The following is a 56,052-nucleotide window of genomic DNA, read 5'->3' as shown; positions in this document are numbered from 1 at the left end:
ACTGCGGCTGGCGCGGGATTGTTGTTGATTATGCCCGTTACCGTGTGGGTGTCCGGCTGGAGCTGGCAACCGGGGCAGGATACCGGATGGCTAAAAGCGATGTACTGGATAACCGAAACGGTCACTCAGCCGTGGGGTATCATCACACATGTTATTCTCTGTGGCTGGTTCTTCTGGTGTTTGCGCTTTCGTCTTAAAGCAGCGGTAATGCTTTTTACTATTCTGGCGGGGGCGATCCTGCTAGGTCAGGGCGTCAAGTCGTGGGTGAAAGAGCGGGTACAGGAACCGCGTCCTTTCGTGATATGGCTGGAAAAAACGCATCATATCCCGGTTGATGAGTTCTACACTTTAAAACGTAAGGATCGCAGCGACCTGGTGAAGGAGCAACTTGCCACCCAGCAGGCTATTCCCCACTTTTTACGCCAACACTGGCAAAAAGAGACCGGGTTTGCGTTTCCGTCAGGTCACACGATGTTTGCGGCAAGCTGGGCGCTGCTCGCTGTCGGCTTATTGTGGCCGCGACGCCGGACGGTGACGATTGCCATTTTACTGGTGTGGGCGACGGGCGTGATGGGCAGTCGTTTGCTGCTCGGCATGCACTGGCCGCGCGATCTGGTGGTCGCGACGCTGATTTCATGGGCGCTGGTGACGCTGGCGACCTGGCTTGCACAGCGGTTCTGCGGGCCTTTGACGCCGCCGCCAGAAGAAAGGCAGGAGATTGCTGAACGTGAGCAAAACCGCTGACCAGGGTTGATTTTGACTGGTTTACCCTTAAATCATCCAATAGCTGACTGCTTTCCCATTTCGCACACGCCGTGAAAATGGTAATTTAAAAGGCTAAATGCGGTAAGTTGAACACGATTTATTCGCTTAAACCACATAACGGGAAGTAATGTGAAATATTTACTCATTTTCTTACTGGTGTTGGCGATATTTGTTATCTCGGTAACATTGGGTGCACAGAACGATCAACAGGTGACCTTTAATTACCTGTTGGCTCAGGGCGAGTATCGTATCTCAACCTTGTTGGCCGTTTTGTTCGCAGCGGGTTTCGCCATTGGTTGGTTGATCTGCGGTCTTTTCTGGCTGCGGGTTCGTGTTTCTCTGGTGCGTGCTGAACGTAAAATTAAACGACTGGAAAACCAACTCTCGCCTCCGACAGACGTTGTGGTGACGTCTGGTACGTCGGTCGCGAAGGAATAATCGTTTATGCTGGAGTTGTTGTTTCTGCTTTTACCTGTTGCTGCCGCCTATGGCTGGTATATGGGTCGCAGAAGTGCGCAACAAACAAAACAGGATGAAGCTAACCGCCTGTCCCGCGATTACGTCGCGGGGGTTAACTTCCTCCTGAGCAACCAACAAGATAAAGCGGTGGATCTGTTCCTCGATATGTTGAAAGAGGATACCGGCACCGTTGAGGCTCATCTCACCCTCGGAAACCTGTTCCGCTCTCGCGGCGAAGTCGACCGCGCCATCCGTATTCACCAGACTCTCATGGAAAGCGCCTCGCTGACCTATGAACAGCGGCTGCTGGCGGTTCAGCAGTTAGGCCGTGATTACATGGCCGCCGGGCTGTATGACCGGGCGGAGGATATGTTTAATCAGCTTACTGATGAAACGGAATTTCGCGTAGGTGCGTTGCAGCAACTGTTGCAGATCTATCAGGCGACCAGTGACTGGCAGAAGGCCATTGAGGTTGCCGAGCGACTGGTCAAACTGGGTAAAGATAAACAGCGTATCGAAATCGCCCATTTTTACTGCGAACTGGCGTTGCAACAGATGGGCAGCGACGATATGGATCGCGCCATGGCGCTGCTGAAAAAAGGGGCAGCGGCGGATAAAAATAGCGCCAGGGTTTCTATCATGATGGGTCGCGTCTGGATGGCGAAGGGCGATTACGCGAAGGCCGTTGAATGTCTCCAGCGGGTGATTTCCCAGGATAAAGAACTGGTCAGCGAAACGCTGGAAATGCTCCAGACCTGCTATCAACAGCTAGGTAAAAATGATGAATGGGCGGAATTCTTGCGCCGTGCGGTAGAAGAAAATACCGGCGCGGCCGCAGAACTGATGCTGGCCGATATTCTCGAAGCGCGCGAAGGGACGGAGACCGCGCAGGTGTATATTACCCGTCAGCTCCAGCGTCATCCGACGATGCGCGTATTCCATAAGCTGATGGATTATCACCTTAACGAAGCCGAAGAGGGTCGTGCAAAAGAGAGCCTGATGGTGCTGCGTGATATGGTGGGCGAGCAGGTGCGTAGCAAGCCGCGCTACCGCTGCTCTAAATGCGGTTTTACCGCGTATACCCTGTACTGGCACTGTCCATCCTGCCGTGCCTGGTCAACGATTAAGCCAATTCGCGGACTTGATGGATTGTAATTTTAAAAAAAATCCCGCTTTAGTTACAACATACTAATGGTTTTGTCCACTTCCTCACGTTGGCATCAGCGCCACATCGCCTGGCAGTGGTGTAATCGCGTCTGTTAATTTTTGCGCCTGACAGGTAGAATGCACGCCGTTTACCCATTTGCCCCCTTAGCAAGAAGGCCTGGTTATGACGTTAACTGCTTCATCTTCTCCCCGCGCTGCTACCGATTCTCCCGTCGTCGTTGCTCTCGATTATAATAACCGTGATAGCGCCCTGGCGTTTGTCGATCGAATCGACCCGCGCGACTGTCGTCTGAAAGTTGGCAAAGAGATGTTCACGCTGTTCGGACCTCAACTGGTACGCGATCTCCAGCAGCGTGGCTTTGATATCTTTCTGGATCTGAAATTCCATGATATCCCAAATACCGCCGCTCATGCGGTGGCTGCTGCAGCGGATCTTGGCGTCTGGATGGTCAACGTCCATGCGTCGGGTGGGGCGAGAATGATGACCGCCGCCCGTGAAGCGCTGGTGCCGTTTGGTAAAGATGCGCCGCTGTTAATCGCGGTCACCGTGTTGACCAGTATGGAAGCCAGCGATCTGGCGGATATCGGCGTGACACTGTCACCGGCTGAGCACGCCGAGCGCCTGGCGGCATTGACGCAAAAATGTGGTCTGGATGGCGTGGTCTGTTCAGCTCAGGAAGCGGTGCGCTTTAAGCAGGCATTTGGCCGCGATTTCAAACTGGTTACCCCGGGTATCCGACCGCAGGGCAGCGCCGCTGGAGATCAGCGGCGGATTATGACCCCTGAACAGGCACTGGCGGCGGGTGTTGATTATATGGTTATTGGTCGTCCGGTGACGCAGTCTGACGATCCGGCGCAGACGCTGAAGGCCATCAATGCGTCATTGAAGCGGGAGGCGTAATGAGCGATTCCAACAGCCGTCTGGTTTATTCGACGGAGAGTGGGCGGATTGATGAACCTAAAGCCGCGCCCGAACGTCCGAAGGGCGACGGTATTGTCCGTATCCAGCGCCAGACCAGCGGGCGCAAGGGGAAAGGCGTGTGCCTGATTACTGGTATTGATCTGGATGACGGCGAACTCAGCAAACTGGCTGCGGAACTGAAGAAAAAATGTGGCTGCGGTGGAGCAGTCAAAGATGGCGTAATTGAAATTCAGGGTGATAAGCGCGATTTAATTAAGTCGCTACTGGAAGCTCGCGGCCTGAAAGTGAAACTGGCAGGTGGTTAACGAAAAAGCCACGATATAAATATCGTGGCTTTTATTGTTACTGCTAAATAAACTGTGTAGTGCAGACCAGAAAAAAATAATCGTATTATTATATCGAGCCGGACAACCGTAGATTATTTACGATTATTTACCTACCTGGTGGCCGATAATACCACCGACAGCGGCACCACCCAGCGTACCCAGTGTGCTACCATCCGTTAAGACAGCGCCACCTAATGCACCCGCACCTGCACCAATAGCGGTGTTACGATCACGTTTAGACCAGTTAGAACAGGCGCTCAGGGACATTGCCAGGGCAATCGCCAGCACGGCGGCGGTCATTTTTTTGCTCGTTACAAACATAATACTTTCTCCTGAATTAACGATTCACGGAAGTAAGCTCTCTTTAACTATAGTTAAAATATCGATCATTAAAGAGGGCATCCGTGAAACCTTAGTGCGCAGGGTAATATCACGCAGGTGATAGTCACTTCCTGTTATATCGCTAATAGTAATTTTACGACTTTCGCCTGTGAACAACAGGTAAATAGTCTTAATTCGGGAGTCAGAATAGTCTCAGAGCGCAAATGATCTGCGATGAGCAAATCATTTGCGGATATTTTACTCAGCGTCGACGATATTAACGGTCAGACCACGCTGTTCCATCAGCGCCCGGTCACTGGCGCTAATTCTGGCATCGGTGATCACACGGCTAAACCGCTCGATAGGGCCAAGGGTGTAGGGATGGACCGCGCCGAATTTTGAACTGTCGGTCAGGACAATGGCTTCCGAACCTTTCTCCAGCACGGCATTGACCACATCAGCACGCATCATGTCGCGCCCCGTGAATCCCGTTTCGGTCTGCCAGCCATCAATGCCGATAAACGCCTTACTGAAATGGACCTGCTGAATAAACTGGCGAGTCAGCGGTCCCACCATGCTTTCGCTTTTTTTCTGATAAATACCGCCAAGCAGGATCACTTCGCAGGGCGTCTCTTTTAGCAGGTGCGCAATGTAACTGCTGACCGTGATGATGGTGACGTCCTTTTGTTCCGCCAGCGTTCTTGCCAGCAGGGCATTGCTACTGCCATTTTCAATGAATACCGACTCGCCAGGGCTGACCAGCGACGCCGCAAACTCGGCAAGCTGACGCTTCAGGGTGTAGTTGGTCATCATCCTGGTTTCCACATCTTCGCTATCCAGCGAAACGGCGAAACCGTGCGCGCGGCGCAGAAAGCTCTGCTTCTCGAGGGTATTTAGATCCTGTCGAATGGTAACTTCAGAAACGCCAGTGATTTTGGCCAGTTCAGAGACGCTCATCTGGCCTTTATCAATGACCATTTGCAAAATTTTTTGTTGTCGGGAGTTCATAGCGTTAGTTTTTATAGCGGTAATGATACCGCGAGATTAAACACATGCGGCGGTGTGGCATCCAGGCGACACAAGCCGCGCGCGAAAAATTTAGATCTCCCACGGTGCCCGGGGCTTGTTCGCCGCTGATATGGCGTCATCCTGCACCTTACTCAACAATTCCGCCTTCAGAATTTCGAGATTATGGATGGCGGAGTGGACATCACCGGCCACCAGGATATCAAGCACGGTATCAATACGCTCGGCAACCCGTTTAGCATCGATATCAGACATGGGGGGATCCTTGGTCAAAGTATGAAAGGATTTAATGATGCAAAAAATGGCGGCAAAAGAGAAGGGAAAATTCCGCCAGGCCTGTACCTTTGGGGAATATTATATATTCCGCGATTACAGACAGATATGAATAGGGCGAAAAGCGATACTTCCCGTTTCGCCCGGATGATCATATTGCTGGCTTAGCGCTTTTTCTTGTTGAGGTAACGTTTGTACCAGCGCTCAAACGCAACGGCAGGCATCGGTTTGGCAAATAAAAAACCTTGTCGCTCATTGACGCCGTTTTTCGTCAGAAAAGCATCCTCTTTGGCGCTCTCCACACCTTCGGCAATCACCTGGAGATTCAAAGCCTGTGCCACGGCGACGATCGCGCGCACCATCGATTGTGACACCGACTTTTTGTGAATGTCGCGGACAAAAATCTGATCCAGCTTAATGGCATCAATTGGGAAACGCGTCAGTTGCGAAAGCGAGGAATAACCGGTACCAAAGTCATCCAGGTGCACCTGAGCGCCAAGCTGGCTAAACTGCTGAATGACGGATAGCGCAAGTTCTTCGTTCTCAATCAGGCAACGCTCCGTCAGCTCGACATCAATAGGGCAATATTCGAAATTGAGCTCGCGCAATACGCGCTTCAGATCGGTGAAAATCGTTTGATCAGCCAGTTGCCGGGCAGAGATGTTAACCGCCACGCGCAGGTTTATGCCTTTATCCCGCCATTTCGCGACCTGGCGTATAACATCGAGGATCACCCAGCGGCCGAGCGGCACAATCAGCCCGGACTCTTCAGCGTATGAGATGAACTCCAGCGGAGGGATAAGCCCACGTTCAGGGGACTGCCAACGCACCAGCGCCTCAAGGCCGCGGACTTCACCTCGCCAGGTCACTTTCGGCTGATAGTGAATCAGTAACTGATCGTTTTCCAGCGCTTTGCGCAGGTTGGTGTCCAGCCACAGGTATTCGAATACCCGCTCGTTCATTTCTGGCGAGAAAACGCAGAACTGGCCACGTCCGCCTTCTTTGGCGGTGTACATTGCGGTATCCGCATTGCGGATCAGGTTGCTGCTGTCCTCGCCGTGCTGAGGCGCCATCGCGATACCAACAGAACAGCCGGTATAGACTTCTATGAGGCCGATACGAAAGGGCTGGCGCAATCGGGTGAGGATCCGCGAGGCGACCGCCTCAAGCGAGCTCTGAGACGTCTGGCTGGCCAGCACAATAAACTCGTCACCGCCGAGACGTGCCAGCAGTTGATTCTCTTCCAGACAGCTCAGGAGGGCTAACGATACTGCCTGCAAAAGCTGATCGCCAAACATATGACCATAGGCATCGTTCACCTTCTTGAAGTTATCCAGGTCGAGATAAACAATACCCACCTGACTGTCGCCAGCCTGTTCGATGGCCTCGTTGATCAGTTCATGGATAGCGTTGCGGTTTGGCAACCCGGTAATCGTGTCGGTATTCGCCAGCACGCGCAACCGTTCCTGCGTACGTCGTTCTTCCGTGATGTCCGTACCGGAACAGATCAAGTAGATTTCGTTTTTACCGCTGCCGCTGTGGACAAATTTATTGCGGAACAGGAACAGACGCTGTCCCTTGCGGGTCTTTACCCAGCGTTCCACTTCATACGAGTTGCCGTTGCGAAAGAAGCCGCTGATGTTGCGACGCGAAGCGGCGGCTTCCCGGCGGCTCATGAAGAGTTTAAAGACGCTCTGTCCAATCACTTCCTGCTCTTTCAACCCGGTGTACTCTTCACACAGGCGATTGAAGCGCTGAATGTTACCCCGACTGTCGAGGATCACAATCGCCGAGTTGGCTTCTGTCACTACCTGTTCAGCAAATGAGAGTCCCTTGACCAGGTCACGCGCAACAGAAGGGGTGTCGTGCCAGGCCGACGCACTGCCAGCCCATTCATGTTTGTTAATTTTGCGGCCCACCAGGTGCACCGGGACATCGTTGTCTTCAAAGGGGAGTGTCATCATGAGACCGGAGGTGATGACGGTCATTTCACGGATCCGTTCGGCTTGCTCGGGCGCAAGCTCAACGCTCTCCACTCGGTCGGTCGCTTCGGTGACGGACAAATGCAGGGTGTTGGAATCTTCTGACAAACGCCAGTAAGGCGCGTGAGTACCCAAAAAGCTATACAACGTTGTGGACTCCAGACTGTCTTTCATCATGAACACCCTCCCGCTTAAAGCACAAACAACCCTGAATGGAAGGGATTAGCCAGCGTTAATTAAAAATTACGGTAGCTGAACATCTTGTTTTGTTTATGTATTTATTTGTAATTCAGAACCGGGAAAAAGCATAGGCGCTGTAGAAAATATATCCGGCTGACAGTCAGAGTGTAGTGAGAGAATGGCGATTTGGGGGAAAGAAAACGGCCTTTCCTGAAAAGAAAGGCCGTTACTGGGCAGGTCGTCAGGCGGCAGGACGGGCGATGATGCTGCGGGTTTCCATCCGCACTTCGGCGATGGTGACATCAATCACATCCGTCACTTTATAGACGGTTTCACCTTTGATCTGGATGGTGCCGCTCTCCTGGCTGCAAACCAGTTCATCGCGCACCGCATGCAGGAATGGCGCAGGGATAAAGGCTACCGCGCCGTTATCCACCAGACGTACACGCATCCCGCCACGGCTGACATCAATGATTTCCGCCGCGAAGCGGGTATCCGTGCCCGCTTTATCACTCAGGAAGCGGGCATATAACCAGTCGCCAACATCGCGTTCCGCCATGCGGTTCAGGCGACGACGCTCAGCCATCTGTACGGTGATCTCTTCCTGCGGACGGTTAATGGTTTCACCTTTGATGACGGCTTTCAGCAGGCGATGGTTGATCATATCGCCATACTTACGAATCGGTGACGTCCAGGTGGCGTAAGCCTCCAGACCCAGCCCATAGTGCGGACCCGGCTCAATGCTGATTTCCGCAAAAGACTGGAAGCGACGAATACGGCTGTCGAGGAAACCCGACGGTTGCGCATCCAGTTCACGACGCAGCTTGCAGAAGCCTTCCAGAGTTAATACTTCTTCGGCGTTCACATGCATTCCGTGAGATTGCAGCAGCGCGGCCAGCGCATCGGCATTGGCCGGGTCAAAGCCCAGGTGAACGTTGTAAATGCCAAAGCCGAGTTTGTCGCGCAGCACGCGTGCAGCGCAGATGTTGGCCGCAATCATGGATTCCTCGACAATCCGGTTCGCGATGCGACGCGGTTCTGCGACGATATCGAGCACTTCACCTTTTTCGCCGAGAATGAAGCGGTAGTCTGGGCGATCTTTAAACACCAGCGCATGCTGATGACGCCACTCACCACGGCTCAGGCAAATACGCTGTAGCAGACGAATCTGCTGGGCGATGTCTTCACTTTCAGGCTGCCAGCGACCGCGGTTTTCCAGCCAGTCAGAGACGTTGTCATAAGCCAGTTTTGCTTTTGACTCAATGGTGGCAGCGAAGAACGTGATGTCATCTTCAATGGTGCCATCTGCGGCAATGGTCATGCGACAGGCGAGTACCGGGCGCACTTCATTGGCGCGCAGTGAGCAGAGGTCGTCAGACAGTTCGCGTGGCAACATTGGAATGTTGAAGCCCGGCAGATAGTTAGTGAACGCCCGGATTTTCGCGGCGTTATCCAGTTTGCTGCCTTCGGCGATCCAGGCGGTAGGGTCGGCAATCGCCACGGTCAGTTGCAATTTGCCGTCAGCCAGTTCTTCGGCATACAGCGCATCGTCCATATCTTCCGTGCTGGCGCTATCGATAGTAACGAAATTCAGCGCTGTCAGATCCTGACGTTCCAGCCCTTCATCCAGCATTTCCGTCGCTACGCCATCCGGCGCTTCTTTTTCAAGATTATGCCGCGCCAGGGTGACCCACCAGGGGACGAAGTGGTCGTCGGCAAACGTGATGAACTGGGTTAATTCGGCGAAGAAGGTGCGATCGCCTTTGAGCGGATGACGGCGCATTTCAGCAACGGCCCAGTCACCCTCTTTAAATTCATGCTCCACACCGCGAGCGGCGCGGCAGGGAATGGCGTCTTTCAACAGCGGGTGATCCGGCACGATGGACAGGCGATCGTTCTTACCCTGTACTTTACCGACAAAGCGGGTCAGGAACGGCTCAACCAGCTCTTCCGGCTCCGCAGATTCGCGATCTTTTTCAGTGTGGATGACGGCGATGATACGGTCGCCATGCATCACTTTTTTCATCTGCGGCGGTGGAATGAAATAACTTTTTTGCGCATCGACTTCCAGGAAGCCAAAGCCTTTTTCCGTGGCTTTTACCACCCCTTCAGCACGTGGCGTCTGGGAATGCAGTTGCTGTTTAAGCTGCGCTAGCAGCGGGTTGTCCTGAAACATATTTGTCTATTTTCGTGGCCATAAGAGCGGCTGACAGTTTTACGCGAAAGTACCTGATGCGGCAAGCGCTCTTTATGGCAATGAAAGGGTTAATGTGTCTCGCCCAGCGCGATTTTCAGACGATTCAGCCATCCGCATAACCCCGACCAGGCCAGCAGGTTGATTGCCTGTTCAACGGAGGTACAGGACTCGCTGAACGGGTTGAACTGCGCGGCACTAAAACGATCGGGGGCACGCGTCAACAATTGTATCGCCTGGAACAGCGGACGCTCAACCGGCTGCTGTTGTTCCCGGCGTTCTATTTCGTGTTCGCTCTGGCGCAGTAAGTCGGCGAATTCCACTGACGTCGCCTGCTGGTTAAAGCAGCTTGCACTGCCGTTAATTCGCGATGTCAGTAGTGTGGTGAAATTGTGCGCGGGGGACTCAATGGACAATGTGCTTTTAAGCAGGGTACCGAGCAGCGTAAGCAGCGTCGGTTGATGAACCAGATTAGGAGCGATGGGCTGAAGGGCGGCGATTGGCTGATAACACGACAGACACTCCAACTGTTCCGCCGTTGCGAAGCGCAGTTCGACCTGCTCGTGCGCCGAATGCCAGGTGGCATCGGGTTGCTGAAACAGGGATACGTCGGCGAATGATTGTGTGTCCAGACCTGGCACCCAGCGTACCGGTTGCCCCAGCCATGCCTGAAACGTAGCGACGACACGCGCCTGAAAACCGACATAGCCGATGATTTGGTTCATCAATGCAATATCCCACGCAGAAAGGCCAACATCGCATAAATGCTGGCGCGCGCGGTTATCAATCACTGAGGGTGAACTGGCGAGCTGGCGCGCGTACTGAGTAATCTGCGCCAGCCGGTGATTACTTTCACGTGACGAATCCGGGCCGGGAAGCGGCGTCAAACGGGCGGCATAGTGGTTGCAAAGCCGCTGAACACCATACACCTGGGCGACCGTCAACGCGGTACTCATGCGTTCATAGGCGCTGAAGGTATGTAGGCGGTTCAACAAAACGGTGTCAGGGAACAGTTCATGAGCAAGCTGGCGGGCCGGTTGCAGCCAGGACTGAAAGGGTAAAAGCGCATCTTCAGGGATCACCAAATCCAACAGAAAGCGGTCTTCAACGTGTGCGGCTTCGGGCACCAGCGGCAACACGTCCTGCGGACCGGTGCTGGACTGGGTTTCATGATACCAGTGGCTTTTGCCGTTGAATCGGCGTTGTTCCATGGGCGTTCCTTGGTCTGTATGTGGCGACCCGGACACGTCGTCGTCGAATCACGCCGGATCGTTCTCGCTGCTTTATCCTGGCGTAAGCGGGGGAAGGGATGAAAGATTGTTGCGTGATAACAAAGATCAAAAAGCTATATTGCTGGGAAGAGTTAAGAGCATGGGCGGCAGGGCGCCGCCCACGGGGGAAGTCGGCACGATTATTTCAGTTCCAGTTCGTTCATTGCAGCGATACTGAATCCGCCGTCAACGTGAACCACTTCACCAGAGATACCGCCGGACAGATCGGAGCACAGGAAGGCTGCAGAGTTGCCCACATCTTCGATAGTCACGGTACGACGAATCGGGGTTACCGCTTCGCAATGCGCCAGCATTTTACGGAAATCTTTGATGCCGGAGGCGGCCAGAGTCCGGATCGGACCAGCAGAGATGGCGTTAACACGTACACCTTCCGGGCCCATCGCGTTCGCCATATACCGAACGTTCGCTTCCAGAGACGCTTTTGCCAGCCCCATTACGTTGTAGTTCGGGATCGCGCGCTCAGCGCCCAGGTAGGAGAGCGTCAGCAGGGCAGAACCCGGATTCAGCATAGAACGGCAGGCTTTCGCCATTGCCACAAAGCTGTAGGAGCTGATGTCGTGAGCGATTTTAAAGCCTTCGCGGGTGACCGCGTTCACGTAGTCGCCGTCCAGCTGATCGCCAGGGGCAAAACCGATCGAGTGAACGAAACCGTCAAATTTCGGCCAGGCTTTGGCCAGCTCTGCGAACAGGGTGTCGATGCTTTCATCTTCTGCGACATCGCATTGCAGAACGATGTCTGAACCCAGTTGAGCAGCAAATTCTTCCACACGGCCTTTCAGTTTGTCGTTCTGGTAGGTGAATGCCAGTTCCGCACCTTCGCGGTGCATCGCCTGAGCGATACCCCAGGCGATGGACAGTTTGCTGGCAAGACCAGTCACCAGAATACGCTTACCGGAAAGAAAACCCATAGCTTAAATCCTTATGTGAATGTTGTGGCGACCGGCCTCGGTTAGGGGGCCAGATGCCGTTAAAGCGCGGTCATTCTAACATGTGACATCGGGCGATCGAGTCCGACCACAACAGGAGAGCGGTTAACGGTCTTTTCGCCAGGCATCGGCCGTCAGCGCTTCGCCAAAATGACCGGCGATTAATCGTTTTGTCAGTTCATGCAGCGGAGAGGCCAGTACATCGGCGGTACTGCCGCGTTCGACGACTTCCCCCTGATGCATCACCAGAACCTGATCGCTAATGTGTTTCATCATGCCAAGATGCTGGGTGACGTAGATATAAGAGATACCCTGTTTCTCCTGCAATTCCAGCATCAGGTTGATTAACTGCGAGCGCATCGACATATCGAGCGACGCCAGCGCTTCATCGGCAATAATGACTTTCGGGCGCAGGATCATCGCGCGGGCGAGTCCCAGACGCTGTTTTTGTCCTGGCGCCAGCATATGCGGATAATAGCTGACATGATCGGGCAGCAGTCCTACCATCCGCATGGTCTCAATAATCTGCTTGCGTCGCTGTTCCGGCTCAAGGTCGGTATTCAGGCGCAACGGAAAATCGAGGATTTGCGAAATACGCTGACGCGGGTTCAACGAGGTCGACGGATCCTGGAAAATCATGCGAATGCGCTGACTGCGAAACGAATAATCACCAAATTCGAGCGGATGATCGTCAATCAGTAACTCGCCGCTGGTTGGTTCAACCATTCCTGCCAGCATTTTGGCCAGCGTGGATTTGCCGGAACCGTTCTCGCCGATGATGGCCAGTGTCTGTCGCTCACGGAGGGTAAAGCTCAGCGGTTTCACGGCTTCTACGGTCTGACGGCGAAACCAGCCTGTCCGGTAGCGGAAGGTTTTACTCAGATTGCGAACTTCAAGTAAGGTCTCAACCATCTCACTCTCTCTCCATGTTGAGGGGGAAATGACAGGCGTAGAGATGATTTTTCGCCCCGGTCAGACGCGGCGTTTCTATACATTCGCGCTGTGCGTAGGGACAGCGTGGCCCAAGACGGCAACCGATGGGCAATTGTTCCAGCAAAGGGATGGCTCCGGGCATGGTGTTCAGACGACTTTTGTGCGGCATGGCGCTACCAAAGTCAGGAATAGCGCGGATCAGTGCCTGGGTGTATGGGTGATGGGGCGTCGTCACCAGCTCTTTACTCGGCGCGGTTTCCACCGTCTGACCACAGTACAGCACGTTAATCTTATCCGCCCACTGGCTGAGCATCTGCAGGTCATGGCTGATCAGCAAAATGGTAGTATTGCTGTTCTGATTCAGGCGCGTCAGCAGGCGGAAGATCTGCGCCTGAGTGGTCGGCTCCATCGCGTTGGTCGGCTCATCCGCAATCAACAGTCGCGGTTGATTCGCCAGCGCAATGGCAATCATGACTTTCTGACATTCACCGTCGGTCAGTTCATACGGGAAGCTGCGCATGGCGTCTTTATGATCTTTAATCCCGACGCGGTGCAGCAGTTCAATGGCGCGACGTTTCCGCCAGCCAATACGTTGCCACCAGCGGCCTTTGTACGTCCATGCCGGAATGTTTTGCATCAACTGGCGACCCACGCGCTCGGACGGATCCAGACACGACTGCGGCTCCTGGAAAATCATCGAAACGTTATGTCCCACCAGTTTACGTCGCTCACGCGGCGAAAGGCGCAGCAGGTCGATATCGTCAAAACGCATCCGGTCGGCGGTGACGCGCCAGTTATCTTTGGCGACGCCGCAGATGGCTTTGGCAATCAGGCTCTTACCGGAGCCGGATTCACCCACCAACCCACGAATTTCCCCTTCGCTTAAGGTCATGCTGACGCGGTCGACGGCTTTGACCCACTCTTCACCGGCCTTAAATTCAATGGTCAGGTTGCGGATATCCAGTAATGGCATTATTCCACCCCCGCAATGATAGCGCGGCGAACGCCGTCACCCAGCAGGTTGACCAGCAGGACGCTGATCATGATGGCTGCACCGGGCAGCATCACCGTCCACGGCGCAACGTAAATCAGCTCCAGCGCATCGCCCAGCATCGCACCCCATTCGGGAGAGGGGAGCTGCGCGCCAAGATCGAGAAAACCGAGCGCGGCAATATCCAGTATCGCCATCGACAGCGCGCGGGTGATTTCGGTGATCAGTCCTGCGGTAATGTTGGGCAATATGGCGAACCAGAGGATGTTCAGCGTCGAGGCGCCATCAAGACGCGCCGCGATGACGTACTCTTTTTCCAGTTCGTCATGCACCATGCTGTAGACCGAACGGACCATGCGTGGCAACAGCGCCAGCCAGACGGCAAACATGGCATGGGTTAAATGCGGCCCGGCGAAGGCGACAACGATAATCGCCAGCAGCAGAGACGGAATCGACAGCAGCGTATCGAGAATATGATTCAGCACGGCAGAACGCAGACCGTGCGTTGCTCCGGCGACCACGCCGAGAAACAGCCCGCACAGCGTTGCGGCGAGCGTAACGACAAACGCGCCGCCCACGGTGGGGGCTGCGCCGCTGAGCAGTCGGCTCAGGACGTCGCGTCCCAGATCGTCAGTACCGAGGAAGAAAGAGACTTCGCCATAGCGTGACCAGGAGGGCGGCAACAACTGATAGCCGAGGAACTGCTGATCGATGCCATACGGCGCAAACCAGTTGCCGAACAGGCACAGTACCACCAGCCCTGCACAGCCGTACAAGCCAACCATTGCCGTAGTATCGCCATAAAATTTGCGCCATGCGGTTCGTAGCGTACCTGGCGGGCGCTTTTCGCTATAAACGCTATCGTAAGGCATACCATTCCTTATGTTTCAGAGGGTTAGCCATAGCACCCAAAATATCGGAAATCACGTTGACGATGATGACCAGCGAACCAATGACCATCACGCCTGCGGATATCGCTGCGTAGTCCTGCTGACGGATGGCGTTAATCAACCAACGACCGAGACCCGGCCAGCTAAAGACCATCTCGGTGATCATTGCCAGCGTCAGCATCGTTGAGAATTGCAGGCCCAGGCGGGGGATCACCGGCGGTAAGGCGTTATGCAGTACATGGCGCCGCAGGATCGTAAATCGTGACAAACCGCGCGTGGCCGCAGCCTTCACGTAGTTCTGATCAAACACCTCAATGGTACTGATACGCATCAGGCGAATCACTTCGGTGGTCGGCGCAACCGCCAGCGTCAGCACCGGCAACACCATATGGCGCACTGCGCTCATCACCATCTCATCCCGCCAGGGAGAGTCAGAGATCCACGCATCGACAATAGCCAGACCGGTGACCGGTTTCACTTCGTAAAGCAGATCGAATCGGCCCGACACCGGCAGCCAGCCGAGAGTCAGGGAAAAGAAAAGGGTCAGCAGCAGTGCCAGCCAGAACACGGGGATTGAAAAGCCGAGCAGGGCGAGGGCGCTGATCAAGCGGTCCTGCCACTTGTTGCGGGTAATGCCCGCCAGCATACCCACCGGAATCCCCACCATTAGCGCAAAGCCGAACGCCAGCGTGCATAGCTCCATCGTGGCCGGGAACACCTCTTTGAGCTGTTCAGTGATAAGCTGTCCGTTGATGCTGGAGACGCCAAAGTCCCAGTGGATGAGGCCATTGAACCAGAACACCCAGGCATTCCACAACGATGCGCCTTGTAGCGGCGCATGTGGCGTAAAATAGCTCAGACTGAAGCCGATAAAGGTCAGAAAAAACAGTGTGACCATCAGCAACAGCAAACGACGCAAGGTGAAGATAATCATGGTTTTTTCACCTCATCGTTTTTTTCGCGCGACACGCCGGCGAAAGAGGCATTACCAAATGGGCTCAACACCAGGCCTTTAATGTCATACCGATAGGCCTGCAGACGCAGTGACGAGGCGAGCGGCAGGATGGGCAACTCTTTAGCGAGAATGTTCTGCGCTTCATCATACGCATCAATACGCGCAGAAAGCTGCTGAAAAGAGAGCGCTTTGCGCAGCACGTTGTCGAACTCCGGGTTGCACCAGTGGGCGAAGTTAGTCTGTGAATTGATGGCCGCGCAGCTGAGCAACGGGCGGAAGAAACTGTCCGGATCGTTACTGTCGGTTGCCCAGCCGGACAACGTCAGATCATGGTTCATGTCCATCAACCGCGCCTCCTGGAAACGACCTTCAACCGGTACAATCACCACGTTCACCCCAACCTGCGCCATATCCGCCTGGATAAGTTCAGCGGTTTTCAGCGGGCTCGGGTTCCACGCCTGTGAACTGGTCGGCACCCACAGTCGCAGCGTCAGGTTCTCTAGCCCCAGCGCTTTTAACTGTTCGCGGGATTTAGCCGGATTGTATTCTGTTATTTTAGCCTCGTTGTCATAGGCCCACGAGGCGCGAGGTAAAATAGAGGCCGCCGTTTCCGCCGTACCGTAATAGATAGACTGCATCAGACGCTGGTTATTGATGGACAGCGCCAGCGCGTGGCGAACCGCCGGATTATTCAGCGGAGGCTTGTCGGTATTAAACGCCAGGTAGGCGATGTTCATCCCCGGACGCAAGGTCAGGCGCAGGCGTGGGTCGTCGCGCAGGATCGTCAACTGGCTGGCGGCGGGCCAGGCCAGCACGTCACATTCGCCGGTAAGCAGTTTCGATAAACGTCCGGTTCCGCCGGATCCGAGATCCACTACCACCTGCGGCATCAGCGGCTTGCCCCGCCAGAATTTGTCATGACGTTGCAGGCGGATGTATTGTCCAGCGCGATACTCGGAAAGCTGGAACGGGCCGGTGCCAACCGGCTGGCGGTCAAGCTGTTCCTGGCGATCCTGTTTTGTCAGTTGATCAGCATACTCCGCCGACATCACGGACGCATAGTGGGTTGCGAGGTGCCATAAGAAAGAGGCGTCCGGCTTCGTCAGGCGAAATTCCACGGTGTGACTGTCGAGCTTACGCACGCTCTGCACGTTATCGGCGAACTGCAGACTGTCGAAATAGGGGAAATTGCCGCCGTTGACGTTATGCCACGGATGGTTGCGATCAAAGATGCGCTGAAAGGTAAAAACCACGTCGTCGGCATTCAGTTTACGCGTAGGCGTAAACCAGTCCGTTTTCTGAAACGCCACGTCGCGGCGCAGATGGAAGCGGTAAGTGGCGCCGTTATCCAGCACTTCCCAGCTTTCCGCCAGTTCCGGGACCAGACGATAAGTATAGGGATCGACATCCAGCAACCGATCATAGAGCTGGGCGGCGAGCGTGTCGACAATCAACCCGCTGCTCACTTTTTGCGGATTGAAGGTATTGACCTGTCCATTCACGCAATAGACAAAGCCGCTGTCACGAATATCTTCACGTGGGGCGGTTTCAGGCGCAGCAGTAGCCTGACCACTCAGAAGTCCAGCCATCACGATCAGAGACGATAAAACCAGGCGCATAATTTTTAAGGTTTTTAGGTACGATTTGCAAAGTGTATCGCACTATCGCCCGCGAGGTACAAATGTCTGCGGGCAACTGGCGTAAATATGCGCAATCAGGGGGTGAGACGCGCTAAATCTGATGTTTTTTGAGCAATGCGCGCAACTGGTGATAGGTCAGCCCGAGTAATTCCGCCGCCCGTTTCTGATTAAATTTTGCCTGTTCCAGACTGGTTTGCAGCAGCTCTTTCTCCTGTTGCTGCTGAAACGCACGTAAATCGAGGGGCAGCGAAGGACCCGTTGCTGCGGTTTCAGCGGCAGGGGGCGTTGGCGCGTGGCGTTTAAATGGGTCGATCACAATCTCATCCAGCGGCGTTTCGCTGGTGCCATGCCGGTATACCGAACGTTCGACCACGTTTTTTAATTCGCGGATATTTCCCGGCCAGGCGTAGTTAAGCAGCGTCTCTCTGGCATACGCTGTAAATCCGGGGAACAGCGGCAGACGAATTTCCCGGCACATCTGAATAGCAAAGTGTTCTGCCATGAGCATGATATCCGCCTGACGTTCGCGCAGCGGCGGCAGTTGCACCACGTCGAACGCCAGTCGGTCAAGCAAATCTGCCCGGAAGGATCCTTCGTTAACCATCGACGGAAGATCCGCATTGGTCGCACAAACCAGACGGACGTTTACCTGTAATGGCTGACTGCCGCCGACGCGCTCGAGCTCGCCGTACTCAATCACTCTGAGCAGCTTTTCCTGTACCAGCATTGGGGCCGTGGCGAGTTCATCCAGGAACAGCGTGCCGCCGTCGGCCCGTTCAAAACGTCCGGGATGGCGCTTTTGCGCACCGGTAAACGCCCCGGCTTCATGACCGAACAGTTCACTGTCGAGTAAATTTTCATTCAGCGCCGCGCAGTTAAGCGAAATAAACGGCCCCTGCCAACGAGAGGAGAGATAATGCAGACGGTTGGCAATCAGTTCCTTACCGGTACCGCGCTCGCCGATAATCAGTACCGGTTTGTCCAGCGGCGCGAGGCGGGAAACCTGCTCCAGTACCTCCAGAAAGCTGTTGGCTTCCCCTAACAAATTATCTTTGTATTCTGCCATGATGAATTTCGCCACATGTTAGTGTATTTCACCACTTTACCCTGTTTTCTCGTCGAGGTAAAACCGTACATCTCAATATAAATCAATAAATTAAAAAGTTGGCACGCGGATTGTATTAGAGAATCAGCAGGGCATCGCCCGACATCAGAAAAATGTGAGGATAGAATTATGGGTATTTTTTCTCGTTTCGCCGACATCGTGAATGCCAACATCAACGCACTGCTCGAGAAAGCGGAAGATCCGCAGAAGCTGGTTCGTCTGATGATTCAGGAAATGGAAGATACGCTGGTTGAAGTGCGTTCCAACTCGGCACGTGCGCTGGCGGAAAAGAAACAGTTATCACGCCGCATCGAACAGGCGACGGCTCAGCAGGCAGAGTGGCAGGAGAAAGCGGAGCTTGCGCTGCGTAAAGAGAAGGACGATCTGGCCCGCGCCGCGCTGATCGAAAAACAGAAGTTGACCGATCTGATTGGCAATCTGGAGCATGAAGTGACGCTGGTGGACGATACGCTCACGCGCATGAAAAAAGAGATTGGCGAGCTGGAGAACAAACTCAGCGAAACCCGTGCCCGTCAGCAGGCGCTGACGTTGCGCCATCAGGCCGCCAGCTCATCCCGTGACGTGCGTCGTCAACTGGACAGCGGTAAGCTGGATGAAGCGATGGCGCGCTTTGAATCTTTCGAGCGTCGCATCGACCACATGGAAGCGGAAGCTGAAAGCCACAACTTTGGCAAACAGAAAACGTTGGATCAGCAGTTTGCCGACCTGAAAGCGGATGATGAAATCAGCGAACAACTGGCGCAACTGAAAGCCAAAATGCAGCAAGACAAGCAATAATAATACCTGGCGGCGCTCGAACGCGCCGCCGCTCATCACCTGTAAGGAGACCTCATGAGCGCGCTATTTCTGGCCATTCCGTTAACCATCTTCGTGCTGTTTGTGTTACCGATTTGGCTATGGCTGCATTACAGCAACCGTTCCAGTCGCGGAGAATTATCGCAAAGCGAACAGCAACGTTTAGTTCAGTTGACCGATGACGCGCAGCGCATGCGTGAACGTATTCAGGCGCTGGAAGATATTCTCGATGCGGAACATCCGAACTGGAGGGATCGCTAATGGGCGGCATTGATCTGAACAAAAAATTATGGCGTATTCCGCAGCAGGGCATGCTGCGAGGCGTGTGCGCAGGGATCGCGCAGTATCTGGATGTGCCGGTAAAACTGGTGCGTATTTTAGTGGTGTTGTCGATCTTCTTCGGGCTGGCCTTTTTTACCCTGGTCGTCTACATCATTCTGGCATTTGTGCTTGATCCGATGCCGGATAACCTTGCCGCAGGCGAGCAGCAACCGTCCAGCGGTGAGCTATTGGATATCGTCGATAAAGAACTGGCGGCGGGGGAGAAACGCTTACGTGAAATGGAGCGTTATGTCACCTCGGACACGTTTACTTTGCGTAGCCGTTTCCGTCAATTGTAAGTCATTAAGAGAGCTGAGATGAATAATCGCTGGCAACGCGCCGGGCAAAAGGTAAAACCCGGTATGAAAATAGCAGGTAAGCTGGTGCTTCTGACTGCGCTACGCTACGGCCCCGCGGGTGTCGCAGGGTGGGCAGTAAAATCCGTCGCCCGTCGTCCGCTAAAAATGTTGCTGGCGCTGGCTCTGGAACCGTTTTTAAGCCGTATGGCGGCGAAAATTTCAAAACATTATTCTGGAAGTTAATTTCCATTGCCTTCTTTTTAACAATTAAATCACATCCTGGTTATTAATTTGCGGCAGCTCACAAATCGATTGTTGAGCTGCTAAAATTCTATTAATTCCTGCTTTTAACCTCTTTCACTGCATTGACAGTTAATTTCCTCGAGAGTAGTCTTTTTTGTCATGGGACCGCTACCACGGAAAAACAAAGTGAACCGAAAAATTAAGGAATGCCTCAGCGCCGTCTATGGCGATACATGGACAGGGCTTCACGATGGATCATTAAAACTGCGCATGGAAAGGGCGCGTAAGATTATTAATAAAAAGCGTAAACCTCATTGGGATGAAAGTGATGTGGTGCTCATTACGTATGCCGATCAATTTCATAGCGAGAAAGAAAAACCGCTGCCAACCTTTAATCAGTTCTGGATGCGCTGGTTTTCCTCGGTATTCTCACATGTTCACCTTTTGCCATTTTACCCCTGGTCATCAGATGATGGTTTTTCGGTTATTGATTACTATCAGGTGTCTCCCGAAGCCGGCGAGTGGAATGATATTCGTGAGTTAAACCGCTCCTGTTGTTTGATGTTTGATTTTGTTTGCAATCATATGTCAGCAAAAAGTGACTGGTTTGAACGTTATTTGCGGCAAGCTCCTGGATACGAAAACTTTTTTATTGAGATGGACCCAGAGACTGAATTACATGCCGTAACGCGTCCACGGGCATTGCCGTTATTAACACCGTTTACCATGCAGGATAAATCCGTTCGTTATTTATGGACGACATTTAGCGAAGACCAGGTTGATCTCAACTACAGTAACCCGGACGTGCTACTTGCCATGATTGACGTACTGCTGACCTACCTGGAACACGGAGCCGATTATGTACGTCTGGACGCCGTTGGCTACATGTGGAAAACGCCGGGTACGACCTGCATTCATCTGGAAAAAACGCATCAACTGATCAAGTTATTTCGCGCGATAGCAGATGAGGTCGCCCCCGGCACGGTCATCATTACTGAGACCAATGTCCCGCACAAAGACAATGTTTCCTATCTGGGTAACGGGCATGACGAAGCACATATGGTTTATCAGTTCTCTTTGCCGCCACTTGTCCTGCACTCCCTGCATCGCCAGGATTGCCGGGTGCTGTGCCAATGGGCGCAGTCGTTATCATTGCCTTCGACAGAGACCACCTGGTTCAACTTTCTGGCTTCGCATGATGGCATTGGATTGAATCCACTGCGCGGGCTGTTAGCGGAAGACGATATTCTGACACTGGTGACGGATCTGCAGAAAGAAGGGGCCTTAGTGAACTGGAAAAATAATCCAGATGGCACCCGGAGTCCGTATGAATTAAATGTGACCTGGATGGATGCGTTAGGCCATCAGGATGACAGCGATGAAGAACGCCTTGCCAAATTTATTCTCACCCATGTTCTGCTATTAACCTTCCCTGGCGTTCCTGCGATTTATATTCAGAGCATTCTGGGGTCGCGCAATGACTACGAAGGCGTCGAAAAACACGGTTATAACCGGGCTATTAACCGAAAAAAATATGAGCAAAAATCAATTGAACAGGAATTGATGACTGAAGGTTCTCTTCGTCATGAGATTTATCAGGCGTTGTCCCGATTAATTGTTATTCGCAGGGGTAATAAGGCGTTTCATCCCGAGACCATGTTTGATATTCGCTGTCTGACACCTTCTGTTCTGCGGATTATTCGCTCGGCCGATGAACATGAAAAAATCAATGCACTTTTTAATTTTAGCGATCGCCAACAAATCATTGATGCCAGTATTTATACAGGCGTTGATTTAATTAGCGGAGTGAGTGTTTCCGGAGAGACATTAACACTGCAACCCTGGCAGGTTATGTGGATTAAAAAATAAAAAGGAATATCTGATGATCAAAACTAAAATGGTGCTGTTATCAGCACTGGTTTCCTGCGCCCTGATTTCTGGTTGTAAGGATGATAAACCCGCCCATGTTTCAATTGAGTTTATGCACTCTTCTGTGGAACAGGAGCGCCAGGCCGTTATTACCACGCTGATTAAACGCTTTGAAAAAGCGAACCCGGATATCAGTGTTAAGCAGGTTCCGGTTGAAGAAGATGCCTATAACACCAAAGTTATTACGCTGGCGAGAAGCGGGTCGCTACCGGAAGTGATCGAAACCAGTCATGACTATGCCAAGGTCATGGATAAAGAGCAGTTAATCGATCGGGATGCGGTGGCGAACGTCATTCAGAAGGTCGGGGAAGATATCTTCTACGATGGCGTATTGCGCATCGTTCGTACCGAAGATGGCAGCGCGTGGACAGGGGTTCCGGTGAGCGCCTGGATCGGCGGTATCTGGTATCGCAAAGACATCCTTGCTCAGGCGGGACTGGATGAACCGAAAAACTGGGAAACGCTGCTTGCCGCTGCGCAAAAACTCTATGATCCGGCGCATAAAAAATATGGCATTGCCCTGCCGACCGCAGAAAGCGTGCTGACGGAGCAATCCTTCTCGCAGTTTGCCTTATCCAATAATGCCAACGTCTTTGATGCCCAGGGCCACATCACGTTCAACACGCCTGAAATGAATCAGGCGTTGGGATATTACCGCGATCTGGCCGCCACCACGATGCCGGGCTCTAACGACATCATGGAGGTGAAAGATGCCTTTATGAATGGTACTGCGCCGATGGCGATTTATTCCACCTACATTCTCCCCGCGATAATTAAAGAAGGGGATCCCCAGAACGTGGGCTTTGTGGTTCCGACCGAAAAGACAGCGGCCGTTTATGGCATGTTGACCTCACTGACGATCACGAATGGGCAAAAAGAAGAGGAGACGGCGGCAGCCGAGAAGTTTGTCGCGTTTATGGAACAGGCAGACAACATCGCTGACTGGGTGATGATGTCGCCGGGCGCTGCGTTGCCGGTCAATAAGGAGGTCGTAAAAACCCAAACCTGGCAAAACAACAGCGTGATTAAAGCGTTAGGTGAGCTTCCGGCACAACTCATTGCTGAGCTACCGAATATTCAGGTTTTTGGCGCGGTAGGGGATAAGAACTTCACCCGTATGGGGGACGTCACCGGTTCCGGCGTGATAAGCACGACGGTACATAACGTGACGGTAGGCAAAGCCGATCTCCCGACAACGCTTCAGAAAAGCCAGCAAAAACTGGATGCCCTGGTAGGGCAGCGTTGATGGGTAAGAGGAACGTCGTTATGGCCCGATTATTCTCCGGTCGCTCCGATATGCCCTTTGCGATGCTATTGCTGGCACCCAGTTTGATTCTGTTGGGTGGCCTCGTGGCATGGCCGATGCTATCGAATATTGAAATCAGCTTTCTGCGCCTGCCGCTGAATCCGCGTATCAACGCCACATTTGTTGGGGTCGCGAATTACGTTCGCATCCTTTCCGATCCGGATTTCTGGCATTCGTTGTGGATGACGGTCTGGTATACCGCGCTGGTGGTGACGGGCAGTACCGTGCTCGGACTCGGGGTGGCGATGTTCTTTAATCGCGAGTTCCGGTTACGCAAGACGGCGCGCTCACTGGTGATTCTCTCTTATGTCACGCCGTCTATCTCGCTGGTCTTTGCCTGGAAGTACATGTTCAACAGCGGATACGGCATCGTGAACTATCTGGGAGTCGATCTGCTGCATTTGTACAATCAGGCCCCCTTGTGGTTCGACAATCCCGGTAGCAGTTTCGTGCTGGTGGTGTTGTTTGCCATCTGGCGCTATTTCCCGTACGCCTTTATTTCGTTTCTGGCAATTTTGCAGACCATCGATAAATCGCTCTATGAAGCAGCCGAAATGGATGGCGCGAATGCCTGGCAGCGTTTTCGTATCGTCACGCTCCCCGCCATTATGCCGGTCCTGGCGACGGTGGTTACCCTGCGTACCATCTGGATGTTTTATATGTTTGCCGATGTGTACCTGCTGACGACAAAGGTCGACATTCTCGGGGTGTATCTCTACAAAACAGCGTTTGCTTTTAATGATTTAGGTAAAGCTGCAGCCATTTCCGTCGTGCTTTTTATCATTATTTTCGCCGTCATTTTACTGACCAGAAATAGGGTGAACCTCAATGGCAACAAATAAACGCAGACTCGGACGCGTGGGCTTTTATTGTGGCCTGATTGTGTTTTTGATCATCACATTGTTTCCCTTTTTTGTGATGTTAATGACGTCGTTCAAAAGCGCGAAAGAAGCGATTTCATTGCACCCGACATTGCTGCCGCAAGAGTGGACGCTTGAGCATTACATCGACATTTTTAATCCACTGATTTTTCCGTTTATTGATTACTTTCGTAACAGCCTGCTGGTATCCGTTGCGTCATCGGTGGTGGCGGTATTCCTGGGCACGCTCGGTGCCTACGCGCTGTCCCGACTGCGTTTTAAAGGGCGGATGACCATCAATGCCAGTTTTTACACCGTCTACATGTTCTCCGGCATTTTGCTGGTGGTCCCGCTGTTCAAAATCATTACCGCGCTGGGCATTTACGACACAGAAATGGCGTTGATTGTCACCATGGTCACCCAGACGTTGCCGACCGCGGTATTCATGCTGAAAAGTTATTTCGACACGATTCCGGATGAGATTGAAGAAGCAGCGATGATGGATGGGCTGAATCGCCTGCAAATCATCTTTCGCATTACCGTGCCGCTGGCGATGTCCGGACTGGTATCGGTTTTTGTCTACTGCTTTATGGTGGCCTGGAACGATTATCTGTTCGCCTCGATCTTTCTTTCCAGCGCCAGCAATTTCACGTTGCCGGTGGGCCTGAACACCCTGTTCAGTACACCGGATTATATCTGGGGGCGGATGATGGCGGCGTCGCTGGTGACGGCATTACCGGTTGTCATTATGTATGCGCTTTCGGAACGGTTTATTAAGAGTGGTTTGACCGCGGGTGGCGTGAAGGGCTAAAGCGGCCAGTTTAAACAAGGAGTGCTAAATGAAGAAGTTAGTCGCAACAGAACCGCGCGTCGCGGCGCTGGTAGAGTATGACGATCGCGCTGTCATGGCGAATGAGGTGAAAATTCGCGTGCGGTTTGGCGCACCGAAACACGGTACGGAAGTGGTGGATTTTCGCGCCGCCAGTCCGTTTATTGATGAAGATTTTAATAGCGAATGGCAAATGTTTACGCCACGTGCGAAAGACGCGCCGCGCGGTATTGAGTTTGGTAAGTTCCAGCTCGGCAATATGGTCGTTGGCGACATTATCGAGTGCGGGAGCGACGTCACTGACTATGCCATTGGTGATAGCGTCTGTGGTTACGCCCCTTTAGCCGAAACGGTCATTATTAACGGCGTCAATAACTACAAACTCCGCAAGATGCCGCAGGGGGCGAGCTGGAAAAACGCGGTGTGCTACGACCCGGCTCAGTTTGCGATGAGCGGCGTGCGTGATGCCAACGTGCGGGTAGGTGATTTCGTCGTCATCGTTGGTCTTGGCGCGATTGGGCAGATAGCCGTCCAGTTGGCAAAGAAAGCTGGCGCGTCGGTAGTCATCGGCATCGATCCGATCTCCCATCGTTGTGATATCGCTCGCCGCCACGGCGCGGATTTCTGCCTGAATCCGATAGGTACTGATGTCGGTAAAGAGATCAAAATGCTGACCGGTAAGCAGGGGGCGGATGTCATCATCGAAACCAGCGGCTATGCCGACGCGTTGCAGTCCGCGCTACGTGGGCTGGCTTATGGCGGCACTATCTCTTATGTCGCGTTTGCCAAACCCTTTGCCGAAGGTTTCAATCTCGGGCGCGAAGCCCATTTCAATAACGCCAGAATTGTCTTCTCGCGCGCGTGCAGCGAGCCGAACCCGGACTATCCGCGCTGGAGTCGCAAACGTATTGAGGAGACCTGCTGGGAACTGCTGATGAATGGTTATCTTAACTGTGAGGATCTTATCGACCCGGTGGTGACCTTTGCGGCTAGCCCGGAAAGCTATATGCAGTATGTCGACAGACATCCGGAACAGAGCATCAAAATGGGCGTCACATTTTAAGCGTAAAGGAAGACGAGCAATGAAAATCGGCACACAGAATCAGGCATTTTTCCCGGAAAATATTCTGGAGAAGTTTCGCTGTATCAAAGAGATGGGCTTTGATGGCTTTGAGATCGACGGCAAATTGCTGGTTAATCACCTTGATGAAGTCAAGGCTGCCATTAAAGAAACGGGCCTGCCAGTCACGACCGCCTGTGGTGGTTATGATGGCTGGATCGGCGATTTCATCGAAGAGCGTCGTCTGAACGGATTACAGCAGATCGAACGCATTCTTGAAGCGCTGGCGGAAGTGGGTGGGCAGGGCATCATTGTGCCTGCGGCATGGGGAATGTTTACCTTCCGTCTACCGCCAATGACCTCGCCGCGCAGTCTGGCTGGCGATCGCAAAGCAGTCAGCGACTCGCTACGTTACCTTGACAGTGTGGCAGCACGTACCGGTACCACCGTCTATCTCGAGCCGCTTAACCGTTATCAGGATCATATGATCAACACGCTGGCGGATGCGCGTCGGTACATTGTGGAAAACAATCTAAAGCACGTACAGATCATCGGCGATTTCTACCACATGAATATCGAAGAAGATGATATGGCGAAGGCGCTGCACGATAACCGCGATCTGCTGGGACATGTGCATATCGCGGATAATCATCGCTATCAACCGGGCAGCGGCAGCCTGAACTTCAGCATGCTGTTTGATCAGTTGCGCGAAGATAACTATCAGGGCTACGTGGTGTATGAAGGGCGGGTGCGGGCAGAAAATCTGCCGGAAGCCTACCGTCAGTCATTGGCCTGGTTGCGTACCTGCTAAGAGGTTGCCGTGAAAAGTGCAATGACTCGTTCTCCGCTTCGCGTTGCCATCATTGGCGCCGGACAGGTAGCGGATAAAGTTCATGCTTCGTACTACTGCACCCGCGAGGATCTGGAACTGGTGGCTGTCTGTGACAGCCGCCGTTCTCAGGCGCAAACGCTGGCAGATCAATACGGCAATGCGCAGGTCTGGGACGATCCGCAGGCGATGCTTCAGAAGGTAAAGCCCGATATCGTCAGCATCTGTTCACCGAATCGTTTTCATTACCAGCATACTTTGCTGGCACTGGAGGCCGGTTGTCACGTGATGTGTGAGAAACCGCCAGCGATGACCCCGGATCAGGCGCTGGAGATGCGTAATACCGCGCGTCGTATGGGTAAAGTACTGGCCTATGATTTCCACCATCGGTTCGCGCTGGATACGCAGTTACTGCGTGAGCAGGTCATGTCGGGCGTTCTCGGTGAAATCTACGTGACCAACGCCAGAGCGCTGCGTCGCTGCGGCGTTCCCGGATGGGGGGTTTTTACCAATAAAGCGCTGCAGGGCGGCGGGCCGCTGATCGATCTTGGTATTCACATGCTGGATGCCGCGATGTATGTACTGGGGTTCCCAATGGTGAAACGGGTCTGGGCCCACAGTTTTCAGAAAATTGGCACACAGAAAAATTGTGGCCAGTTCGGTGAGTGGGATCCGACGACCTATACCGTAGAGGATTCTCTGTTTGGCACCGTCGAGTTCCACAACGGCAGCATTCTGCGTCTTGAAACCTCCTTTGCGTTGAATATCCCCGAACAATCCATCATGAATGTGAATTTTTGTGGTGACAAAGCGGGGGCAACGCTGTTCCCGGCGCAGGTCTATACCGATAAGGGCGGCGAACTGGAGACGCTATTTGCCCGTGAATGTGCAGACGATCAGCGTCATTTTCGCAGTATGGAAGCTTTCGTGAATCATGTTCGCGGTGAGCCGGTCACTATCGCGGACGCCGAACAGGGATGGCTGATCCAGCAACTGGTGGCGGCGCTGTATCAGTCTGCAGAAACAGGGATGTGTGTTGAATTATGAGCAAGCCAGTCACGTTATCCGAATCGGGTTTTTGTCCGCACAGCCTGAATAAATATGCCTCACTACTGGCGACAGGCAATGGTTACCTGGGGTGTCGCGCCAGCCACGAAGAAGCTTATACCCATCAAACGCGTGGGATGTATCTGGCCGGGTTGTATCACCGGTCCGGGAAGGGGGAAATCAATGAACGGGTGAACCTTCCGGACGTTATTGGCGTCGACATCTTCCTGAATGGTGAGCTTTTCTCGTTGCTCAGCGGAACACTCGAAAGCTGGCAGCGACAGATCGACTTCGCTACCGGCGAGTTAACGCGTTCGCTGATCTGGCGTGCGCCTGACGGGGCGCGTTTCGCCATTGAGAGTCGACGCTTTGTCTCAGCAGAGCAATTGCCACTCCTGGCGACGACGTTGTCGATTACCCCGCTCGACAGCGATGCCTTAATTGCGTTATCGACCGGCATTGACGCGACAATCACCAACCATGGTCGCCAGCATCTGGATGAAACGCAGTTGCGGGTGTTCGGACAACATCTCCTGCAAGGGATTTACACCACTCAGGATGGTCGAAGTCATGTCGCTGTTTCCACACATTGCCGCGTCAACGGTGATGCGCAGTCCTGCTTTACAGCGAAAGAACGGCGGCTGATGCAGCACACCAGCTCGTTGATGAAAGCAGGGGAATGCCTGACGCTGGAAAAACTCACATGGGTGGACTGGACCACAGAGTGCGATGTCTCACTGGAAAGCTGGGGGCAAAAGGGGATTCTGCACCTGAATGCCTGCGTGGGGCTGGGTTATGACGCGTTACTGGCGCAATCCGCCGCCAACTGGCAGCGCTGGTGGCAGCATTGTCGAGTAGAAGTGAATAGCGTAAACGCAGACGATCAGCGTGCGCTGGACTTCGCCCTGTATCATTTACGGATTATGACACCTGCCCATGATGAGCGTTGTAGCATCGGCGCGAAGGGGATGACCGGTGAAGGTTATAAAGGACACGTTTTCTGGGATACCGAAGTCTTTCTGCTTCCTTTTCATCTGCTCACTTACCCTGACGTCGCGCGGAATTTGTTGCGCTACCGTTGGCATAATCTGGCCGGGGCGCGGGAAAAAGCGCGAATAAACGGCTGGCAGGGGGCGCTGTTTCCATGGGAAAGCGCGCGCAGCGGTGATGAAGAGACGCCGGAGTTCGCGGCGATCAACATTCGAACCGGATTACGTCAGAAGGTGGCTTCTGCGCAGGCGGAACATCATCTGGTGGCCGATATTGCCTGGGCCGTTGTGGCGTACTGGCAGGTCACAGGCGATGAGCAATTTATGTCCCATGAAGGACTAACGCTTCTACTGGAAACGGCACGGTTCTGGCTGAGTCGTACAACGGAAGTGAAGGGGCGACTTGAGATCCATGATGTCATTGGCCCGGATGAATACACCGAACACGTGAATAATAACGCCTTCACTAACTATATGGCGTATTACAACGTCGAGCAGGCACTGCATTTTGCCCGTCGCTATGGTTGCACGGACGACGCGTTTATTCATCGTGCCGAGCATTTTCTCCAGTTCTTATGGCGACCAGAGGTTCTGGCAGATGGCATTTTACCGCAGGATGATACGTTTCTCAGCAAACCGGCTATTGATCTGAGCGCGTACAAGACAACGGCGGGCAAGCAGACGATCCTGTTGGATTACTCGCGGGCGGAAGTCAATGAACTGCAAATTCTGAAGCAAGCGGATGTGGTCATGCTGACCTATATGCTCCCGGAGTTGTTCACAGCGGAAGTTTGCCTCAACAATCTCCATTTCTACGAAGCGCGCACCATACATGACTCCTCTTTAAGTAAAGCGATTCACGGGATCGTAGCGGCACGCTGTGGCAACCCAGAACAGGGTTATCAGTTCTGGCATGAAGGCGCGCAGATCGATCTTGGCGACGATCCGCACAGTTGCGACGACGGCATCCACGCGGCGGCAACGGGGGCCATCTGGCTGGGGGCGATTCAGGGATTTGCGGGGCTGAGCGTACGTAACGGTGCACTGCACCTCGACCCGGCGCTGCCAGAGGGATGGAAAAAACTGACGTTCCCTCTGTACTGGCAGGGAAGCGAGATGATGATTTCGCTCAGCAAAAGTCACGTGACGATAAGCAGTTCACGACCGGTTACGCTGTGGCTTAATGCAAAACCAATCGTTATTGATGGTGAATATAAACTCGCATTTCCTGACATGATTTTGCCTGTTTTTGGGACCGCTACCACGGAAAGGGGAAAAGAATGAAACCACAGGCAATAGTGTTTGATCTTGATGGGGTCATTACCGATACGGCACATCTGCATTTTCTTGCCTGGCGACAGGTGGCTGCTGAATTGGGAATCGTGATTGATGAGGTGTTCAACGATCGCCTGAAAGGCATCAGTCGTGGTGAGTCGCTGCTGCGTATTTTGCGTCACGGTGGAAAAGAAGGGGTATTCACCCAGGCGGAACGGGAGCAGATCGCCGCGCGTAAAAATGCGCTTTATGTTGACTCGCTGCGCTCACTGACGCCGGAGGCGGTACTGCCGGGAATTAAGGAACTGCTGACTACGCTGCGTACGGAACAGATAAAAACCGGACTGGCGTCAGTGTCACTGAATGCGCCCGCGATCATACAGGCGTTGCAAATGACATCGTTATTCGATTTTTGCGCCAATGCCGCGCTGATCCGCCGTTCTAAACCGGATCCGGAGATTTTTCTCGCGGCGTGCAACGGTCTGCACGTTAATCCACGGGCATGTATTGGAATAGAGGATGCGCAGGCGGGGATTGAGGCGATTAACGCCAGCGGAATGCGTTCGGTGGGTATTGGATCCACCTTAACCGGCGCAGATTTGCTACTTCCGACAACGGAATTTTTGACGTGGCCGCGCTTATCGGCTTTCTGGCAACTCGACAAGTAAAGGAATCAACATGGCACAGCTTTCGTTGCAGCATATACAAAAAATTTATGACAACCAGGTGCATGTGGTTAAAGACTTCAATCTGGAAATTGAAGACAAAGAGTTCATCGTTTTTGTCGGCCCGTCGGGATGCGGAAAATCAACCACGCTACGAATGATTGCGGGGCTTGAGGAGATCAGCGCCGGCGAACTGTTGATCGACGGCAAGCGGATGAATGATGTGCCCGCAAAGGCGCGCAATATTGCAATGGTCTTCCAGAACTACGCGCTGTATCCGCACATGAGTGTCTATGACAACATGGCGTTCGGTCTGAAGATGCAAAAGATTGATCCCGGCGTTATTGACGAACGCGTCAACTGGGCAGCGCAGATCCTCGGTTTACGGGAGTACCTCAAGCGCAAACCTGGCGCATTGTCGGGCGGGCAACGCCAGCGTGTTGCGCTGGGCCGGGCCATTGTGCGTGAAGCGGGCGTGTTTCTGATGGATGAGCCGCTCTCTAATCTCGACGCCAAACTCCGTGTCCAGATGCGCGCAGAGATCAGCAAACTACACCAGAAGCTGAATACCACCATGATTTACGTCACGCACGACCAGACAGAAGCCATGACCATGGCGACGCGGATTGTGATCATGAAAGATGGGATCGTCCAGCAGGTTGGAGCGCCCAAAATGGTTTATAACCATCCCGCAAATATGTTTGTTGCAGGTTTTATCGGTTCTCCGGCAATGAATTTTATCCGTGGCGCGATTGACGGAAATAAATTTGTTACGGAAACCCTTAAATTAACCCTTCCGGAAGAAAAATTACGGGTATTAAAAGCGAAGGGTTATGAACATAAAGCTGTCGTGCTGGGGATCCGCCCGGAGGATATTCACCCTGGAATACAAGAAGAGAATAGCGTGACAGCAAAAATAAGCGTGGCGGAACTGACCGGCGCAGAATTTATGTTGTACAGCACGATTGGGGGGCACGAGCTGGTGGTCCGTGCCGGGTCTGTTAATGACTATTATGCAGGAGACAATATCACCATCCATTTTGATATGGCGAAATGCCATTTCTTTGACGTAGAGACGGAATTCGCTATTTAACAATAAATATCTCCAGGGGCGTGGCCTCTGGCTTTCGCGATATTTTATTTATCTGTACTTTAACAAGGAATAAAAATGAAAACCTTACTGTCCTCTTCAGCGCTGCTGATATGCGCTGGGATGGCCTGTGCGCAGGCTGCCGATAATAAAGACTGGCATTTTAATATTGGTGCCATGTACGAAATTGAAAACGTTGAAGGTTACGGCGAAGATATGGACGGACTTGCTGAACCGTCTGTCTATTTTAATGCCTCGAACGGTCCGTGGAGAATATCCCTTGCCTATTATCAGGAAGGCCCGGTTGACTATAGTGCTGGCAAACGCGGTACCTGGTTTGATCGCCCGGAACTGGAAGTTCACTATCAGATCCTGGAAAGTGATGATTTCAGTTTTGGTTTGACGGGTGGCTTTCGTAACTACGGCTATCACTATGTGAATGAAGCGGGCAAAGACACCGCAAATATGCAGCGCTGGAAAGTGGCGCCGGACTGGAATGTGAAGCTCACGGATGATTTGCGCTTTAGCGGATGGCTGGCGATGTATCAATTCGTCAACGATCTGACGACCACCGGCTATTCAGACAGTCGTGTCGAAAGCGAAACGGGCCTGAATTATACCTTTAATGAAACGGTGGGACTGACGGTAAATTACTATCTGGAGCGCGGTTTCAACCTTGCTGAACATCGTAATAATGGCGAGTTTTCTACTCAGGAAATTCGCGCCTATTTACCGATTTCGCTGGGCAATACCACGCTGACACCCTATACCCGTATTGGTCTGGATCGGTGGTCAAACTGGGACTGGCGAGACGATCCGGAGCATGAAGGTCATGACTTCAACCGTCTCGGATTACAGTATGCCTATGATTTCCAGAATGGTCTGTCGATGACGCTTGAATACGCCTATGAGTGGGAAGATCACGATGAAGGTGACAGTGACCGGTTCCATTATGCGGGCATAGGCGTTAACTACGCCTTCTGATAGCCCTGGTTGCCCGTCAATTACGGGCAGCCATTCGCTCAGGCCAGAGATGCGGTCAGAGAGATACGGGTTTCGACGGTGATGGAGCGAGCGTCGGTTTTTCCGGCAATATGCTTAAACAACAGATCGCAGCTTTGCTCGCCGAGTTCACGTGTCGGGACGTCAATGCCGCCGGGCGGAGGGGTGAGAATAAAAGAGAGCATTTCGTTGCTGTAACCGACAACCGCCAACTGCTGCGGAATGGCAATTTTTCTCTCCGACGCTGCGCGATATAAACTGAGGATCTTAATGCTGTCGGTGGCAAAAACAGCATCCGGTAAGGGGTGCTGGTTTAATAATGCTCTCGCCGCTTCCAGCGCACTTTCATGCGTATAGCCACCATCAATAATCCAGCGTTTATTCTCTGCCAGTTGATGCGTCGCCAGACTGCGCTTATAGCCATTTACGCGATCAACAGAAACATGGTATTCCAGCGGCGCATGCAAACAGGCAATATTCTGATGGCCGCTGTCAATCAGGGCATCAGTCAGTGCAATACTGTCACGATAATTATCGGTATCGACCGAGTAAACGTGAGTGTATTGACCTTCTACCTTACCGATGACCACCACTGGAATATCATATTTATCCAGACGCTCGAAAAAAGTCTCATCTGCGGGCGAACTAAGCATGATAATGCCTTTGATCATCTTCTGCTTAATCTTGCTCTCGCACTTTTGCAGATCGTCTTCAGTACTACGTGACGTTTGTAGGATCACGTCGAAACCTTCCTCCTCTGCTTTTGCGGTAATGGCGTGCAAAACTTCAGAGAAGAAGGGGTTACCGGCAGTTGTTTTGGTCGAGCGTGTTGAAATCACCATGATGGCGTCAAACCCGGATGAGGTCAGGGCGCGGGCCAGTTTATTCGGCTGATAATGCAGTTCATCAATAGCGCGCTGCACTTTTTCCAGCGCTTCCGGTGAGATATTGGTTTGCTTGTTTAATACGCGCGAGACCGTCGACTTCGACACACCCGCCACGCGAGCGATATCATAAATAGTGGGGGTCATACTCCTGCAACTCCATCGGAGAGTTAATACCATACATCTTAGGGAGTTAGTCTGCGGTTGACAACACAGCGCGGTGGATTGTGCCGTGTAGCAATGAACTTCATGAATCAGCATTTCTGTGGCAGCCCGAACCTGGCGCGGCAGATTGATTGCAGACCATTGCATGAAGTTATCGGGTTTGATAAAACCTGATATCCCATCCTTTAATAATGCGACGCTCATGATGCAAAGCCACTCTTTCCTGGTCCCTTTTCAGGGCGAAACGCTTTACGCTGAAAGTACGTTTGGCCGCAATGGACATGTCCTGATGCTACACGGCGGCGGGAAAGACAGAACCATTTTCCACAAGTATCGCGTTATGTTGGATGAGTCAGGTTTTGGAACGACGATATTCGATTTTTTAGGTCATGGAGAAACCGGCGGCGACATTCGCGATTCCTCGTTGTTGAGCCGCACCCAACAGGCAACGGCGGTGATGGATTTTCAGGGGCAGATTTTTACCGGTTGTGTGGGCGTCAGCATGGGGGCGTACAATGCGCTTCAACTCAGTAAAATGGTTCCGCTGCGCTCGCTGATTCTGATGGTGCCGGGTGTCTATGCAACGCCCGCGTATCCGGTTAAATTTGGCCCCGATTTTTCGGCCATCATACGCCAGGATCGCAGTTGGGACGCGACGGATGCGTGGGCCATCGCCGCTGAATTTACCGGTGATTTGTTGGTTATCGCTGCCGAAAATGACACCATCATCCCTGCCGATATACCGAAAAAACTGGTCTCGTCGGCAGCGCAGGCCTGCCAAAAGACACTACTCACGATCGATGGGGCGGGTCATAACTCGATCTGGGAGCAGTTGATGCGTTCAAGAGCATGCTATGAAAGCGTTCGCTCGGCTTTTGAACGCTGCTTAGCTCATTAGCATACTTTTATTTCAGCCTGTCCTGTTTTCCCTTAACGGGGTCAGTCGGGTGAATATCCCACTCAACACAACCCGATTGAAAATCAACGACCTGTCCCCATATTAGAGGGATGCGTTATACTTTTTTCTGGTCTTCAGGCATAACGGGATGGCGATGAAGAGACTCACCAATGAACTCAATGCGCTGGTTAATCGCGGTGTTGACAGACACCTGCGCCTCGCGGTCACCGGGCTGAGCCGGAGCGGAAAAACCGCATTTATCACCGCGATGGTTAATCAGTTGCTCAATATCCATGCCGGTGCGCGGCTGCCGCTGCTTAGCGCAGTACGCGAGGAGCGTCTGCTCGGGGTGAAACGCGTTCCGCAGCGAGATTTTGGCATACCTCGCTTTACCTACGATGAAGGGCTGGCCCAGCTGTATGGCGATCCGCCGACGTGGCCGACGCCCACCCGTGGGGTCAGCGAAATTCGCCTGGCGCTGCGCTATAAATCCAATGACTCTCTGCTACGTCACTTCAAAGAGACGTCGACGCTGTACCTGGAAATTGTCGATTATCCCGGCGAATGGCTGCTCGATCTACCGATGCTGGCGCAGGATTACCTGAGCTGGTCACGGCAAATGACCGGTCTGCTTACCGGGCAGCGAGCGGAATGGTCGGCGAAATGGCGACAGCTGACGCAAGGGCTGGATCCGCTGGCACCCGCCGATGAGAACCGCCTGGCCGACATTGCGGCAGCGTGGACGGACTATTTGCATCAATGTAAACAGCAGGGACTGCATTTCATCCAGCCGGGACGGTTCGTCCTGCCTGGTGATATGGCCGGCGCGCCAGCGTTGCAGTTTTTCCCCTGGCCGGATGTGGACGCGTGGGGTGAATCAAAACTGGCTCAGGCAGACAAGCAGACTAACGCCGGGATGCTGCGTGAACGCTTTAACTATTACTGCGAAAAGGTGGTGAAGGGGTTCTATAAGAACCATTTTCTGCGTTTCGACCGCCAGATTGTGCTGGTGGATTGCCTGCAACCGCTCAACAGCGGGCCGCAGGCGTTCAACGACATGCGTCTTGCCTTAACTCAACTGATGCAAAGTTTCCATTACGGTCAGCGTACGCTGTTCCGTCGGCTGTTTTCACCGGTGATCGACAAACTGCTGTTTGCTGCCACCAAAGCGGATCATGTGACGATCGATCAGCACGCCAATATGGTGTCGCTGCTGCAACAGTTGATTCAGGATGCCTGGCAGAACGCCGCGTTTGAAGGGATCAGCATGGATTGTCTGGGGTTGGCCTCCGTTCAGGCTACCACCAGCGGGCTGATTGACGTGAACGGTGAGAAGATCCCGGCGCTACGCGGGAATCGCTTAAGCGATGGCTCTCCGCTGACGGTCTACCCCGGTGAAGTGCCGGCACGTCTGCCGGGACAGGCGTTCTGGGACCGCCAGGGATTTCAGTTTGAAGCGTTTCGACCGCAAAAAATGGACGTCGATAAGCCGCTGCCGCACATTCGCCTGGATGCCGCGCTGGAGTTTTTAATAGGAGATAAATTGCGATGAGCGAACCGATAAAACCGCGGATTGATTTCGCTGGTCCGCTTGACGTCGAGCAGAGCCCGGCTTTTAAAGCGCAACAAACGTTTAGCGAGACGCAAGCTCAGTCCTTTGCCCCGACCACCGTTGATGAACCGCTGGAAGAAGAGGGACAAGCCGAAGCGGTGATTGACGCGGCGCTACGCCCTAAGCGCAGTCTGTGGCGCAAGATGGTGATGGGCGGACTGGCGCTGTTCGGCGTAAGCGTGGTGGGACAAGGTGTTCAGTGGACAATGAACGCCTGGCAAACCCAGGACTGGGTGGCGCTCGGCGGTTGCGCGGCCGGGGCGCTGATTATTGGGGCGGGAGTCGGATCGGTGGCAACCGAATGGCGACGTCTGTGGCGTTTGCGTCAGCGTGCTCACGAGCGCGATGAAGCGCGTGACCTGCTGCACAGCCACGGTGCCGGCAAAGGACGGGCCTTCTGCGAGAAACTGGCCCAGCAGGCCGGAATCGACCAGTCGCATCCGGCGTTGCAGCGCTGGTATGCCTCGATCCACGAAACGCAGAACGATCGCGAAGTGGTCAGCCTTTACGCCCATCTGGTTCAGCCGGTGCTGGATGCTCAGGCGCGGCGAGAAATCAGCCGTTCGGCGGCGGAGTCGACGCTGATGATCGCAGTCAGTCCGCTGGCGCTGGTGGATATGGCATTTATTGCCTGGCGCAATTTGCGACTGATTAACCGCATCGCCACGCTGTACGGGATAGAGCTGGGCTATTACAGCCGTTTGCGTCTGTTCCGACTGGTGTTGCTCAACATCGCTTTTGCCGGAGCCAGCGAACTGGTACGGGAAGTGGGGATGGACTGGATGTCGCAGGATCTCGCGGCGCGCCTGTCGACCCGAGCCGCGCAAGGGATCGGCGCGGGGTTGTTAACCGCACGACTGGGGATCAAAGCGATGGAGCTTTGCCGCCCGTTGCCGTGGCTGGACGATGACAAACCGCGCCTGGGTGATTTCCGGCGCCAATTGATCGGGCAGCTCAAAGAGACGTTGCAGAAAAACGGCTCCCCGCGAGAAAAGTAATCTAATCACAGGCGTTGACCGCGTAACTTTACGCCGAAACGCCTGTTTTTCCGCCATGCTGTCAATATTTGTTGACAGAATCCTTCCTGGTTCCCCATTCCTGGCTTATCATCATATCTATAGCTCATTATTCAGTTGAAGGTTCCCCCATGCGTCTGGAAGTCTTTTGTGAAGACCGACTTGGTCTGACTCGCGAATTACTTGATTTACTGGTGCTACGCAGCATCGATTTGCGCGGTATCGAGATTGACCCCATCGGGCGAATCTACCTTAACTTTGCTGAACTGGAGTTCACTAACTTCAGCAGTTTAATGGCGGAAATTCGCCGCATTGCAGGCGTCACCGATGTACGCACTGTGCCATGGATGCCATCAGAGCGGGAGCACCTCGCGCTTAGCGCGCTGCTTGAGGCACTGCCTGAACCTGTTCTGTCGCTGGATCTGAAAAGCAAGATTGAGATAGCGAACCCGGCAAGCTGCCAGCTGTTTGCGCTTAACCCGGAGCGGATGCGCAACCATACCGCTGCACAACTGATCAACGGTTTTAACTTCCAGCGCTGGCTGGAAGGCAATCCGCAGACGTCCCATAACGAACATGTGGTGATCAACGGGCAGAATTTCCTGATGGAAATCACGCCGGTTTATCTGCAAGGGGAAACTGACGAAACCATGCTCACCGGTGCGGTGGTCATGTTGCGTTCAACACTCCGGATGGGACGTCAGTTGCAGAATCTGGCAACCCAGGATGTCAGCGCTTTTAGCCAAATCATCGCCGTCAGCGGAAAAATGAAGCATGTTGTCGAACAGGCGCGCAAACTGGCGATGCTGAGTGCGCCGCTGTTGATTACCGGCGATACCGGCACCGGTAAAGATCTGTTTGCGTATGCCTGTCACCAGGCCAGCCCGCGCGCGGGCAAACCGTATCTGGCGCTCAACTGCGCGTCGATCCCTGAAGATGCGGTGGAAAGCGAACTGTTTGGTCATGCGCCAGAAGGCAAAAAAGGCTTCTTCGAGCAGGCAAACGGCGGTTCGGTGCTGCTTGATGAGATTGGTGAAATGTCGCCACGCATGCAGACCAAGCTACTGCGGTTCCTCAATGACGGTACGTTTCGTCGGGTGGGGGAAGATCATGAGGTACATGTCGATGTGCGCGTGATCTGTGCGACGCAAAAGAATCTCGTTGAACTGGTGCAGAAAGGGCTGTTTCGCGAAGATCTCTATTATCGCCTTAACGTGCTGACGCTGAATCTGCCGCCGCTGCGCGATTGTCCACAGGACATCATGCCGCTGACTGAACTGTTTGTGGCGCGTTTCGCCGATGAGCAGGGCGTGCCGCGTCCTAAACTGGCTGCCGATCTCAGTACGGTATTGACCCGTTACGGCTGGCCCGGCAATGTGCGTCAACTGAAAAACGCCATCTACCGGGCGCTGACGCAGCTTGAAGGTTACGAACTGCGACCGCAGGATATTTTGCTGCCTGACTACGATGCGACGACGGTTGCGGTAGGTGAAGATGCGATGGAGGGGTCGCTGGATGATATCACCAGCCGTTTTGAGCGCTCAGTGTTAACCCAGCTTTACCGCAGTTATCCCAGTACCCGCAAGCTGGCGAAACGCCTGGGGGTATCCCATACCGCGATTGCGAATAAGCTGCGTGAATATGGCCTGAATCAGAAGAAGGGCGAAGAGTAAAAAAATGCCTCCGAAATGGAGGCATTTTTGTATGACGGGGACCTTACGCTTTCAGGACTTCCAGCGCAGCGGCATAGTCAGGTTCGTTGGTAATTTCATTCACCAGTTGACTGAAGATGACGTTGTCATTTTCATCCAGAACGACGACCGCACGCGCAGCCAGACCTTTCAGCGGGCCTTCGGTGATTTTAACGCCGTAGTTTTTCAGGAATTCAGCGTTACGCAGCGTGGACAGCGTGATAACGTTGCTCAGACCTTCAGCGCCGCAGAAGCGGGACTGGGCAAACGGCAGATCGGCAGAAACACACAGCACCACGGTATTGTCGATTTCAGTGGCCAGTTGGTTAAACTTACGTACCGATGCCGCGCAAACGCCGGTATCGATGCTCGGGAAAATGTTCAGGACTTTGCGTTTGCCAGCAAACTGGCTCAGTGCGACGTCAGACAGATCTTTTGCCACGAGGGTAAAAGGCTGCGCTTTGCTACCCGCTTGAGGAATGGAGTTGGCGACTGCAACCGGGTTGCCCTGGAAATGAACGGTTTGTGACATGGTTATCTTCCTGTTTACATATAGTTAACGTCACAGCTAGTTTATGCCAACAGCCGATAACACGGCAAACGCTATTTCGGTGAAGCGCACAAACCACCACGTCATTGCTTAAGGAGAAAAAATGCGTTCTGTGAAGGTATACGAGGAAGCCTGGCCGTTACATACCCCTTTTGTGATTGCCCGTGGCAGCCGCAGTGAGGCGCGTGTCGTGGTGGTTGAACTGGAAGAAGAGGGTGTGAAAGGGATTGGTGAGTGCACGCCCTATCCGCGTTACGGGGAAAGCGATGCCTCCGTAATGGCACAGATCATGAGCATTGTCCCGCAACTGGAAAAGGGGTTGACCCGGGAAGCGCTGCAAAAACTGCTCCCGGCAGGTGCGGCACGCAACGCGGTTGACTGTGCGCTGTGGGATCTCCAGGCACGCCAGCAGCAACAAACGCTGACGGAAACCCTTAACGTGGCGCTGCCGACGACAATTGCCACCGCACAGACCGTCGTGATTGGTACCCCGGAACAAATGGCGGCCAGCGCAGCGGCGCTGTGGGAAGCCGGAGCCCGGCTGCTGAAGGTGAAACTGGACGATCGGATGATCAGCGAACGTATGGTGGCGATTCGGTCGGCAGTACCGGAGGCGACCTTAATTGTCGATGCCAATGAGTCCTGGCGGGCGGAAGGGCTGGCGGCGCGCTGCCAGCTGTTAGCCGATTTGGGTGTCGCGATGCTGGAACAACCGCTTCCGGCGCAGGATGATGCTGCGCTGGAAAATTTTATCCATCCGCTGCCGATCTGCGCCGATGAGAGCTGTCATACCCGTAGCAGCCTGAAAGCGCTGCATGGGCGTTATGAAATGGTCAATATCAAGCTGGACAAAACCGGCGGACTGACCGAGGCGCTGGCGCTGGCTACCGATGCCCGCGAACAAGGATTTGCCCTGATGCTGGGCTGCATGCTTTGCACGTCACGGGCCATTTCTGCCGCATTACCGCTGACGCCGCAGGTCAGCTTTGCCGATCTTGATGGTCCTACCTGGCTTGCGGTCGATGTGGAGCCCGCATTGCACTTTACGACCGGACAACTGCATCTTTAGGATGCCAGCGCAGAAGCGTCGACATCGCCTGGAGATATTTCTCGCTGGCCTCATCTGATGAGATCGGTGGGAATTCCGCTGTGATGCAGTGTAAATTCAGATCCGCACACCAACTGCCGAAAGAGCCGGGCGTTTCGTAACCAACGCTTGTCACCAGCGGTAGTTCGAACGCTTGCGCCAGCCATTCACCGAGCTCGCTGCTTTTGGGATCTTCAATACAGGCCAGTGGGTCATGGAAAGAAACCACCCACGCGGGGTGAATGCGGTGAATGAGCTGACATAACGCCTGAGTTTCCGGTTCCGAACCCGGATGATCCCCTGTTAACAGCACCACGTCACGCGTTTCCGCAGCGCTGTTCCAGCGATAAACCGTCTCGCCGGCTTTCCAGTTTGCTGACGGAAAATTGCGATTAAGGTCGACGCCGTTAGCGTTCGCACGCAAACCGAGCTGACAGCCGTCCGGGTTCACTGCGAGGATCACATGGTGGCGGCGCAGTGAAGGCGTCAGCGTGCGCAGTGCGCAGGAGAGCGTGACCACCGATGCATTTTCGTCACCATGCGTTCCCGCGATAATCAAGCCACTGTCACGACTGGCGACGGCTGCCGGAAACCAGATCAGCGGTGCGCCCAACAGTGAACGACCATAATGTTCAGTTCCTGGCGGGAAGGCGCCGCGTTCGGCGCGAGGGCGGGTAACGGTCATAAGCGTCTCTGAATTCAGGGATTATTACTCGCAGTGTTGTGCAAATTGGGTCGATAATCAAATCGTTTTCGCATGGACGGATTTTTAGTCGTAATATCAATTTTCTGCAGGAAGATGTTTGCATTTCCTTCAGGCGAAACAAATAATTACGCCATCGTGAATAAGCCGGATTGAGGGGACTCTATGAAGCACGCTGTTTCAGTAACCTGTTGTGCGCTGTTGGTTAGCAGCATTTCTCTGTCATATGCTGCGGATGTTCCCAGCGGAACGGTACTGGCAGAGAAGCAGGAGCTGGTTCGCCATATAAAAGATGAACCGGCGACGCTTGATCCGGCAAAAGCGGTTGGCCTGCCGGAAATTCAGGTTATTCGCGATCTGTTTGAAGGACTGGTGAACCAGAACGAGAAGGGTGAAATCGTACCTGGCGTCGCCACGCAATGGAAAAGCAACGACAATCGCATCTGGACGTTTACGCTGCGGGATAATGCGCGTTGGTCAGATGGTACGCCGGTGACCGCCCAGGATTTTGTCTATAGCTGGCAACGCCTGGTGGATCCGAAAACGCTGTCGCCCTTTGCCTGGTTTGCCGCGCTGGCAGGGGTCAATAACGCCCAGGCGATCATTGATGGCAAAGTGACGCCCGATAAGCTCGGTGTGACCGCCATTGATGCCCGCACCCTGAGAGTGCAACTGGATAAGCCGCTGCCGTGGTTCGCCAACCTCACCGCCAGTTTTGCGTTCTATCCGGTGCAAAAAGCCAACGTGGCAAGCGGTAAAGACTGGACCAAACCGGGCAACCTGGTGGGGAATGGCGCCTACGTGTTGCAGGATCGCGTGGTGAATGAAAAGCTGGTGGTGGTGCCGAATACGCAGTACTGGGATAACGGAAAAACGGTGCTGCAAAAAGTGACTTTCCTGCCGATTAATCAAGAGTCATCGGCCACTAAACGTTACCTGGCGGGTGATATTGATATCACCGAATCATTCCCGAAAAATATGTACCAGAAGCTGTTAAAGGACATTCCAGGGCAGGTTTATACGCCACCGCAGTTGGGAACCTATTACTACGCCTTTAACACGCAAAAAGGGCCAACGGCGGATTCCCGCGTGCGTCTGGCGCTGAGCATGACCATTGACCGTCGCATTATGGCGGAGAAAGTGTTGGGTACCGGGGAAAAACCGGCCTGGCACTTTACGCCGGACGTCACTGCCGGTTTTACGCCTGAACCGTCTCCGTTCGAACAGATGAGCCAGGAAGAGCTGAATGCCCAGGCGAAAACGCTGTTGCGTGCGGCGGGATACGGTCCGCAGAAACCGCTTAACCTGACGCTGTTATACAACACCTCTGAGAACCACCAGAAAATCGCCATCGCGGTGGCCTCGATGTGGAAGAAAAACTTAGGTGTGGATGTGAAGCTGCAAAACCAGGAGTGGAAAACTTACATCGACAGCCGTAATACCGGGAATTTCGATGTGATTCGTGCTTCCTGGGTGGGGGATTACAACGAGCCTTCGACCTTCCTGTCGCTGCTGACGTCGACGCACTCAGGCAATATTTCGCGTTTTAACAACCCGGCGTATGACAAAATCATCACTCAGGCGACGATGGAAAACACGGATAAAGCGCGTAATGCGGACTACAATGCGGCGGAAAAAATCCTCATGGAGCAGGCACCCATTGCGCCAATTTATCAGTACACCAACGGGCGCTTAATCAAACCGTGGCTGAAAGGGTACCCGATCATGAACCCGGAAGATGTGGCCTACAGCCGGACCATGTATATCATCAAGCACTAACCCTCCGTCAGCAGGCGCGGAAACGCGCCTGCCGTTCACACCGTATAAATGCGGATATCATGTTCGCGAAACGCCTCGCAATACGCCTTGCTGATATTCGCTTCAACTACCATGACATCGATCTCACTGCTCTGGGCGACGACATAGCGAGCCACCGCCGGGATCTTGTCCGCCGTCAGCGCGACAATGGTCTCATTACACTGTCGGATCACTGCGCGTTTGAATTCACAATCGGCGTAATCAAACCCGGTCAGACCGGATTCCGGCGCCATCGCACAGCCGCCGATAAACCCCTGGTCGAATAACATCCCCTGAACCTGCGCAATCGCCGAAGCGCCGACGCAACCACCAGAAGAGCGCTGCAGCTGACCGCCGAGCATGATGACGTCATACAGGGGCTTTTTTAACAGTACGGCAGCGATTTCCGGCGAGTTGGTCACCACGGTCAGAGACAGTTCTGCCGGAAGCGCCTCCGCCATCGCCAGGTTGGTCGTACCGGTGTCGATAAAAATACAGCTACCGGATTTGACCAGTCGTGCACATTTTTGCGCGATGCTGCTCTTTTGGTCGGGCTTCTTCGTTTTGCGAATGGAATAGTCACCCGCTTCCGGCAGCATCATGACCGCGCCGCCATACACCTTCTTGCAGATGCCTTCCTTGCTGAGTTCATGGAGATCGCGGCGAATCGTGTGCTCCGAGACGTTCAGCCGGGAGGCGAGGTCACTGCATACCACGCGCCCATTCTCCTGCAGGATCTGCTGAATCAGGGCTTGTCGTTGTTCCGGGAAAGCTGCATAATCGAGCATGATAAATCCTGAAAACCATATCATCGAGCAATATAGCGCATGATCGGGCAAAACGGTCAGTGCTGTCAACATTCTGACGGGTTGAAACGAGGTGAAACATGAAAATCGCACATATGGCGTTATGGACCACAGAACTGGAAGCGCAGGCGCGCTTCTGGACCGGTTTTTTTGGCGGGACGCTTAATGAGAAATACATCAGCAAGAACAACCCCGGATTTGAGTCTTATTTTGTGCGCATCGGTGATGATATTGCGATTGAACTGATGACGAAACCCGCCCTGCGAGCCCTGCGCCCGGATAACCAGACGACCGGGTGGGTGCATCTGGCAATCGCGGTTGGCAGTGCTAAAAAAGTGGATGCGCTGGCAAAAAAAGCACGGGCGCTGGGGATCCTGGTTTCACCACCGCGCACGACCGGGGACGGTTATTATGAAGCGGTCATCAAAGACCCGGACGGGAATTTCATCGAAATTGTTGAATGAACAGAGAATAACACATTGTCTGAGTAAGGAGCCTCAGGTAAATATGTCCTGAGGCTATCACGAGTCGGGCAGGGGCGTTTTACATTAACCCTGACTGCTATTATTGAGATAGAGTGTCTGGCTCGGGAAGGCGAAATCAGCGCCATGGCTCTGCACGATATCAATAATGTTAAGATAAACCTGTTGTTGAACCGCTAACCACTCTTCCCAGACCGTTGTTCGGGTAAAACAATACACCATAATATTTAATGAAGAGTCACCAAAGCCGTTAAAATAGACCAGTATCGTTTGTTGCTGATCGATATCGGCATGGGTTTGTAGCATTTGTCGAATAGCATTGACGATCGCGCCCACTTTGCTGGCATCTTCGTAACGTAACCCGACAACCGTGTTGATTCGACGGTTACTCATCCGACCGGGATTCTCTACGCTAATCGAGGAAAACACAGAGTTTGGAACGTATAACGGACGGTGATCAAAGGTGGTGATTTTGGTCATCCGCCAGCCAATTTCCGCCACGGTGCCTTCGATATTGCGATCCGGGGAACGTACCCAGTCGCCGATACTGAAGGGGCGATCGAAATAAAGCATAATGCCGGAAAAGAAGTTACTCAGGATATCTTTCCCTGCCATGCCCACGGCGATGCCGCCGATGCCGCCAAAGGTGAGTAACCCCGACAGGCTCATGCCGAAGTGTTCACCATAAAGCAAAATAATGACGACAATGAGGGTGATTTTGATAATCCGCGATAAAATTCGCGCGCTGGTGACGTCTCGCCCTTTTTTAATTTGCGATTTTTCAAACTGATTAATCACCAGAAACAATTTAATAGTCAGAATCAGGGCGATCAACGACGTACAGACAAAGTCTATAATACTGGATGAAACCGCGCTGATGTTATAATGGCTAATAACGGTGTTAGCGATTCGCCCTAATGTACCGATAATCAGCGCATAAATAAGAAACTGAGCCGTATGGAAGACAAACCCTTTCTTGCGTTTATGTGCATGACGAAAGAAAACATTCATCAGAATTAAGCTAAAGACGCTACTCAAAATAACCGTCAGATTGAAGACGTTTTTTACGAACAGCTCTGCAAACATATTTATCCCCGGCTTTCCGCTGCCACTGACATAACAAAAAATAAACTGCAACTCATTAATGGTACTCAGGATAAACATTCAAGTCATCAATAAAAAGGGGGAATAAATAGCGCTTTTAGCGTTTTTACGCAAAGGCGCTTTCAATGTGACGGATTTGTCAGGGGAACTGATGCAGACTTTTTCATATTGTCATGGTATTGTTGCGCTAAGGTAACAAAAGTTTGGTGACAGAAGGACACTATGATGATAATGGAAAAGCTGAAGACGGCGAAGGGCAAAAAGTTTCTGCTCTGTCTGCTGGGTGTGTTTATTATTGCCGCATCGGTTGTCACGCGCGCCACGATCGGTGGGGTGATTGAACAGTATGATATTCCGCTTTCTGACTGGACGACGTCGATGTATGTCATTCAGTCATCAATGATTTTCGTCTATAGCCTGGTTTTCACCGTGCTGCTGGCCATCCCGTTAGGAATTTATTTCCTCGGCGGTGAGGACAAGCATTAAAAGAAAAGGCCCAAATCATTGGGCCTTTCGTTTTTTACACAACGCGTTAGTCGTCTTCCTCGTCGTCAAGCTCAACGGGCGTCTGGTACTGGTCGGGTTTGATGACCAGCAGGTCACAACGCAGATGATCGATGACCTGTTCTGCTGTATTCCCCAGGAAGGCAGCGGAAATGCCCGTGCGGCCCACTGTACCCAGAACCACAATCCCCGCCTGCAGATGTTCCGCTAAATCGGGGATTACCTCTTCCGGTAATCCTTTCTCAACGTGTGTAACTTTCTCGTCGATACTGAATTTTTGCCGCAGCGCTTTCATTGCCAGCAGGTGCTGACCGCGAATCGCATCGTTGTAGACGCTGGGATCAAATTCCGGCAGTTCAATCGCGATGTTGATCGGCGTGACAGGGTAGGCCCCGACCAGATGCACCTCAGTATGGTTGACCTGTTCGGCGAGTTGCAGCGTCTCTTTTACCAGCTTCTCATTCAGCGCATTATGGTAGGGTTCTTCACTGGCCAGGTTTACCGCCACCAGCGCTTTACCGCCTTCCGGCCAGGGTTGATCTTTCACCATCCACACCGGACTTGGGCATTTACGCAGCAGATGCCAGTCGGTAGGAGTGAAGATCACTGCTTCCAGTCGGTCATGCTGGTGCGCCATTTTCAGCACCAGATCGTGTCCGCCGCTGATCACTTCCTGAATAATGGCTTCAAAAGGACGGTTGTGCCAGACCACTTTAATTTCAACAGGAACGCCTGCTTCAATGTAGTATTTTGCTTGTTCGCGTATCCACGCCGTCCGCTGACTAATGACGCCCTGACGCATTGCCGTACGCTCATCAGGCGACAGCAGGGTGGTCATCTCGTAGGAAAAGTCATAGATCGGCAAAAAGGCTTTAATTTTGCCACCAATCCGTTGATGCAAATAAACCGCACGCCGTAACGCAGGTTGATCGTCCTGATTCGGATCGATAACCACCAGCATGTTTTGATACATAGCCATACAGGGTCTCCTTACAACTGTCATCGCAGTTTGTAACTAAAAGAGTAACCCAAGAATGTGAATTGAAACAGGGAAGAACCTTCTGTCAGATCAATAAATCAGGAAAATTTAACGATTCGACAGAAGGGTTTCAGAAGGGTTGCGGAAAGATTAAGCAACGTTGCGGGTGTGTCCGGCGAGAACCGCCAGCGCATCACTGTTTTCGATAGTGATGTATTTCCCTTTCACCGCCAGCATTCCGCTTTTCTGGAAACGACCCAACAAACGGCTGATTGTTTCAACAGTCAGGCCCAGGTAGTTACCGATATCGCCACGGGTCATGGTCAGACGGAATTCACGTGGAGAGAAGCCACGCTGCGCAAAGCGACGAGACAGGTTATAGATAAATGCCGCCAGACGCTCTTCCGCGTTTTTCTTCGACAGCAACAGGATCATATCCTGGTCACCTTTGATCTCACCACTCATCAGACGCATCATCTGCTGACGCAGATTAGGCATTTTGCCGGACAGATCATCAAGAGTCTCAAACGGGATTTCACAGACCATTGAGGTTTCCAGTGCCTGCGCAAAACTCGGATGATGGCCGCTACCAATCGCGTCGAAACCGACCAGGTCGCCCGCGAGATGGAAGCCGGTGATTTGCTCATCGCCTTGTTCAGTAATGGTATAGCTCTTGATCGTACCGGAACGAATGGCATAGAGCGATTTCAGCTCATCACCCGCTTTAAACAGCGTCTGGCCTTTCTGGATCGGCTTTTTACGCTCGATAATATTATCAAGCTGATCAAGCTCATGCTCGTTAAGTGTGAACGGGATGCAAAGCTGGCTGATACTGCAATCCTGGCAATGGATAGCACAACCGCCAGACTGAATGCGCCGTATAATTCGCTTTTCCGGGATCATAGGTCTGCTCAAGCCGTAATTGATATTTGTCAATTTTAACATCTTTTTGGTGAGCACGTAAGTCTGAGGTCACCCCAATAGCGGATAATTCCGACATGTGTGAATAAAATATTTCTATCCCTTTGAAAAACCTTACTTTCCCTGTGGCGTCTTTACGTAAAAGTGTGAGCAAGAAGGCACGAATTGCCTGGATACTACAGCAACAGGTAACCTTCATGGCGCAACAACCACTCTTTCCGCTGCACGCCACCGGCGTAACCGGTCATGGTGCCGTTACGTCCGATCACGCGGTGGCAGGGCACCACGATGCTGATCGGATTTGAACCGTTCGCCGCGCCAACCGCTCGCGCCGCACCAGGGCGTCCCAGTTGCTCAGCCAACTGACCGTAGTGCATCACCTGACCACAAGGAATAGTGCGTAAGGTTTGCCAGACTTCCCGCTGAAAAGGGGTGCCGCCGGTGGCGGTTGGCAGCGTATCGATCGCGCTGAGGTTACCGGCAAAATAGTCGGCAAGTTTGTCGCACAGACCGCCCGGATTGGTCGCACTAATACGGGTATAACCTTGTGCGCGGTAATGAATATCCAGCAGTTGCACCATGCGCTCACTGTACTGTTCCCACTCGATAGCGCGAAGTCTGAACTGCTCGTCGCAAATGACCCAAAGTGGGCCCAGCGGGGTCATCATTTTCTCTTCCAGTAGTGTCAGCATCGGTTGCCTCGTTGGCATGCAGTCGGTGGGGCATCAACGTATCATGGTCACTGCCAGCAGTGCTATACCCCTGATTTGGGATAAAAAAATAGAGCCTGTCGACATCCGCCAGACTCTACAGTACACACAGCAGTTTATCCTTCATCTATGCCCGTTATTTTTCCTGGTGGCGGGTAATGTCTTATAGCAAGAACCGTTTAACTATGCCAGCAAACTGGAGTGATTGATTTCACGAAAATCTAAGGTAAATCAACCAGATTAAACGGCACTGCTGCACTGTTTTACTCTGAGTAAAACCAGCGTTAATTAGTAAAGCAAAGGTATGTGACACGTGGATGTTTACTGGAAGCATCTGTAAACCGTTGTCGCCCTCCAGGGGGACGGCTATGATAGTAGCTGCCTTTAAAAAGCGGGAGGACACAGCATGAATCTTGACGACAAATCGTTATTTCTTGACGCCATGGAGGATGTTCAGCCGCTGAAACGTTGCGCCGACGTACACTGGCAGCCCGTGCGCAATGTGCGGACCCCGCAACGTATTGATACACTCCAGCTTGATAATTTTCTCACCACCGGTTTTCTGGAGATCGTCCCGCTGGCGCAACCTTTAGAGTTTCGCCGTGAGGGGCTGCAACAGGGCGTACTCGATAAGCTGCGTACGGGGAAATACAGCCAGCAGGCGAGCCTCAATCTGTTGCGTCAGCCGGTGGAAGCCTGTCGTCAACAGCTGTATAGCTTTCTGCTCCAGTCGTTACGCGATGGACTGCGCAATGTGCTGATCATTCACGGTAAAGGGCGAGACGATAACTCACATGCCAACATCGTGCGCAGCTATCTGGCACGCTGGTTGACCGAATTCGACGAGGTTCAGGCCTACTGCACGGCGCTGCCACATCACGGCGGCAGCGGAGCGTGCTATGTGGCGTTGCGTAAATCCGCACAGGCGAAGCAGGAAAACTGGGAACGTCACGCCAAGCGCAGCCGTTAATGCAGTAAAAGCGACAACTCCTGCGCGGCTTTTTGCAGCTCGGGCAGTACGCGGCTGCGCAGCTCGTCCGCCGTCACCTGTCCGGCATGTACACCCACATTCAGCGCCGCCTGGACCTGACCCTGGCTGTTCATCAGCGGCACAGCAATGGACCGCAGCCCCATTTCCAGTTCCTGATCGTTGAGCGCATAGCCCTGCTGCCGGACTCTCTTCAGTTCGGCGCGCAGGGCGGGGACGGAATCCACAGTCTGCGAGGTGTAGCGGATCATGGTGATGCGCCCGAGCATGTCGTTCAGCTTGTCCTCAGAAAGATGGCTAAGCAAAACGCGTCCCATTGAGGTGGACCACGCGGGCAGCCGACTGCCGATGTCCAGATCGATGGTCATAATGCGTGAGCTGGAGGCGCGGGCGATATACAAAATATCGTCACCGTCGAGGGTGGCGATGGAACAGGATTCATTGAGCATTTCGCTCAGATGTTTCAGAACCGGTTGAGTGGCGCGAGCCAGCGGAGTGGAGGCCAGATAGGCATGTCCCAGTGCCAGGATCCGCGGACGCAGTTCGAAATTTTTCCCATCTTCGGCATAAACGAAACCCAGTTTTCCCAGCGTATACAGACAGCGTCTGACTGCCGCGCGCGGGATCCCGGTTTTCTGGCTAATCTGCGATATCGACATAACCCGTCGCTGCGGCGTGAACGCCTGAATCACCTCCAGCCCGCGTGCCAGTGATGCCATATAGTTTGGATCGCCCTTAAACGGATCGGTCTCGTTGTTCAGTCGGTCATCAGGATGTTTTTCCACTGTTTTCCTCTCGTTGTTCGCCACGGATCACATTCTTCGTACAAACATAAACGATGTTCGATTATCGCACCATATTTCGATTATCGCCCTTGCCTGACTTCGTTAAGTGGGTCACATTTTGTGCGAACAACGCAAAAATGTGCGAAATCCGCACCACAAGGAGCGAGCTGATGATTGATAAAAGTGTGCCTTCGCTGGAGGAGGCCATCGCCGGGATCCCGGACGGTGCGACCATCATGATTGGTGGTTTTGGTACGGCCGGACAACCCACCACATTGATTGATGCGCTCATCGCGCAGGGGGCTCGCGACCTTACCATCATCAATAACAATGCGGGTAACGGTGAAGTCGGTCTGGCGGCACTGTTGAAGGCCAGACGCGTACGCAAAATGATCTGCTCTTTTCCGCGTCAGGTGGATTCACAGATTTTCGATGACCTGTATCGCCGTGGCGAGGTTGAACTGGAGCTGGTACCTCAGGGGAATCTGGCGGCGCGCATTCAGGCTGCCGGTGCTGGCCTGGGGGCTATCTATACGCCAACAGGCTACGGTACGCCGCTGGCTGAAGGCAAAGAAACCCGCCACATCGAAGGGAAAAACTATGTGCTCGAATACCCGATTAACGCCGATTTTGCCCTGATAAAGGCGCATCAGGCCGATCGCTGGGGGAATCTGGTGTACCGCAAAGCGGCACGAAACTTTGGTCCGATCATGGCGACCGCCGCGCAAACCACGGTGGTGGAGGTGAATCAGATTGTCCCTCTCGGCGAGCTTGATCCCGAGCACGTCATCACGCCGGGGATTTTTGTCCAGCGCGTATTTTCTCTGGAAAACCTCACCCACGCCGCGCTGCGGGCCTAAGGAGTAAACGATGAAGAAATTATCCCGTGACGAAATGGCCAGACGCGTAGCGCAGGATATCCCGGAAGGGGCATACGTCAATCTGGGGATTGGTTTACCAACCCGTATCGCCAACTACCTGCCTGCGGAAAAAGAGATTTTCCTGCACAGTGAAAATGGCCTGCTCGGGATGGGGCCAAAACCGGCGGAAGGGGAAGAAGATCCGGAGCTGATTAATGCCGGGAAAGAGTACGTCACGCTGTTGCAGGGCGGTTGCTATTTCCACCATGGTGACTCCTTCGCCATGATGCGCGGCGGGCACCTGGATATCTGCGTGCTGGGGGCGTATCAGGTCTCAGCCTCCGGGGATCTCGCCAACTGGAGCACCGGCGCGCCGGACGCCATTCCCGCTGTGGGCGGCGCGATGGATCTGGCGATCGGCGCGCGTCAGGTATTTGTGATGATGGACCATCTGACCCGCGACGGCGAGTGCAAACTGGTTGAACACTGTACCTATCCCTTAACCGGCATGGGCTGCGTCAGCCGCATTTATACCGACCTGGCGGTGATCGACATTACCGATTCGGGACCGGTTGTCCGGGAAATTTTTAATGGTCTGTCTTTTGAGGAACTGCAACGTCTGACGCCGGTGACTCTGAGCTGTGAACCGCTGGCGCAAAGCGCATAAGGAACTATGATGAATCAGGCATTTATCTGCGATGCAGTGCGCACACCGTTTGGTCGATTCGGCGGAACGCTGGCGAACATCAGGGCCGACGATCTGGCCGCTATTCCACTGAAAGCACTGCTTGAACGCAACCCAGGCCTTGATCCTGCGGCGATCGATGACGTGATTTACGGCTGTGCGAATCAGGCGGGAGAAGATAACCGCAACGTGGCGCGGATGGCGCTGCTGCTGGCCGGGTTGCCGGAAAGCGTCCCGGGCAGTACGGTAAACCGTCTGTGTGGTTCCAGCCTCGATGCCATTGGTATTGCCGCGAGAGCGATTAAAAGCGGCGAAACACAGCTGATGATCGCCGGTGGCGTGGAGAGCATGTCACGTGCGCCGTTTGTGATGGGCAAAGCGGAAAATGCGTTCAGCCGCAACATGAAAATCGAAGACACTACGATTGGCTGGCGCTTTATCAACGCGCAAATGAAAGCCCGCTATGGCGTGGATTCTATGCCGGAAACGGCAGAAAACGTGGCGCAGGAGTTTGGCATAACGCGCGCCGATCAGGATGCGTTTGCGCTGCGCAGCCAGTTGAGAACCGCTGCCGCTCAGGAGCAGGGGCTATTTGCACAAGAGTTAATTTCAGTGACAGTGTCACAAAAAAGAGGCGAGCCGCTGCTTTTTGGCAAAGATGAACATCCGCGTGCGACATCGCTGGAGGCGCTCGCCAGGCTGAAAGGGGTCGTCCGTCCTGACGGTACCGTGTCGGCGGGCAATGCGTCTGGCGTTAACGACGGTGCCTGTGCGCTCCTCATCGCCAGCGAGCAGGCGATGGCGCAGCAAAGTCTGCACCCACTGGCGCGGATTGTCGGCGTGGCAACTGCCGGCGTCGCCCCGCGAATTATGGGGTTTGGCCCGGCGCCAGCGGTCCGTAAAGTACTGGCGCAGACGGGCTTAACGCTTGGCCAGATGGATGTTATCGAGCTTAACGAGGCGTTTGCCGCGCAGGCACTGGCGGTGATGCGTGATTTGGGGTTACCCGATGATGCCGCGCAGGTGAATCCTAACGGCGGTGCGATTGCCCTCGGTCACCCGTTGGGGGCATCAGGTGGGCGTCTGGCGATGACCGCCGCTTACCAGTTGCAGCGTACCGGCGGACGCTATGCACTCTGTACCATGTGCATTGGCGTCGGCCAGGGGATCGCATTGATTATTGAACGTGTGTAAGGAGCAGGAATGACCTTGCTAACCCCGTTGATGCGCGGAACGGCGCTCACGGCAGAATTTTCAGACATCCAGCTTCTTCAGGGGATGCTCGATTTTGAGGCCGCGCTTGCCCGTGCGCAGGCGGCCTGCGGCGTGATACCGGCAACGGCTGTCGGGCCTATCACCCAGGCTTGTCATGCGCAGGAGTTTGATCGACAAGCACTGGCAGAATCGGCGCGGGCGGCGGGCAATCTGGCCATTCCGTTGGTGCAACACTTAACCGCGCGGGTGAAGCGTGAGGATCCTGACGCCGCACGTTACGTACACTGGGGGGCAACCAGCCAGGATGTGATCGATACCGGACTGGTCCTGCAATTGCGAGTGGCGCTCAATCACACGCAATGTGCGCTGAGTCAATTGACGGCGGTCTTTGCTCAGCAGGCGCATCGCTATCAGCATACCGTCATGCCGGGTCGCACCTGGATGCAGCAGGCGCTGCCGGTGACCTGGGGGCTAAAACTGGCCGGTACGCTTGATGCGCTGCTGCGCTGGCAGGAACGCCTGCAATCGCTGTTGCCGCGTGTACTGGTGCTGCAGTTTGGCGGTGCGGCGGGAACGCTGGCGTCACTTGGGCAGAACGCGCTACCGGTGGCAGAGCGACTCGCGCAGGAACTGGCGTTGACGTTGCCAGATACGCCCTGGCATACCCAGCGCGATCGGCTGCTGGAAGTGGGGGCATGGTACGCCGGTGTCGGCGGTACTCTCGGTAAGTTTGCTCAGGACTTCGCGCTGCTGATGCAGACCGAAGTGGCGGAAGTGAGCGAACCCGCCGTCGCGGGTCGGGGCGGATCGTCGGCGATGCCGCACAAGCGAAATCCGGTGAGCTGCGCGGCGATCCTCACTGCCATGCAGAAAACGCCGGGACTGATGGCCACACTCTACAACAGTCAGTTACAGCAGCATGAACGTGCGCTCGGCGGCTGGCAGGCAGAATGGGAAGTTCTGCCGGAGATCGTCATGCTGGTCGGGCACGCAATTGAGGAAACCCAATCGCTCGCCCTGAATATGCAGGTCTTCCCGCAAAAGATGCGTGACAATCTGGATATCACTCAGGGCCTGATGATGGCGGAATCGGTCACGCTGGCATTGGCGGCGTTTATCGGCAAGCAGGATGCCCATCATCTGATTGAAAGGCTGTGCCATCGCGCGGTGACAAGCGGTCATTCCCTGCATTCGGTACTCGTTGAGGAGCCGCAGGTGATGGCCCATCTTAATGAATCTCAACTGGTGGCGTTACTGGACCCAGGCACGGCAACGGGCTGCGCGGCGCAGTTTGTGCAACGCGTGCTTGCACGTTATGAGGAACAACAGCATGGAACTGAATTACCAGATTGATGGCCCGGACGACGCGCCGGTGGTAGTGCTATCCAATTCTCTCGGTACGACGCTTGCGATGTGGGCGCCACAGCTTGCGGCGCTGAGCGCGCAATATCGAGTGCTGCGTTATGACACCCACGGACATGGCGCGACGAACAATATGGGGCCAACCGATCTCGCCCGGCTGGGGCAGGATGTGATTGCGTTACTCGATCACCTGGATATCCCGGCAGCGCATTTTTGCGGGATCTCAATGGGAGGACTCACCGGGCTGTGGCTGGCCTGTCATCAGCCGCAACGAGTGCTGAGCGTAACAGTGATTAACAGCGCTGCACGTATAGGCGACGAGGCGAGTTGGCGCGCCCGCGCGCAAAGCGTTCGTCAGAATGGACTGCGCGAGATTGCCGCCAGCGCCCCGGAACGCTGGTTCAGCCCTGCTTTTCGTCAGTCGGCACCGCAAACGGTCGCCGCATTGTGTGAGCAACTCGCCGCGTCGTCAGCCGAAGGGTACGCCGCCTGCTGTGAAGCGCTGGCAACGGCCGATTTGCGTGAGCAAATTGCCGGGATCACACGGCCAGTGCTGCTGATTGCCGGTGAAAATGACCCCGTCACCACGGTGGACGACGCTCAGTTTATGCACCAGCGTATTGCCGGTTCTGTACTGGCCGTGGTGAAGGCGTCCCATTTATCCACTATTGAAGCGCCGGGTGCGGTGAACGCGGCGTTGTTATCGTTTCTGGGAGGACAATATGCAGGATGAAGAACGCTATCAGCAGGGAATGGCCGTACGCAGGGCGGTTCTGGGCGATGCGCATGTTGACAGGACGGTGCAAAACCTGACGCCGCTGAATGAAGAATTTCAACACTTTATTACCCGTTATGCCTGGGGCGATATCTGGAGCCGCCCCGGACTGGATCGGCATATGCGCAGTATGATAACCATTGCGATGCTGATTGCGTTAAACCGCGAAGCGGAGCTAAAAATGCATCTCAATGCCGCGTTCAACAACGGCGTGACGCGTGAGGAGTTGAAAGAGCTGATCATGCATTCGGCACTTTATTGCGGTCTGCCCGCCGCCAATGCGACATTGCATCTGGCACAGCAAGTTTTTGACCAGCGCGACGCCGACGGGAAGTAAATCAGGCCCCCGGCGGCGGTGCGTGTCGTCGGGGACGCTGTTTCTCAGGCGGCCAGTACCCGGTTTCTGCCATCATTTTTGGCCCGGTAAAGCGCAGCATCCATCCGCTTAAACAGTTCATCGATACTTTCGTTCGGTTCGCGGTGGGCCACGCCAATGCTCACGGTAAAGCGCGGTAGGCCGGGAAGCCCGATTTTCGCGACCGACGCGCGGATGGATTCGGCTAACT

The 56,052-nt window shown here is 53.7% G+C and carries 58 protein-coding genes (2 of these 58 running past the window's edge); 35 read left to right on the top strand and 23 right to left on the bottom strand.

The features are described from left to right. The 5 genes from pgpB to yciH form a co-directional block, all read left to right on the top strand. Positions 1–744: the 3' portion of a phosphatidylglycerophosphatase B gene (gene pgpB / locus HVZ37_RS11700; protein WP_181627534.1), read on the top strand. The gene continues 21 nt to the left of window position 1, outside the view; 744 of the gene's 765 nt are visible here — the last part of the coding sequence; the start codon falls outside the window, past its left edge; the stop codon is at positions 742–744. A 150-nt stretch (positions 745–894) separates the two neighbouring features. Beyond that, entirely contained in the window at positions 895–1,203 is a 309-nt protein-coding gene (locus HVZ37_RS11695) for a LapA family protein (protein WP_181627533.1), read from the top strand. Positions 1,204–1,209: 6 nt separating this feature from the next. After that, positions 1,210–2,379, top strand: coding sequence for a lipopolysaccharide assembly protein LapB (gene lapB, locus HVZ37_RS11690; RefSeq protein WP_043000540.1), 1,170 nt, complete (start codon positions 1,210–1,212; stop codon positions 2,377–2,379). 175 nt (positions 2,380–2,554) lie between these two features. Next, complete coding sequence (gene pyrF, locus HVZ37_RS11685) at positions 2,555–3,292, top strand: orotidine-5'-phosphate decarboxylase (RefSeq protein WP_043000541.1); 738 nt, start codon at positions 2,555–2,557, stop codon at positions 3,290–3,292. Next, positions 3,292–3,618: a stress response translation initiation inhibitor YciH gene (yciH, locus tag HVZ37_RS11680; protein WP_043000542.1), complete on the top strand. Its 327-nt coding sequence runs from the start codon at positions 3,292–3,294 to the stop codon at positions 3,616–3,618. Before pyrF ends, yciH begins: the two co-directional genes overlap by 1 nt. A 123-nt stretch (positions 3,619–3,741) precedes the next feature. Here the strand turns inward: yciH and osmB are convergent, their stop codons facing one another. From osmB to pspF, 13 genes are all read right to left on the bottom strand, one after another. Next, complete coding sequence (gene osmB / locus HVZ37_RS11675; protein WP_042318738.1) at positions 3,742–3,960, bottom strand: osmotically-inducible lipoprotein OsmB; 219 nt, start codon at positions 3,958–3,960, stop codon at positions 3,742–3,744. Positions 3,961–4,218: 258 nt separating this feature from the next. Then, positions 4,219–4,968, bottom strand: coding sequence for a DNA-binding transcriptional regulator YciT (locus HVZ37_RS11670; protein WP_043000543.1), 750 nt, complete (start codon positions 4,966–4,968; stop codon positions 4,219–4,221). Positions 4,969–5,058: 90 nt separating this feature from the next. Continuing rightward, entirely contained in the window at positions 5,059–5,241 is a 183-nt protein-coding gene (locus HVZ37_RS11665; RefSeq protein WP_044257733.1) for a hypothetical protein, read from the bottom strand. A 182-nt stretch (positions 5,242–5,423) separates the two neighbouring features. After that, complete coding sequence (gene pdeR / locus HVZ37_RS11660; RefSeq protein ID WP_044257827.1) at positions 5,424–7,415, bottom strand: cyclic di-GMP phosphodiesterase; 1,992 nt, start codon at positions 7,413–7,415, stop codon at positions 5,424–5,426. Positions 7,416–7,662: 247 nt separating this feature from the next. After that, complete coding sequence (locus HVZ37_RS11655) at positions 7,663–9,597, bottom strand: exoribonuclease II (protein ID WP_043000545.1); 1,935 nt, start codon at positions 9,595–9,597, stop codon at positions 7,663–7,665. A gap of 89 nt (positions 9,598–9,686) precedes the next feature. Further along, on the bottom strand, positions 9,687–10,826 hold the full coding sequence (locus HVZ37_RS11650) for a carboxymuconolactone decarboxylase family protein (protein WP_181627532.1): 1,140 nt from the start codon (positions 10,824–10,826) through the stop codon (positions 9,687–9,689). A 200-nt stretch (positions 10,827–11,026) separates the two neighbouring features. Beyond that, positions 11,027–11,815 carry an enoyl-ACP reductase FabI gene (fabI, locus tag HVZ37_RS11645; RefSeq protein ID WP_043000547.1) on the bottom strand — a complete coding sequence of 263 codons (789 nt, stop codon included), beginning with the start codon at positions 11,813–11,815 and terminating at the stop codon, positions 11,027–11,029. A gap of 123 nt (positions 11,816–11,938) precedes the next feature. Next, positions 11,939–12,745, bottom strand: coding sequence for a peptide ABC transporter ATP-binding protein SapF (sapF, locus tag HVZ37_RS11640; RefSeq protein ID WP_043000548.1), 807 nt, complete (start codon positions 12,743–12,745; stop codon positions 11,939–11,941). 1 nt (position 12,746) lies between these two features. Continuing rightward, positions 12,747–13,739: a peptide ABC transporter ATP-binding protein SapD gene (gene sapD / locus HVZ37_RS11635; protein WP_043000549.1), complete on the bottom strand. Its 993-nt coding sequence runs from the start codon at positions 13,737–13,739 to the stop codon at positions 12,747–12,749. Beyond that, entirely contained in the window at positions 13,739–14,629 is an 891-nt protein-coding gene (sapC, locus tag HVZ37_RS11630; protein ID WP_043000550.1) for a peptide ABC transporter permease SapC, read from the bottom strand. Before sapC ends, sapD begins: the two co-directional genes overlap by 1 nt. After that, positions 14,616–15,581, bottom strand: a complete 966-nt coding sequence (sapB, locus tag HVZ37_RS11625; protein ID WP_043000551.1) for a peptide ABC transporter permease SapB — start codon at positions 15,579–15,581, stop codon at positions 14,616–14,618. Before sapB ends, sapC begins: the two co-directional genes overlap by 14 nt. Next, positions 15,578–17,221: an ABC transporter substrate-binding protein SapA gene (gene sapA / locus HVZ37_RS11620; RefSeq protein ID WP_181627531.1), complete on the bottom strand. Its 1,644-nt coding sequence runs from the start codon at positions 17,219–17,221 to the stop codon at positions 15,578–15,580. Before sapA ends, sapB begins: the two co-directional genes overlap by 4 nt. 112 nt (positions 17,222–17,333) lie before the next feature. After that, on the bottom strand, positions 17,334–18,308 hold the full coding sequence (gene pspF, locus HVZ37_RS11615) for a phage shock protein operon transcriptional activator (protein WP_044267222.1): 975 nt from the start codon (positions 18,306–18,308) through the stop codon (positions 17,334–17,336). 168 nt (positions 18,309–18,476) lie between these two features. Here pspF and pspA point away from each other — a divergent pair, with 168 nt between their 5' ends. The 15 genes from pspA to HVZ37_RS11540 all read left to right on the top strand — a co-directional run bounded on the left by pspA (position 18,477) and on the right by HVZ37_RS11540 (position 32,889). Beyond that, positions 18,477–19,145 carry a phage shock protein PspA gene (gene pspA, locus HVZ37_RS11610; RefSeq protein ID WP_043000554.1) on the top strand — a complete coding sequence of 223 codons (669 nt, stop codon included), beginning with the start codon at positions 18,477–18,479 and terminating at the stop codon, positions 19,143–19,145. Between the two features lie 54 nt (positions 19,146–19,199). Continuing rightward, the gene (gene pspB, locus HVZ37_RS11605) at positions 19,200–19,424 is read left to right on the top strand and encodes an envelope stress response membrane protein PspB (protein ID WP_042318763.1); all 225 of its coding nucleotides are present in this window, start codon (positions 19,200–19,202) and stop codon (positions 19,422–19,424) included. Continuing rightward, on the top strand, positions 19,424–19,783 hold the full coding sequence (gene pspC / locus HVZ37_RS11600; protein ID WP_043000555.1) for an envelope stress response membrane protein PspC: 360 nt from the start codon (positions 19,424–19,426) through the stop codon (positions 19,781–19,783). Before pspB ends, pspC begins: the two co-directional genes overlap by 1 nt. 18 nt (positions 19,784–19,801) lie before the next feature. Further along, positions 19,802–20,026 (top strand): phage shock protein PspD, encoded by a 225-nt coding sequence (gene pspD / locus HVZ37_RS11595; RefSeq protein WP_043000556.1) that lies wholly within the window; start codon positions 19,802–19,804, stop codon positions 20,024–20,026. A gap of 159 nt (positions 20,027–20,185) precedes the next feature. Next, on the top strand, positions 20,186–21,895 hold the full coding sequence (locus tag HVZ37_RS11590; RefSeq protein ID WP_230324103.1) for a sugar phosphorylase: 1,710 nt from the start codon (positions 20,186–20,188) through the stop codon (positions 21,893–21,895). Positions 21,896–21,908: 13 nt separating this feature from the next. Further along, a complete protein-coding gene (locus HVZ37_RS11585) occupies positions 21,909–23,201 on the top strand; it encodes an ABC transporter substrate-binding protein (protein WP_104446497.1) in 1,293 nt (430 codons plus the stop codon). A 20-nt stretch (positions 23,202–23,221) separates the two neighbouring features. Then, positions 23,222–24,103 carry a sugar ABC transporter permease gene (locus HVZ37_RS11580; protein WP_181627529.1) on the top strand — a complete coding sequence of 294 codons (882 nt, stop codon included), beginning with the start codon at positions 23,222–23,224 and terminating at the stop codon, positions 24,101–24,103. Further along, positions 24,090–24,932, top strand: a complete 843-nt coding sequence (locus HVZ37_RS11575; RefSeq protein WP_109740279.1) for a carbohydrate ABC transporter permease — start codon at positions 24,090–24,092, stop codon at positions 24,930–24,932. Before HVZ37_RS11580 ends, HVZ37_RS11575 begins: the two co-directional genes overlap by 14 nt. Before the next feature lie 28 nt (positions 24,933–24,960). Further along, positions 24,961–26,013, top strand: a complete 1,053-nt coding sequence (locus tag HVZ37_RS11570; protein WP_181627528.1) for a zinc-binding alcohol dehydrogenase — start codon at positions 24,961–24,963, stop codon at positions 26,011–26,013. A 19-nt stretch (positions 26,014–26,032) separates the two neighbouring features. Beyond that, positions 26,033–26,821, top strand: a complete 789-nt coding sequence (locus HVZ37_RS11565) for a sugar phosphate isomerase/epimerase (RefSeq protein ID WP_109740278.1) — start codon at positions 26,033–26,035, stop codon at positions 26,819–26,821. A gap of 9 nt (positions 26,822–26,830) precedes the next feature. Next, complete coding sequence (locus HVZ37_RS11560) at positions 26,831–27,886, top strand: Gfo/Idh/MocA family oxidoreductase (RefSeq protein ID WP_181627527.1); 1,056 nt, start codon at positions 26,831–26,833, stop codon at positions 27,884–27,886. Then, a complete protein-coding gene (locus HVZ37_RS11555; protein ID WP_181627526.1) occupies positions 27,883–30,159 on the top strand; it encodes a glycoside hydrolase family 65 protein in 2,277 nt (758 codons plus the stop codon). Before HVZ37_RS11560 ends, HVZ37_RS11555 begins: the two co-directional genes overlap by 4 nt. Beyond that, the gene (pgmB, locus tag HVZ37_RS11550; protein WP_125339760.1) at positions 30,156–30,818 is read left to right on the top strand and encodes a beta-phosphoglucomutase; all 663 of its coding nucleotides are present in this window, start codon (positions 30,156–30,158) and stop codon (positions 30,816–30,818) included. Before HVZ37_RS11555 ends, pgmB begins: the two co-directional genes overlap by 4 nt. A gap of 10 nt (positions 30,819–30,828) precedes the next feature. Then, positions 30,829–31,908 carry an ABC transporter ATP-binding protein gene (locus HVZ37_RS11545; protein ID WP_044257757.1) on the top strand — a complete coding sequence of 360 codons (1,080 nt, stop codon included), beginning with the start codon at positions 30,829–30,831 and terminating at the stop codon, positions 31,906–31,908. Between the two features lie 75 nt (positions 31,909–31,983). Next, positions 31,984–32,889 (top strand): OmpG family monomeric porin, encoded by a 906-nt coding sequence (locus tag HVZ37_RS11540; protein ID WP_181627525.1) that lies wholly within the window; start codon positions 31,984–31,986, stop codon positions 32,887–32,889. A gap of 38 nt (positions 32,890–32,927) precedes the next feature. Here the strand turns inward: HVZ37_RS11540 and HVZ37_RS11535 are convergent, their stop codons facing one another. Further along, the gene (locus HVZ37_RS11535) at positions 32,928–33,938 is read right to left on the bottom strand and encodes a LacI family DNA-binding transcriptional regulator (protein ID WP_181627524.1); all 1,011 of its coding nucleotides are present in this window, start codon (positions 33,936–33,938) and stop codon (positions 32,928–32,930) included. 220 nt (positions 33,939–34,158) lie between these two features. Here HVZ37_RS11535 and HVZ37_RS11530 point away from each other — a divergent pair, with 220 nt between their 5' ends. The 4 genes from HVZ37_RS11530 (at position 34,159) to tyrR (ending at position 39,155) form a co-directional block, all read left to right on the top strand. Beyond that, positions 34,159–34,854 carry an alpha/beta hydrolase gene (locus HVZ37_RS11530; protein ID WP_181627523.1) on the top strand — a complete coding sequence of 232 codons (696 nt, stop codon included), beginning with the start codon at positions 34,159–34,161 and terminating at the stop codon, positions 34,852–34,854. Positions 34,855–35,008: 154 nt separating this feature from the next. After that, entirely contained in the window at positions 35,009–36,406 is a 1,398-nt protein-coding gene (locus HVZ37_RS11525) for a YcjX family protein (protein WP_043001924.1), read from the top strand. Continuing rightward, positions 36,403–37,464, top strand: coding sequence for a YcjF family protein (locus HVZ37_RS11520; RefSeq protein ID WP_181627522.1), 1,062 nt, complete (start codon positions 36,403–36,405; stop codon positions 37,462–37,464). Before HVZ37_RS11525 ends, HVZ37_RS11520 begins: the two co-directional genes overlap by 4 nt. 149 nt (positions 37,465–37,613) lie before the next feature. Then, positions 37,614–39,155, top strand: coding sequence for a transcriptional regulator TyrR (tyrR, locus tag HVZ37_RS11515; protein ID WP_043000570.1), 1,542 nt, complete (start codon positions 37,614–37,616; stop codon positions 39,153–39,155). Positions 39,156–39,198: 43 nt separating this feature from the next. Here the strand turns inward: tyrR and tpx are convergent, their stop codons facing one another. Then, entirely contained in the window at positions 39,199–39,705 is a 507-nt protein-coding gene (gene tpx / locus HVZ37_RS11510; protein WP_181627521.1) for a thiol peroxidase, read from the bottom strand. Between the two features lie 121 nt (positions 39,706–39,826). Here tpx and ycjG point away from each other — a divergent pair, with 121 nt between their 5' ends. Beyond that, a complete protein-coding gene (ycjG, locus tag HVZ37_RS11505) occupies positions 39,827–40,792 on the top strand; it encodes an L-Ala-D/L-Glu epimerase (protein WP_044326922.1) in 966 nt (321 codons plus the stop codon). Here the strand turns inward: ycjG and mpaA are convergent. Beyond that, positions 40,767–41,495, bottom strand: coding sequence for a murein tripeptide amidase MpaA (gene mpaA / locus HVZ37_RS11500; RefSeq protein ID WP_043000573.1), 729 nt, complete (start codon positions 41,493–41,495; stop codon positions 40,767–40,769). The two genes, ycjG and mpaA, sit on opposite strands and share 26 nt — an antisense overlap. 183 nt (positions 41,496–41,678) lie before the next feature. Here mpaA and HVZ37_RS11495 point away from each other — a divergent pair, with 183 nt between their 5' ends. Beyond that, positions 41,679–43,292 (top strand): peptide ABC transporter substrate-binding protein, encoded by a 1,614-nt coding sequence (locus HVZ37_RS11495; protein WP_044257762.1) that lies wholly within the window; start codon positions 41,679–41,681, stop codon positions 43,290–43,292. Positions 43,293–43,327: 35 nt separating this feature from the next. Here the strand turns inward: HVZ37_RS11495 and HVZ37_RS11490 are convergent, their stop codons facing one another. Continuing rightward, positions 43,328–44,098, bottom strand: a complete 771-nt coding sequence (locus HVZ37_RS11490; protein WP_043000575.1) for a DeoR/GlpR family DNA-binding transcription regulator — start codon at positions 44,096–44,098, stop codon at positions 43,328–43,330. A gap of 98 nt (positions 44,099–44,196) precedes the next feature. On the opposite strand from HVZ37_RS11490, the gene HVZ37_RS11485 reads away from it, so the two are divergent. Further along, on the top strand, positions 44,197–44,580 hold the full coding sequence (locus tag HVZ37_RS11485; protein ID WP_043000576.1) for a VOC family protein: 384 nt from the start codon (positions 44,197–44,199) through the stop codon (positions 44,578–44,580). Between the two features lie 84 nt (positions 44,581–44,664). Here HVZ37_RS11485 and HVZ37_RS11480 read toward each other — a convergent pair whose 3' ends face one another. After that, positions 44,665–45,684, bottom strand: a complete 1,020-nt coding sequence (locus tag HVZ37_RS11480; RefSeq protein WP_181627520.1) for a mechanosensitive ion channel family protein — start codon at positions 45,682–45,684, stop codon at positions 44,665–44,667. 243 nt (positions 45,685–45,927) lie between these two features. Between HVZ37_RS11480 and HVZ37_RS11475 the strand changes: the two genes are divergently transcribed. Further along, on the top strand, positions 45,928–46,188 hold the full coding sequence (locus HVZ37_RS11475; RefSeq protein ID WP_043001925.1) for a DUF2534 family protein: 261 nt from the start codon (positions 45,928–45,930) through the stop codon (positions 46,186–46,188). 46 nt (positions 46,189–46,234) lie between these two features. Here the strand turns inward: HVZ37_RS11475 and uspE are convergent, their stop codons facing one another. The 3 genes from uspE to ogt all read right to left on the bottom strand — a co-directional run bounded on the left by uspE (position 46,235) and on the right by ogt (position 48,798). Further along, positions 46,235–47,185 carry a universal stress protein UspE gene (gene uspE, locus HVZ37_RS11470; protein ID WP_043000578.1) on the bottom strand — a complete coding sequence of 317 codons (951 nt, stop codon included), beginning with the start codon at positions 47,183–47,185 and terminating at the stop codon, positions 46,235–46,237. A gap of 150 nt (positions 47,186–47,335) precedes the next feature. Continuing rightward, entirely contained in the window at positions 47,336–48,088 is a 753-nt protein-coding gene (fnr, locus tag HVZ37_RS11465; protein ID WP_003020397.1) for a fumarate/nitrate reduction transcriptional regulator Fnr, read from the bottom strand. Between the two features lie 194 nt (positions 48,089–48,282). Continuing rightward, positions 48,283–48,798, bottom strand: coding sequence for a methylated-DNA--[protein]-cysteine S-methyltransferase (gene ogt, locus HVZ37_RS11460; protein ID WP_043000579.1), 516 nt, complete (start codon positions 48,796–48,798; stop codon positions 48,283–48,285). A 424-nt stretch (positions 48,799–49,222) separates the two neighbouring features. Between ogt and smrA the strand changes: the two genes are divergently transcribed. After that, positions 49,223–49,786, top strand: a complete 564-nt coding sequence (gene smrA / locus HVZ37_RS11455; protein WP_043000580.1) for a DNA endonuclease SmrA — start codon at positions 49,223–49,225, stop codon at positions 49,784–49,786. Here the strand turns inward: smrA and HVZ37_RS11450 are convergent. Beyond that, positions 49,783–50,589, bottom strand: coding sequence for an IclR family transcriptional regulator C-terminal domain-containing protein (locus tag HVZ37_RS11450; protein ID WP_043000581.1), 807 nt, complete (start codon positions 50,587–50,589; stop codon positions 49,783–49,785). The two genes, smrA and HVZ37_RS11450, sit on opposite strands and share 4 nt — an antisense overlap. A 170-nt stretch (positions 50,590–50,759) precedes the next feature. Between HVZ37_RS11450 and HVZ37_RS11445 the strand changes: the two genes are divergently transcribed. Genes HVZ37_RS11445 through pcaC form a run of 6 tightly spaced genes read left to right on the top strand, consistent with a single transcriptional unit; the run spans position 50,760 to position 55,823 of the window. Continuing rightward, a complete protein-coding gene (locus HVZ37_RS11445) occupies positions 50,760–51,449 on the top strand; it encodes a 3-oxoacid CoA-transferase subunit A (protein ID WP_044257772.1) in 690 nt (229 codons plus the stop codon). Positions 51,450–51,459: 10 nt separating this feature from the next. Next, positions 51,460–52,116 (top strand): 3-oxoacid CoA-transferase subunit B, encoded by a 657-nt coding sequence (locus tag HVZ37_RS11440; RefSeq protein WP_043000583.1) that lies wholly within the window; start codon positions 51,460–51,462, stop codon positions 52,114–52,116. A 9-nt stretch (positions 52,117–52,125) separates the two neighbouring features. Next, positions 52,126–53,328: a 3-oxoadipyl-CoA thiolase gene (gene pcaF / locus HVZ37_RS11435; protein WP_044257775.1), complete on the top strand. Its 1,203-nt coding sequence runs from the start codon at positions 52,126–52,128 to the stop codon at positions 53,326–53,328. Between the two features lie 9 nt (positions 53,329–53,337). Beyond that, positions 53,338–54,702 (top strand): 3-carboxy-cis,cis-muconate cycloisomerase, encoded by a 1,365-nt coding sequence (locus HVZ37_RS11430; RefSeq protein WP_181627519.1) that lies wholly within the window; start codon positions 53,338–53,340, stop codon positions 54,700–54,702. Further along, complete coding sequence (pcaD, locus tag HVZ37_RS11425) at positions 54,680–55,444, top strand: 3-oxoadipate enol-lactonase (protein ID WP_043000586.1); 765 nt, start codon at positions 54,680–54,682, stop codon at positions 55,442–55,444. The genes HVZ37_RS11430 and pcaD overlap by 23 nt, the downstream gene beginning before the upstream one ends. Then, positions 55,434–55,823, top strand: coding sequence for a 4-carboxymuconolactone decarboxylase (gene pcaC, locus HVZ37_RS11420; protein WP_181627518.1), 390 nt, complete (start codon positions 55,434–55,436; stop codon positions 55,821–55,823). Before pcaD ends, pcaC begins: the two co-directional genes overlap by 11 nt. A 44-nt stretch (positions 55,824–55,867) precedes the next feature. On the opposite strand, the gene HVZ37_RS11415 is transcribed toward pcaC, so the two are convergent. Beyond that, on the bottom strand, positions 55,868–56,052 hold the 3' end of the coding sequence (locus HVZ37_RS11415; RefSeq protein ID WP_043000588.1) for a sensor domain-containing diguanylate cyclase. It continues 1,048 nt past the right edge of the window; 185 of the gene's 1,233 nt are visible here — the last part of the coding sequence; its start codon lies beyond the right edge, outside the window; it ends in the stop codon at positions 55,868–55,870.

The organism is Citrobacter sp. RHB35-C17 (genome assembly GCF_013816795.1).
Lineage (GTDB): Bacteria > Pseudomonadota > Gammaproteobacteria > Enterobacterales > Enterobacteriaceae > Citrobacter_A > Citrobacter_A amalonaticus.
This window is presented reverse-complemented; position numbering and strand designations above follow the sequence as displayed.

What these genes read in the sequence shown, in the direction of transcription:
- lapB (WP_043000540.1), top strand. Translation starts at nt 1,210, where the DNA reads ATGCTGGAGTTGTTGTTTCTGCTTTTACCTGTTGCTGCCGCCTATGGC.
- pyrF (WP_043000541.1), top strand. Translation starts at nt 2,555, where the DNA reads ATGACGTTAACTGCTTCATCTTCTCCCCGCGCTGCTACCGATTCTCCC.
- yciH (WP_043000542.1), top strand. Translation starts at nt 3,292, where the DNA reads ATGAGCGATTCCAACAGCCGTCTGGTTTATTCGACGGAGAGTGGGCGG.
- osmB (WP_042318738.1), bottom strand. Translation starts at nt 3,960, where the DNA reads ATGTTTGTAACGAGCAAAAAAATGACCGCCGCCGTGCTGGCGATTGCC.
- HVZ37_RS11670 (WP_043000543.1), bottom strand. Translation starts at nt 4,968, where the DNA reads ATGAACTCCCGACAACAAAAAATTTTGCAAATGGTCATTGATAAAGGC.
- HVZ37_RS11665 (WP_044257733.1), bottom strand. Translation starts at nt 5,241, where the DNA reads ATGTCTGATATCGATGCTAAACGGGTTGCCGAGCGTATTGATACCGTG.
- pdeR (WP_044257827.1), bottom strand. Translation starts at nt 7,415, where the DNA reads ATGAAAGACAGTCTGGAGTCCACAACGTTGTATAGCTTTTTGGGTACT.
- HVZ37_RS11655 (WP_043000545.1), bottom strand. Translation starts at nt 9,597, where the DNA reads ATGTTTCAGGACAACCCGCTGCTAGCGCAGCTTAAACAGCAACTGCAT.
- HVZ37_RS11650 (WP_181627532.1), bottom strand. Translation starts at nt 10,826, where the DNA reads ATGGAACAACGCCGATTCAACGGCAAAAGCCACTGGTATCATGAAACC.
- fabI (WP_043000547.1), bottom strand. Translation starts at nt 11,815, where the DNA reads ATGGGTTTTCTTTCCGGTAAGCGTATTCTGGTGACTGGTCTTGCCAGC.
- sapF (WP_043000548.1), bottom strand. Translation starts at nt 12,745, where the DNA reads ATGGTTGAGACCTTACTTGAAGTTCGCAATCTGAGTAAAACCTTCCGC.
- sapD (WP_043000549.1), bottom strand. Translation starts at nt 13,739, where the DNA reads ATGCCATTACTGGATATCCGCAACCTGACCATTGAATTTAAGGCCGGT.
- sapC (WP_043000550.1), bottom strand. Translation starts at nt 14,629, where the DNA reads ATGCCTTACGATAGCGTTTATAGCGAAAAGCGCCCGCCAGGTACGCTA.
- sapB (WP_043000551.1), bottom strand. Translation starts at nt 15,581, where the DNA reads ATGATTATCTTCACCTTGCGTCGTTTGCTGTTGCTGATGGTCACACTG.
- sapA (WP_181627531.1), bottom strand. Translation starts at nt 17,221, where the DNA reads ATGCGCCTGGTTTTATCGTCTCTGATCGTGATGGCTGGACTTCTGAGT.
- pspF (WP_044267222.1), bottom strand. Translation starts at nt 18,308, where the DNA reads ATGGCAGAATACAAAGATAATTTGTTAGGGGAAGCCAACAGCTTTCTG.
- pspA (WP_043000554.1), top strand. Translation starts at nt 18,477, where the DNA reads ATGGGTATTTTTTCTCGTTTCGCCGACATCGTGAATGCCAACATCAAC.
- pspB (WP_042318763.1), top strand. Translation starts at nt 19,200, where the DNA reads ATGAGCGCGCTATTTCTGGCCATTCCGTTAACCATCTTCGTGCTGTTT.
- pspC (WP_043000555.1), top strand. Translation starts at nt 19,424, where the DNA reads ATGGGCGGCATTGATCTGAACAAAAAATTATGGCGTATTCCGCAGCAG.
- pspD (WP_043000556.1), top strand. Translation starts at nt 19,802, where the DNA reads ATGAATAATCGCTGGCAACGCGCCGGGCAAAAGGTAAAACCCGGTATG.
- HVZ37_RS11590 (WP_230324103.1), top strand. Translation starts at nt 20,186, where the DNA reads ATGGGACCGCTACCACGGAAAAACAAAGTGAACCGAAAAATTAAGGAA.
- HVZ37_RS11585 (WP_104446497.1), top strand. Translation starts at nt 21,909, where the DNA reads ATGATCAAAACTAAAATGGTGCTGTTATCAGCACTGGTTTCCTGCGCC.
- HVZ37_RS11580 (WP_181627529.1), top strand. Translation starts at nt 23,222, where the DNA reads ATGGCCCGATTATTCTCCGGTCGCTCCGATATGCCCTTTGCGATGCTA.
- HVZ37_RS11575 (WP_109740279.1), top strand. Translation starts at nt 24,090, where the DNA reads ATGGCAACAAATAAACGCAGACTCGGACGCGTGGGCTTTTATTGTGGC.
- HVZ37_RS11570 (WP_181627528.1), top strand. Translation starts at nt 24,961, where the DNA reads ATGAAGAAGTTAGTCGCAACAGAACCGCGCGTCGCGGCGCTGGTAGAG.
- HVZ37_RS11565 (WP_109740278.1), top strand. Translation starts at nt 26,033, where the DNA reads ATGAAAATCGGCACACAGAATCAGGCATTTTTCCCGGAAAATATTCTG.
- HVZ37_RS11555 (WP_181627526.1), top strand. Translation starts at nt 27,883, where the DNA reads ATGAGCAAGCCAGTCACGTTATCCGAATCGGGTTTTTGTCCGCACAGC.
- pgmB (WP_125339760.1), top strand. Translation starts at nt 30,156, where the DNA reads ATGAAACCACAGGCAATAGTGTTTGATCTTGATGGGGTCATTACCGAT.
- HVZ37_RS11545 (WP_044257757.1), top strand. Translation starts at nt 30,829, where the DNA reads ATGGCACAGCTTTCGTTGCAGCATATACAAAAAATTTATGACAACCAG.
- HVZ37_RS11540 (WP_181627525.1), top strand. Translation starts at nt 31,984, where the DNA reads ATGAAAACCTTACTGTCCTCTTCAGCGCTGCTGATATGCGCTGGGATG.
- HVZ37_RS11535 (WP_181627524.1), bottom strand. Translation starts at nt 33,938, where the DNA reads ATGACCCCCACTATTTATGATATCGCTCGCGTGGCGGGTGTGTCGAAG.
- HVZ37_RS11530 (WP_181627523.1), top strand. Translation starts at nt 34,159, where the DNA reads ATGATGCAAAGCCACTCTTTCCTGGTCCCTTTTCAGGGCGAAACGCTT.
- HVZ37_RS11525 (WP_043001924.1), top strand. Translation starts at nt 35,009, where the DNA reads ATGAAGAGACTCACCAATGAACTCAATGCGCTGGTTAATCGCGGTGTT.
- HVZ37_RS11520 (WP_181627522.1), top strand. Translation starts at nt 36,403, where the DNA reads ATGAGCGAACCGATAAAACCGCGGATTGATTTCGCTGGTCCGCTTGAC.
- tyrR (WP_043000570.1), top strand. Translation starts at nt 37,614, where the DNA reads ATGCGTCTGGAAGTCTTTTGTGAAGACCGACTTGGTCTGACTCGCGAA.
- tpx (WP_181627521.1), bottom strand. Translation starts at nt 39,705, where the DNA reads ATGTCACAAACCGTTCATTTCCAGGGCAACCCGGTTGCAGTCGCCAAC.
- ycjG (WP_044326922.1), top strand. Translation starts at nt 39,827, where the DNA reads ATGCGTTCTGTGAAGGTATACGAGGAAGCCTGGCCGTTACATACCCCT.
- mpaA (WP_043000573.1), bottom strand. Translation starts at nt 41,495, where the DNA reads ATGACCGTTACCCGCCCTCGCGCCGAACGCGGCGCCTTCCCGCCAGGA.
- HVZ37_RS11495 (WP_044257762.1), top strand. Translation starts at nt 41,679, where the DNA reads ATGAAGCACGCTGTTTCAGTAACCTGTTGTGCGCTGTTGGTTAGCAGC.
- HVZ37_RS11490 (WP_043000575.1), bottom strand. Translation starts at nt 44,098, where the DNA reads ATGCTCGATTATGCAGCTTTCCCGGAACAACGACAAGCCCTGATTCAG.
- HVZ37_RS11485 (WP_043000576.1), top strand. Translation starts at nt 44,197, where the DNA reads ATGAAAATCGCACATATGGCGTTATGGACCACAGAACTGGAAGCGCAG.
- HVZ37_RS11480 (WP_181627520.1), bottom strand. Translation starts at nt 45,684, where the DNA reads ATGTTTGCAGAGCTGTTCGTAAAAAACGTCTTCAATCTGACGGTTATT.
- HVZ37_RS11475 (WP_043001925.1), top strand. Translation starts at nt 45,928, where the DNA reads ATGATAATGGAAAAGCTGAAGACGGCGAAGGGCAAAAAGTTTCTGCTC.
- uspE (WP_043000578.1), bottom strand. Translation starts at nt 47,185, where the DNA reads ATGGCTATGTATCAAAACATGCTGGTGGTTATCGATCCGAATCAGGAC.
- fnr (WP_003020397.1), bottom strand. Translation starts at nt 48,088, where the DNA reads ATGATCCCGGAAAAGCGAATTATACGGCGCATTCAGTCTGGCGGTTGT.
- ogt (WP_043000579.1), bottom strand. Translation starts at nt 48,798, where the DNA reads ATGCTGACACTACTGGAAGAGAAAATGATGACCCCGCTGGGCCCACTT.
- smrA (WP_043000580.1), top strand. Translation starts at nt 49,223, where the DNA reads ATGAATCTTGACGACAAATCGTTATTTCTTGACGCCATGGAGGATGTT.
- HVZ37_RS11445 (WP_044257772.1), top strand. Translation starts at nt 50,760, where the DNA reads ATGATTGATAAAAGTGTGCCTTCGCTGGAGGAGGCCATCGCCGGGATC.
- HVZ37_RS11440 (WP_043000583.1), top strand. Translation starts at nt 51,460, where the DNA reads ATGAAGAAATTATCCCGTGACGAAATGGCCAGACGCGTAGCGCAGGAT.
- pcaF (WP_044257775.1), top strand. Translation starts at nt 52,126, where the DNA reads ATGAATCAGGCATTTATCTGCGATGCAGTGCGCACACCGTTTGGTCGA.
- HVZ37_RS11430 (WP_181627519.1), top strand. Translation starts at nt 53,338, where the DNA reads ATGACCTTGCTAACCCCGTTGATGCGCGGAACGGCGCTCACGGCAGAA.
- pcaD (WP_043000586.1), top strand. Translation starts at nt 54,680, where the DNA reads ATGGAACTGAATTACCAGATTGATGGCCCGGACGACGCGCCGGTGGTA.
- pcaC (WP_181627518.1), top strand. Translation starts at nt 55,434, where the DNA reads ATGCAGGATGAAGAACGCTATCAGCAGGGAATGGCCGTACGCAGGGCG.